Source organism: Pseudoroseicyclus sp. H15, from assembly GCF_054353345.1.
The window spans coordinates 53036-107108 of record NZ_JBTHJE010000007.1 but is presented as its reverse complement, the minus strand read 5'-3'; the positions used below and the strand labels follow the sequence as shown (position 1 = coordinate 107108).

The 54073-nt window shown below is 67.8% G+C and carries 59 protein-coding genes (2 of these 59 cut by a window edge); 37 read left to right on the top strand and 22 right to left on the bottom strand.

Going from position 1 to position 54073, the window contains the following annotated elements; translation table 11 throughout:
- The 4 genes from ACXN5S_RS16985 to ACXN5S_RS16970 all read left to right on the top strand — a co-directional run.
- On the top strand, positions 1-1085 hold the 3' portion of the coding sequence (locus tag ACXN5S_RS16985) for an Nramp family divalent metal transporter (protein ID WP_458606662.1). Its footprint begins 202 nt before the window's first position; 1085 of the gene's 1287 nt are visible here — the last part of the coding sequence; the start codon falls outside the window, past its left edge; its stop codon occupies positions 1083-1085.
- A gap of 135 nt (positions 1086-1220) precedes the next feature.
- Entirely contained in the window at positions 1221-2639 is a 1419-nt protein-coding gene (gene puuE, locus ACXN5S_RS16980) for an allantoinase PuuE (protein WP_458606661.1), read from the top strand.
- Positions 2636-3457, top strand: a complete 822-nt coding sequence (locus ACXN5S_RS16975) for a bifunctional allantoicase/(S)-ureidoglycine aminohydrolase (protein ID WP_458606660.1) — start codon at positions 2636-2638, stop codon at positions 3455-3457. The genes puuE and ACXN5S_RS16975 overlap by 4 nt, the downstream gene beginning before the upstream one ends.
- Positions 3454-3936, top strand: coding sequence for an ureidoglycolate lyase (locus tag ACXN5S_RS16970; RefSeq protein ID WP_458606659.1), 483 nt, complete (start codon positions 3454-3456; stop codon positions 3934-3936). The genes ACXN5S_RS16975 and ACXN5S_RS16970 overlap by 4 nt, the downstream gene beginning before the upstream one ends.
- A gap of 305 nt (positions 3937-4241) precedes the next feature.
- On the opposite strand, the gene ACXN5S_RS16965 is transcribed toward ACXN5S_RS16970, so the two are convergent.
- Genes ACXN5S_RS16965 through ACXN5S_RS16955 form a run of 3 tightly spaced genes read right to left on the bottom strand, consistent with a single transcriptional unit; the run spans position 4242 to position 6147 of the window.
- Entirely contained in the window at positions 4242-5006 is a 765-nt protein-coding gene (locus ACXN5S_RS16965) for an SseB family protein (RefSeq protein ID WP_458606658.1), read from the bottom strand.
- On the bottom strand, positions 5003-5587 hold the full coding sequence (locus ACXN5S_RS16960) for a uracil-DNA glycosylase family protein (protein WP_458606657.1): 585 nt from the start codon (positions 5585-5587) through the stop codon (positions 5003-5005). Before ACXN5S_RS16960 ends, ACXN5S_RS16965 begins: the two co-directional genes overlap by 4 nt.
- Positions 5584-6147: an AAA family ATPase gene (locus tag ACXN5S_RS16955; protein WP_458606656.1), complete on the bottom strand. Its 564-nt coding sequence runs from the start codon at positions 6145-6147 to the stop codon at positions 5584-5586. The genes ACXN5S_RS16960 and ACXN5S_RS16955 overlap by 4 nt, the downstream gene beginning before the upstream one ends.
- 218 nt (positions 6148-6365) lie before the next feature.
- Between ACXN5S_RS16955 and ACXN5S_RS16950 the strand changes: the two genes are divergently transcribed.
- From ACXN5S_RS16950 to preA, 8 genes are all read left to right on the top strand, one after another.
- Positions 6366-6716: an ArsR/SmtB family transcription factor gene (locus ACXN5S_RS16950; RefSeq protein WP_458606655.1), complete on the top strand. Its 351-nt coding sequence runs from the start codon at positions 6366-6368 to the stop codon at positions 6714-6716.
- Positions 6700-7785: a permease gene (locus tag ACXN5S_RS16945; RefSeq protein WP_458606654.1), complete on the top strand. Its 1086-nt coding sequence runs from the start codon at positions 6700-6702 to the stop codon at positions 7783-7785. Before ACXN5S_RS16950 ends, ACXN5S_RS16945 begins: the two co-directional genes overlap by 17 nt.
- Positions 7786-8252: 467 nt before the next feature.
- Positions 8253-8906, top strand: a complete 654-nt coding sequence (locus ACXN5S_RS16940) for an ABC transporter ATP-binding protein (protein ID WP_458606653.1) — start codon at positions 8253-8255, stop codon at positions 8904-8906.
- Positions 8890-10539: a capsule biosynthesis protein gene (locus ACXN5S_RS16935; RefSeq protein ID WP_458606652.1), complete on the top strand. Its 1650-nt coding sequence runs from the start codon at positions 8890-8892 to the stop codon at positions 10537-10539. The genes ACXN5S_RS16940 and ACXN5S_RS16935 overlap by 17 nt, the downstream gene beginning before the upstream one ends.
- A gap of 364 nt (positions 10540-10903) precedes the next feature.
- Entirely contained in the window at positions 10904-12202 is a 1299-nt protein-coding gene (locus ACXN5S_RS16930; RefSeq protein ID WP_458606835.1) for an NAD(P)-dependent oxidoreductase, read from the top strand.
- An 81-nt stretch (positions 12203-12283) separates the two neighbouring features.
- Positions 12284-12820, top strand: coding sequence for a DedA family protein (locus tag ACXN5S_RS16925; RefSeq protein WP_458606651.1), 537 nt, complete (start codon positions 12284-12286; stop codon positions 12818-12820).
- 23 nt (positions 12821-12843) lie between these two features.
- Positions 12844-13629, top strand: a complete 786-nt coding sequence (locus ACXN5S_RS16920) for an Fpg/Nei family DNA glycosylase (protein ID WP_458606650.1) — start codon at positions 12844-12846, stop codon at positions 13627-13629.
- Positions 13630-13656: 27 nt separating this feature from the next.
- Positions 13657-14961, top strand: coding sequence for an NAD-dependent dihydropyrimidine dehydrogenase subunit PreA (preA, locus tag ACXN5S_RS16915; protein ID WP_458606649.1), 1305 nt, complete (start codon positions 13657-13659; stop codon positions 14959-14961).
- A gap of 84 nt (positions 14962-15045) precedes the next feature.
- On the opposite strand, the gene ACXN5S_RS16910 is transcribed toward preA, so the two are convergent.
- On the bottom strand, positions 15046-16380 hold the full coding sequence (locus ACXN5S_RS16910) for a histidine kinase dimerization/phosphoacceptor domain -containing protein (RefSeq protein WP_458606648.1): 1335 nt from the start codon (positions 16378-16380) through the stop codon (positions 15046-15048).
- 161 nt (positions 16381-16541) lie between these two features.
- Between ACXN5S_RS16910 and ACXN5S_RS16905 the strand changes: the two genes are divergently transcribed.
- On the top strand, positions 16542-17549 hold the full coding sequence (locus tag ACXN5S_RS16905; protein WP_458606647.1) for an LLM class flavin-dependent oxidoreductase: 1008 nt from the start codon (positions 16542-16544) through the stop codon (positions 17547-17549).
- Positions 17550-17602: 53 nt separating this feature from the next.
- Positions 17603-17863: a DUF7218 family protein gene (locus tag ACXN5S_RS16900; protein ID WP_458606646.1), complete on the top strand. Its 261-nt coding sequence runs from the start codon at positions 17603-17605 to the stop codon at positions 17861-17863.
- Here the strand turns inward: ACXN5S_RS16900 and ACXN5S_RS16895 are convergent.
- Positions 17857-18540: a TetR family transcriptional regulator C-terminal domain-containing protein gene (locus tag ACXN5S_RS16895; protein WP_458606645.1), complete on the bottom strand. Its 684-nt coding sequence runs from the start codon at positions 18538-18540 to the stop codon at positions 17857-17859. The two genes, ACXN5S_RS16900 and ACXN5S_RS16895, sit on opposite strands and share 7 nt — an antisense overlap.
- 139 nt (positions 18541-18679) lie before the next feature.
- Between ACXN5S_RS16895 and ACXN5S_RS16890 the strand changes: the two genes are divergently transcribed.
- From ACXN5S_RS16890 to galE, 12 genes are all read left to right on the top strand, one after another.
- Positions 18680-19921 (top strand): glycosyltransferase family 4 protein, encoded by a 1242-nt coding sequence (locus ACXN5S_RS16890; RefSeq protein ID WP_458606644.1) that lies wholly within the window; start codon positions 18680-18682, stop codon positions 19919-19921.
- Position 19922: 1 nt separating this feature from the next.
- Complete coding sequence (locus ACXN5S_RS16885; protein ID WP_458606643.1) at positions 19923-21173, top strand: Zn-dependent hydrolase; 1251 nt, start codon at positions 19923-19925, stop codon at positions 21171-21173.
- 104 nt (positions 21174-21277) lie between these two features.
- Positions 21278-21595: a hypothetical protein gene (locus tag ACXN5S_RS16880; RefSeq protein WP_458606642.1), complete on the top strand. Its 318-nt coding sequence runs from the start codon at positions 21278-21280 to the stop codon at positions 21593-21595.
- 29 nt (positions 21596-21624) lie between these two features.
- Positions 21625-22422: an endo alpha-1,4 polygalactosaminidase gene (locus tag ACXN5S_RS16875; protein WP_458606641.1), complete on the top strand. Its 798-nt coding sequence runs from the start codon at positions 21625-21627 to the stop codon at positions 22420-22422.
- 22 nt (positions 22423-22444) lie between these two features.
- Entirely contained in the window at positions 22445-23899 is a 1455-nt protein-coding gene (gene hydA / locus ACXN5S_RS16870) for a dihydropyrimidinase (RefSeq protein ID WP_458606640.1), read from the top strand.
- A gap of 61 nt (positions 23900-23960) precedes the next feature.
- On the top strand, positions 23961-24380 hold the full coding sequence (locus ACXN5S_RS16865) for a VOC family protein (protein ID WP_458606834.1): 420 nt from the start codon (positions 23961-23963) through the stop codon (positions 24378-24380).
- A gap of 427 nt (positions 24381-24807) precedes the next feature.
- Positions 24808-25593 carry an ABC transporter ATP-binding protein gene (locus ACXN5S_RS16860; RefSeq protein ID WP_458606639.1) on the top strand — a complete coding sequence of 262 codons (786 nt, stop codon included), beginning with the start codon at positions 24808-24810 and terminating at the stop codon, positions 25591-25593.
- On the top strand, positions 25590-25922 hold the full coding sequence (locus ACXN5S_RS16855; RefSeq protein ID WP_458606638.1) for an EamA family transporter: 333 nt from the start codon (positions 25590-25592) through the stop codon (positions 25920-25922). The genes ACXN5S_RS16860 and ACXN5S_RS16855 overlap by 4 nt, the downstream gene beginning before the upstream one ends.
- Positions 25919-26851, top strand: coding sequence for an ABC transporter permease (locus ACXN5S_RS16850; RefSeq protein WP_458606637.1), 933 nt, complete (start codon positions 25919-25921; stop codon positions 26849-26851). Before ACXN5S_RS16855 ends, ACXN5S_RS16850 begins: the two co-directional genes overlap by 4 nt.
- Positions 26848-27693: an ABC transporter permease gene (locus tag ACXN5S_RS16845; RefSeq protein ID WP_458606636.1), complete on the top strand. Its 846-nt coding sequence runs from the start codon at positions 26848-26850 to the stop codon at positions 27691-27693. The genes ACXN5S_RS16850 and ACXN5S_RS16845 overlap by 4 nt, the downstream gene beginning before the upstream one ends.
- A 65-nt stretch (positions 27694-27758) precedes the next feature.
- Positions 27759-28760: an ABC transporter substrate-binding protein gene (locus tag ACXN5S_RS16840; RefSeq protein ID WP_458606635.1), complete on the top strand. Its 1002-nt coding sequence runs from the start codon at positions 27759-27761 to the stop codon at positions 28758-28760.
- Between the two features lie 107 nt (positions 28761-28867).
- Positions 28868-29887 (top strand): UDP-glucose 4-epimerase GalE, encoded by a 1020-nt coding sequence (gene galE, locus ACXN5S_RS16835; RefSeq protein ID WP_458606634.1) that lies wholly within the window; start codon positions 28868-28870, stop codon positions 29885-29887.
- A gap of 217 nt (positions 29888-30104) precedes the next feature.
- Here galE and rpsU read toward each other — a convergent pair whose 3' ends face one another.
- The gene (gene rpsU, locus ACXN5S_RS16830) at positions 30105-30311 is read right to left on the bottom strand and encodes a 30S ribosomal protein S21 (RefSeq protein WP_163895163.1); all 207 of its coding nucleotides are present in this window, start codon (positions 30309-30311) and stop codon (positions 30105-30107) included.
- A gap of 198 nt (positions 30312-30509) precedes the next feature.
- Here rpsU and ACXN5S_RS16825 point away from each other — a divergent pair, with 198 nt between their 5' ends.
- The 5 genes from ACXN5S_RS16825 (at position 30510) to ACXN5S_RS16805 (ending at position 34912) form a co-directional block, all read left to right on the top strand.
- On the top strand, positions 30510-31211 hold the full coding sequence (locus tag ACXN5S_RS16825) for a COQ9 family protein (RefSeq protein WP_458606633.1): 702 nt from the start codon (positions 30510-30512) through the stop codon (positions 31209-31211).
- Positions 31212-31216: 5 nt separating this feature from the next.
- On the top strand, positions 31217-32194 hold the full coding sequence (locus ACXN5S_RS16820) for an NAD(P)H-quinone oxidoreductase (RefSeq protein WP_458606833.1): 978 nt from the start codon (positions 31217-31219) through the stop codon (positions 32192-32194).
- Positions 32195-32338: 144 nt separating this feature from the next.
- Positions 32339-33073 (top strand): SDR family oxidoreductase, encoded by a 735-nt coding sequence (locus ACXN5S_RS16815; protein WP_458606632.1) that lies wholly within the window; start codon positions 32339-32341, stop codon positions 33071-33073.
- A 157-nt stretch (positions 33074-33230) separates the two neighbouring features.
- Positions 33231-33989 carry an electron transfer flavoprotein subunit beta/FixA family protein gene (locus tag ACXN5S_RS16810; RefSeq protein WP_458606631.1) on the top strand — a complete coding sequence of 253 codons (759 nt, stop codon included), beginning with the start codon at positions 33231-33233 and terminating at the stop codon, positions 33987-33989.
- Complete coding sequence (locus ACXN5S_RS16805; RefSeq protein ID WP_458606630.1) at positions 33989-34912, top strand: electron transfer flavoprotein subunit alpha/FixB family protein; 924 nt, start codon at positions 33989-33991, stop codon at positions 34910-34912. The genes ACXN5S_RS16810 and ACXN5S_RS16805 overlap by 1 nt, the downstream gene beginning before the upstream one ends.
- Positions 34913-35000: 88 nt before the next feature.
- Here the strand turns inward: ACXN5S_RS16805 and ACXN5S_RS16800 are convergent, their stop codons facing one another.
- On the bottom strand, positions 35001-35858 hold the full coding sequence (locus ACXN5S_RS16800; RefSeq protein WP_458606629.1) for a DUF6473 family protein: 858 nt from the start codon (positions 35856-35858) through the stop codon (positions 35001-35003).
- A gap of 152 nt (positions 35859-36010) precedes the next feature.
- On the opposite strand from ACXN5S_RS16800, the gene ACXN5S_RS16795 reads away from it, so the two are divergent.
- Positions 36011-36889 (top strand): 3-hydroxybutyryl-CoA dehydrogenase, encoded by an 879-nt coding sequence (locus tag ACXN5S_RS16795; RefSeq protein ID WP_458606628.1) that lies wholly within the window; start codon positions 36011-36013, stop codon positions 36887-36889.
- Positions 36890-36964: 75 nt separating this feature from the next.
- On the opposite strand, the gene ACXN5S_RS16790 is transcribed toward ACXN5S_RS16795, so the two are convergent.
- The 7 genes from ACXN5S_RS16790 to ACXN5S_RS16760 are packed head-to-tail and all read right to left on the bottom strand — an operon-like array spanning position 36965 to position 42421.
- On the bottom strand, positions 36965-37858 hold the full coding sequence (locus tag ACXN5S_RS16790) for a lysophospholipid acyltransferase family protein (protein WP_458606627.1): 894 nt from the start codon (positions 37856-37858) through the stop codon (positions 36965-36967).
- Between the two features lie 22 nt (positions 37859-37880).
- The gene (locus ACXN5S_RS16785) at positions 37881-38162 is read right to left on the bottom strand and encodes an HPr family phosphocarrier protein (protein ID WP_458606626.1); all 282 of its coding nucleotides are present in this window, start codon (positions 38160-38162) and stop codon (positions 37881-37883) included.
- 28 nt (positions 38163-38190) lie between these two features.
- Positions 38191-38610 (bottom strand): PTS sugar transporter subunit IIA, encoded by a 420-nt coding sequence (locus ACXN5S_RS16780; RefSeq protein ID WP_458606625.1) that lies wholly within the window; start codon positions 38608-38610, stop codon positions 38191-38193.
- Positions 38607-39533 (bottom strand): RNase adapter RapZ, encoded by a 927-nt coding sequence (gene rapZ, locus ACXN5S_RS16775; protein WP_458606624.1) that lies wholly within the window; start codon positions 39531-39533, stop codon positions 38607-38609. Before rapZ ends, ACXN5S_RS16780 begins: the two co-directional genes overlap by 4 nt.
- 4 nt (positions 39534-39537) lie before the next feature.
- Positions 39538-39957, bottom strand: coding sequence for an HPr kinase/phosphorylase (locus ACXN5S_RS16770; RefSeq protein WP_458606623.1), 420 nt, complete (start codon positions 39955-39957; stop codon positions 39538-39540).
- A 3-nt stretch (positions 39958-39960) separates the two neighbouring features.
- On the bottom strand, positions 39961-41709 hold the full coding sequence (locus ACXN5S_RS16765; protein WP_458606622.1) for an ATP-binding protein: 1749 nt from the start codon (positions 41707-41709) through the stop codon (positions 39961-39963).
- 10 nt (positions 41710-41719) lie between these two features.
- Complete coding sequence (locus ACXN5S_RS16760; protein ID WP_458606621.1) at positions 41720-42421, bottom strand: response regulator transcription factor; 702 nt, start codon at positions 42419-42421, stop codon at positions 41720-41722.
- 333 nt (positions 42422-42754) lie between these two features.
- Here ACXN5S_RS16760 and ACXN5S_RS16755 point away from each other — a divergent pair, with 333 nt between their 5' ends.
- Positions 42755-44353, top strand: coding sequence for a phosphoenolpyruvate carboxykinase (locus ACXN5S_RS16755; protein ID WP_458606620.1), 1599 nt, complete (start codon positions 42755-42757; stop codon positions 44351-44353).
- A 169-nt stretch (positions 44354-44522) separates the two neighbouring features.
- Positions 44523-45029, top strand: a complete 507-nt coding sequence (locus ACXN5S_RS16750; protein ID WP_458606619.1) for a DUF3859 domain-containing protein — start codon at positions 44523-44525, stop codon at positions 45027-45029.
- Positions 45030-45038: 9 nt separating this feature from the next.
- Here the strand turns inward: ACXN5S_RS16750 and ACXN5S_RS16745 are convergent, their stop codons facing one another.
- Positions 45039-45713, bottom strand: a complete 675-nt coding sequence (locus ACXN5S_RS16745; RefSeq protein ID WP_458606618.1) for a ribonuclease T2 family protein — start codon at positions 45711-45713, stop codon at positions 45039-45041.
- 107 nt (positions 45714-45820) lie between these two features.
- Here ACXN5S_RS16745 and ACXN5S_RS16740 point away from each other — a divergent pair, with 107 nt between their 5' ends.
- The gene (locus ACXN5S_RS16740; RefSeq protein ID WP_458606617.1) at positions 45821-46600 is read left to right on the top strand and encodes a DUF1013 domain-containing protein; all 780 of its coding nucleotides are present in this window, start codon (positions 45821-45823) and stop codon (positions 46598-46600) included.
- Between the two features lie 139 nt (positions 46601-46739).
- Here ACXN5S_RS16740 and ACXN5S_RS16735 read toward each other — a convergent pair whose 3' ends face one another.
- On the bottom strand, positions 46740-47342 hold the full coding sequence (locus ACXN5S_RS16735; RefSeq protein ID WP_458606616.1) for a LysE family translocator: 603 nt from the start codon (positions 47340-47342) through the stop codon (positions 46740-46742).
- Between the two features lie 231 nt (positions 47343-47573).
- Here ACXN5S_RS16735 and ACXN5S_RS16730 point away from each other — a divergent pair, with 231 nt between their 5' ends.
- Entirely contained in the window at positions 47574-48863 is a 1290-nt protein-coding gene (locus ACXN5S_RS16730; RefSeq protein WP_458606615.1) for an O-acetylhomoserine aminocarboxypropyltransferase/cysteine synthase family protein, read from the top strand.
- A gap of 144 nt (positions 48864-49007) precedes the next feature.
- On the opposite strand, the gene ACXN5S_RS16725 is transcribed toward ACXN5S_RS16730, so the two are convergent.
- The 5 genes from ACXN5S_RS16725 to ACXN5S_RS16705 all read right to left on the bottom strand — a co-directional run bounded on the left by ACXN5S_RS16725 (position 49008) and on the right by ACXN5S_RS16705 (position 53146).
- On the bottom strand, positions 49008-49784 hold the full coding sequence (locus ACXN5S_RS16725) for a DMT family transporter (RefSeq protein WP_458606614.1): 777 nt from the start codon (positions 49782-49784) through the stop codon (positions 49008-49010).
- A gap of 108 nt (positions 49785-49892) precedes the next feature.
- The gene (gene recR, locus ACXN5S_RS16720; protein ID WP_458606613.1) at positions 49893-50486 is read right to left on the bottom strand and encodes a recombination mediator RecR; all 594 of its coding nucleotides are present in this window, start codon (positions 50484-50486) and stop codon (positions 49893-49895) included.
- A 10-nt stretch (positions 50487-50496) separates the two neighbouring features.
- Positions 50497-50841 (bottom strand): YbaB/EbfC family nucleoid-associated protein, encoded by a 345-nt coding sequence (locus ACXN5S_RS16715; RefSeq protein ID WP_458606612.1) that lies wholly within the window; start codon positions 50839-50841, stop codon positions 50497-50499.
- Between the two features lie 77 nt (positions 50842-50918).
- On the bottom strand, positions 50919-51392 hold the full coding sequence (locus ACXN5S_RS16710) for a GNAT family N-acetyltransferase (protein WP_458606611.1): 474 nt from the start codon (positions 51390-51392) through the stop codon (positions 50919-50921).
- Positions 51389-53146, bottom strand: a complete 1758-nt coding sequence (locus ACXN5S_RS16705) for a DNA polymerase III subunit gamma/tau (RefSeq protein ID WP_458606610.1) — start codon at positions 53144-53146, stop codon at positions 51389-51391. The genes ACXN5S_RS16710 and ACXN5S_RS16705 overlap by 4 nt, the downstream gene beginning before the upstream one ends.
- Before the next feature lie 61 nt (positions 53147-53207).
- Between ACXN5S_RS16705 and ACXN5S_RS16700 the strand changes: the two genes are divergently transcribed.
- Positions 53208-53684 (top strand): phosphatase domain-containing putative toxin, encoded by a 477-nt coding sequence (locus ACXN5S_RS16700; RefSeq protein WP_458606609.1) that lies wholly within the window; start codon positions 53208-53210, stop codon positions 53682-53684.
- Between the two features lie 93 nt (positions 53685-53777).
- Here the strand turns inward: ACXN5S_RS16700 and rsgA are convergent, their stop codons facing one another.
- On the bottom strand, positions 53778-54073 hold the end of the coding sequence (rsgA, locus tag ACXN5S_RS16695) for a ribosome small subunit-dependent GTPase A (protein WP_458606608.1). The gene runs 736 nt beyond the window's last position; the window shows 296 of its 1032 coding nt (coding positions 737-1032); its start codon lies off the right edge, out of view; its stop codon occupies positions 53778-53780.

Genomic DNA, 54073 nt, shown 5'->3' with positions numbered 1-54073 from the left:
ACCTCATTGCCATGCTGTTCCAGGCCCTGTCGGCGCGACTTGGCATCGTCACCGGCCGCAACCTGGCCGAAATCTCGCGCGACCACCTGCCCCGCCCTCTGATCTGGGTGATGTGGGCGATCTCCGAGGTCGCCGCCATGGCGACCGATCTGGCAGAGTTCCTTGGCGGCGCCATCGGCCTGTCGCTGCTGTTCGGCCTGCCGCTGCTCGTGGGCATGGTGATCACAGCCCTCGTGACCTACGGCATCCTGCTGTTCGAGCGCCGCGGCTTTCGCCCGATGGAGCTGATCATCGGCGCGATGGTCGGCGTGATCGGGCTTTGCTACCTCGCCGAGGTGCTGATCGCCCCGGTCGACTGGGCCGCCGCGGGCCTCGGCATGGTGACGCCCGCCCTGCCCGACAGCGCCGCGCTGACCATCGCCGTCGGCATCATCGGGGCCACCGTCATGCCGCATGCCATCTACCTGCATTCCGGTCTCACCCAGTCCCGCGCCGTGGCGCGGAGCGATGCAGACCGGCGCAAGCTGCTGGGCTTTTCCAATGTCGAGGTGGTGCTGGCGCTGGCCGTGGCCGGCATGGTCAACCTGGCGATGGTGATGATGGCGGCCAGCGCCTTTCACCAGGGCCATGCCGATGTCGCCGAGATCGAGACGGCTTATCACACGCTCACACCGCTGCTGGGCGCCGCGGCGGCGGGGATCTTCCTGACCTCGCTGATCGCTTCCGGCATCTCAAGCTCGGTGGTCGGCACGATGGCCGGGCAGATGATCATGCAGGGCTTCCTGCATTTCCGCGTGCCGATCTGGCTTCGCCGCCTTGTCACAATGGTGCCGGCCTTCGCGGTGATCGCCGCCGGGGTGAACGCGACCGACGCGCTGGTGATGTCGCAGGTCGTGCTCTCCTTCGGGTTGCCGGTGCCGATGCTGGCGCTGCTCTACTTCTCGTCCCGCCGCGATGTGATGGGCCAGTTTCGCCTCGGCCCGGTGCTGCGTGTGCTGGCAACGCTGGGCACCTGCCTGGTGCTGGGCCTGAACTTCGTGCTGCTGGCCCAGTTCTTCGGCGTGCCAATCCCGTTCCTGGATTGACGGCCGGCTGGGGCCTTTCGTTGAGGTTGCTCCACCGGTGCCGCTACCGGCGCCTTCCGTCCCCCAAACCCCTCCTCCACTTGAAACCCCGCCCCCCTTCGCCCTAGGAAAGCTTCGAACTCCAAGGATGAACAGATGCCGCCCCGCTATCCGCGCGATCTCTCCGGCCATGGGCCGACCCCGCCCGCCGTTCGCTGGCCCAATGACGCCCTCGTCGCCATCAGCCTGGTGCTTAATTTCGAAGAGGGCGGCGAGAACAACGTTCTGCATGGCGACAAGGCCTCGGAGGCCTTCCTCAGCGATATCGCGGGCGCCCAGCCCTGGCCGGGCCAGCGGCACTGGAACATTGAGAGCATCTACGATTACGGCGCCCGTGCCGGCTTCTGGCGGCTGCACCGTCTGTTCACCCAGCGCGGCCTGCCGGTCACCATCTACGGCGTCGCCACCGCCCTGGCCCGCGCGCCCGAGCAGGTGGAGGCGATGAAGGAGGCCGGCTGGGAGATCGCCAGCCACGGCCTGAAATGGGTCGAGCACAAGGACATGGGCGAGGCCGAAGAGCGCGCCGCCATCGAAGAGGCGATCCGCCTGCACAAAGAGGTCGTCGGCCGCCCGCCGCGCGGCTGGTACACCGGTCGCTGCTCGGCCAATACCGTGCGGCTCGTCAGCGAGACCGGCCAGTTCAACTGGATCTCCGACACTTACGACGACGACCTGCCCTATTGGCGCGAGGAAGGCCCGCGCGACCAGCTCGTCATCCCCTATACGCTCGAAGCGAATGACATGCGCTTCGCCACGGCGCCGGGCTACATCACCGGCCGCCAGTTCGGCGAATATCTGATCGACACCTTCGAGACGCTGCGCGCCGAGGGCGCCGCCGGCAGCCCGAAGATGATGAGCGTGGGCCTGCACAACCGGCTGATCGGACGGCCGGGCAAGATCGCGGGGCTGATCGCCTTTCTCGATCACGTCGCGGCGCGGGGCGGCGGCTGGTTCTTCACCCGCGGCGAGATCGCGGACTACTGGGAAAAAAACCATCCCCACGAGCGCCGCGAACGGCCGAGCCAGATGAAGAAGAAGCGCTTCGTCGAGCTTTACGGCAGCATCTACGAGCATTCCCCCTGGGTCGCCGAGCGCGCCCACAAGCTGGAGCTTGGCCCCGCCCATGACAGCGCCGTCGGGCTGGCCAATGCGCTGGCCCGCGCCTTCCGCGCCGCCAGCGACGAAGAGCGGCTGGACGTGCTGAAAGCCCACCCCGACCTCGCCGGCAAGCTCGCCGCGGCCAAGACGCTGACGGCAGAGAGCACCGCCGAGCAGGCCTCCGCCGGGCTCGATGCGCTGACGGAGGAGGAGCGGGCCCGCTTCACCGAGCTGAACGAGGCCTATGTGGCCCGCCACGGCATCCCCTTCATCATCGCGGTGCGCGATCACGACAAGGCCGGCATCCTCGCCGCCTTCGAGCGGCGGCTCGGCAACGACACGCCGGACGAGATCGCCGAGGCCTGTGCCCAGGTCGAGCGGATCGCCCTGCACCGGCTGAAGGCGCTGTTGCCATGAGCTCGTATTACGCCCCGCCGGGCGGCCTACCCGGCCAGAAGAGCCGCGCGAAGGACCGCGCGATCTTCACCGAGGCCTACGCGGTGATCCCCCGCGGCGTGCTGACGGATATCACCGTCAGCCTGCTGCCTGGATGGGAGAAGGCACATGCCTGGGTGCTCGCCCGCCCGCTGACCGGCTTCGCCGAGACCTTCGCGCAGCTCATCATGGAAGTGGCGCCGGGGGGTGGCTCTGAGAGCCCCGAACCGGATCCGCAAGGCGAGGCGGTGATCTTCGTTCTGGCCGGCGATCTGCGGCTGACGATCGCTGGCGAGGTGCACGACATGATCTCTGGCGGCTACGCCTATCTGCCGCCGGGCACCGACTGGCAGGTGGCGAATGTGTCCGACGCGCCGGTCAGCTTCGTCTGGGTGCGCAAGGCCTATGAGCCGGCGCCGGGGCTGAGCACGCCCGAGGCCTTCGTGACGCATGACGACGACGTGCCGGCGGTGGAGATGCCCGACACCCGCGCCCGCTGGTCGACGACGCGCTTCGTCGACCCGGCCGATCTGCGCCACGACATGCATGTCAACGTGGTCTCGTTCCACCCCGGCGCCACGATCCCTTTCGCCGAGACCCACGTGATGGAGCACGGGCTCTACGTGCTGCAGGGGCGCGGCGTCTACCTGCTCAACGGCGATTGGGTGGAGGTCGAAGAGGGCGACTTCATGTGGCTGCGCGCCTTCTGCCCGCAGGCCTGCTACGCGGCGGGGACGGAGCCCTTCCGCTACCTCCTCTACAAGGACGTCAACCGCCATCCGGGCCTGAGGCTTCGGTGACCGAGGTCCGGGCAGAGCCGCTGACGGCAGAGGCCTTTGCCCCCTTCGGCGATGTGCTGGAGGCGGCGGGGCCCCATGACAAGCTCATCAACGAGGGGCTCTGCGGGCGCTGGCACGACAGGGCACGGATGGATTTCGGCGACGGCCGGGCGGGGATTTCGATCTTCCGGGCCGAGCCGAGGTCGCTGCCCTATGAATGCGGGCTGCTGGAGCGACACCCTGAGGGCAGCCAGGCCTTCCTGCCGCTCTACGAGGCGCCCTTCCTGGTGATCGTGGCGCTGGACGCGGGGGATGGGCCGGGAGCCCCGCGCGCCTTCCTCACCGCGCCGGGGCAAGGCATCAATCTGCTGCGCGGCACCTGGCACGGCGTGCTGACGCCGCTGTCGGCGCCAGGGCTCTTCGCTGTGGTGGACCGGATCGGCGAAGGGGCGAACCTCGAAGAGGTACGGCTCGACGCGCCATTCACGGTGGTGGCGTAAGACAGGGATCGCCGGCCCAGTCTCACTGCTCGGCACTCCCTACACCCGACGTCTCCCTTCAAGAGACAGCAGCCAATTGCGGCTAGCTCTCACGCCGGCCCGTGGGGTGGCGCCTCAACCTCACCGCTACCGCGCTTTATGCCCGCCACACCCTTCCTAGCCCCGAGCTAGGCGCTGCCTTCACCAGAGCGCCAGCCCGTGGGGACGGGCAGGCGCTCGCGCGGCGGCCTGCGGCCTTGATTCCGCGCGAGGTGAGAAGCGGGGCCGCAGGCGCCGAAAGTGAACCCTTCGACGCGCCGCCCGCCCTACCGCAGCTTCGGCGGCTTGTTCGGGTCCATGCCCGGCGGCAGCACCGGCTCGGGGGTCTCCGGCTCGGGCGGCTCCGTCATGCGCAGGGGGATGCCATTCGCCTCCGCCGCTGCCGACAGGCCGTCGCGGCCCGACAGGAACGCCACGTCGAGCGTGACCTCGGCGCCGGAGAAGGCCAGCGCCTCGCGCATCGCGCCGGCCAGGGCCCGCTCGGCGCCCGGGGTGGTCGCCAGGAAGGCCAGCACCAGCCGTCCCGCCTCGGCCTCGGCAAGCCAGGCCGATTGCGCCAGACCCGCGAGCCCCTCCAGCTTCGCCTCCAGTGCCGCGACCAGCCCTTCGGGTGGCGGCGTTTGCGGCGGGGTCAGCACGCCGGGGCGCACGCCGCCCTCTACCGCCTCTTCCGAGAGCGTAGCCGAGAGCCAGTTCACCGCCTCCTGCGGCAGAAGTTGCGCCGAGACCGCGCCGAGGTTCACCGCCAGCCCCAGCCCCTGCCCGGCCAGCATGCCCACCAGAACCCGGCCCGGCAGCGTGGCGCTCGAGGCGACGCCATCGGCGAAATCGGCCAGCTTCTCTTCGCTGTCGAAGGCCAGAACATAGGGCGCGCCCTCGACGCGGGCGATGCGCGGGGTGATGTCATCGCCATCGGGCTCGCCATCGAGCTGCAGGAGCAGCAGCTGGTTGGCCAGCACGCCGTACCAGGCCAGGCGCTCGTCATCGCCGCCGGCCTCCATCTTCGCGAATGCCTCATCCAACGCTGTCATCCCAGCACCTCCTTCACCCGCGCCTTCAACGCCGGCAGAACCTCTTCGGCAAACCACGGGTTCTTCCGCAGCCATGCATTGTTCCGCCACGACGGGTGCGGCAGCGGAAACACCTCGGGCGCGCTGTCGCGCCAGGCCGCTACTCTTTCGGTCATCCGGCCGCCGGGGCCAAGGTGCCAGTTGATCGACGCCGCGCCAACCAGCACCTTCAGCCGCACCTCGGGCAACTCCGCCATCACCCTGTCATGCCAGGTGGCCGAGCAGATCTTCGGCGGCGGCAGGTCGGCGCCCTTGGCGTTGTAGCCCGGAAAGCAGAAGGCCATCGGCACCACGGCGACGCGGGAGAGGTCGTAGAACACCTCTTCGCTCATCCCCAGCCAGTCGCGCAGCCGGTCGCCCGAGGGGTCGGTGAAGGGCCGGCCCGAGGCATGCACCCGCTTGCCGGGCGCCTGCCCCGCGATCAGCACCTTGGCGCCGGGGCGGAACCAGACGACGGGACGCGGCGCATGACGGGTGGCGGTGGCAGCGAAGCGCGCCGCGCAAAGGCGGCAGCCGCTGATCTCGTCTGCAAGGTCGCTCAAGCCCAGATGCGCTCGCGCGGGGTCAGCGCCTCGTCGATCTGCTCGATCATCTCGGGCACCGTCAGGGCGCTGTCGACCTGCACCACAGGGCAGGGCATCGCCGCGAGCCAGGCTTCGTGCCGCTGTCGGTTGCGGCCGGTGAAGCAGGCATCATCGTAGCGCTCGGCCCAGGCCATGAAGGCGCGATGCCCCTCATGCTCGCGCCCGCCCGGGGCCAGCGCGGCGGCGCCATAGCGGCGCGCCTCGCGGGCGGCGAGCCGGCGCATGCGCTCGGCGGGGTCGAGGGTGACGAAGATCACCGCATCGAAATGCTGGATCAGCGGATCGCCCCAGCCATTGAGCGAGCCGGAGAGCACCCATTGCGGGCGCGAGACGAACAGCTCGCGCATCAGCTGCAGACGGCGTGTGACGGGCCGCTTCTCGGCATAGGGCGGGTCGGTCGGCAGCCAGTAGAAATCGTCGGTGTCGAAGGAGGGGCACGAGCGCGATTGCGCCAGGGCACGCCCCAGCGTGGTCACGCCTGCCCCCGAGGCGCCGGTGATATGAATGCGATCGCCCATCACGCCAATCTTGCTCGCGCATCACCCGCAGTGAATCAAGCTGCATGTAACACTTTTTAAACCAATTGAAGAAATGCACAGGATTTCCGGGGGTTTTGGGCTGATTGGTGCGGGCCTCTGCGGGGACGCTCTGCCCAAGCGTCAGGCCGCGCTCGGGCGATTCGCCCGGACTCATATCCCGATTGACCGAAACTCCTCAGTTCGATATTTCTAGAATCATGAAAATGAATCTCCCCCCCGATGCCGATCTTGACCTCACCCTGATGGCCGCCCGCTTCGCCGCGCTCGGCTCCGAGCAGCGTCTGTCGGTGCTGCGCACGCTGGTGCGGGCCGGGCCGGACGGCATCTCCATCGGTGAGCTCGGGCAGCGGGCTGGCGTCACCGGCTCGACGCTGACGCATCATCTGAAGATCCTCTCGCAGGCCGGGCTCGTGCGGCAGGTGCGGCAGGGCCGCCAGATCATCTGCATGGGGGCGGAGTTCGGGGTGATCGAGCGCCTGTCCGGGTTTCTCTTCGATCAATGCTGCGCCGACGCGCCAGAGGGACAATCCCATGACCGACACGACTGAACCAACCCGCCTCAGCCCCTCGGGCCCCGCGCCGGAAAGCACCCCCGGCGATAGCGGCCTGCTCGCGCGCCTGCGCGAGGTCGACCGCGTCTGGGCCGCCCTGCTGATCGCCGCAGCGCTGCTGGTGATCTTCGTGCCCGCCGATGCCGGGCCGATCCTGCGCGATACCGGCGCCGCGTTGCTGCACACGCTGCCCTTCATCGGCTTCGCGGTGCTCGCCATTGCCTGGCTGAAGGCCTCCGAGGCCGAGGAGCTGGTGGCCAAGGCCTTCGTCGGCCGCGAGAGCCTCGCCATCGTGCTCGCCGCCTTCGCCGGCAGCCTGTCGCCCTTCTGCTCCTGCGAGGTGATCCCACTCGTCGCCGCCCTGCTGGCAGCCGGAGCACCGGTCAGCGCCATCATGGCCTTCTGGCTCGCCTCGCCCCTGATGGACCCGGCGGCCTTCGCCATCACCGCCGGCGCCATCTCGCCCGAGATGGCCGTGGCCAAGCTGCTGGCCGCCATTGTCATCGCACTCACCGCCGGCTTCGCCACCAAGGCGCTGATGTCGGGCGGCGCACTGGCCAATCCTCTGCGTGAGCGCCCCGCCAAGCGCGGCTGCGGGAGCGGATGCGGCGGCGGCAGCGCCAAGTCGGTGCCCGCCTTCCGCTTCTGGCAGAAGCCCGGCGGTACCGCGGCCTTCCGAGACGCGGCGGAGGACAACGCGCTGTTCCTCGTCAAGTGGATGACGCTGGCCTATCTCGTCGAGGTGCTGATGACCCGCTACATCCCGGCGGAGATGATCGCGGCCTATGTGGGCGGCGACGGGCTTCTGCCCATCCTCGGCGCCACCGTGCTCGGCGTGCCGGCCTATCTGAACGGCTATGCCGCCCCGGCGCTGGTCGGCGGGCTGATGGACCAGGGCATGAGCCCCGGCGCCGGCCTGGCCTTCATGATCGCCGGCGGCGTCACCTGCATCCCCGCCGTCATGGCTGTCTGGGCGCTCGTCCGGCCGCCGCTGTTTGCCACCTATCTGGGTTTCGGCGCTGTTGGGGCGCTTGGGGCGGGGCTAGTGGCGAACGCGGTGATGTGAGGGGGGGCGGGCTGAAGCCCGCCCGACAGAAAGGCGCGCCGGTCAGGCGGTACGTAGGGCGGGGTTCACCCCGCCACCGCCCCGCCACCAGTCGCACCATCTCCGTGCCGGGCGAGCGCCTGCCCGTGGGGTGGCGCCGCTCCAGCACCGCTACCGCGCTTTATGCTCGCCACAACCTTCCCCGCCCAGGGCTCGGCACCAAGCCCAGCCAGAGCGCCAGCCCGCCGGGACGGGCAGGCGCTCGCCCGGCGCCTTCGGCGCGGATCGGGCGGGGGACAGAGATGCAGCCGTCCAGCCCCCCCCGCTCACGCAGCTGTTCACCCAAATTCCATCGCTCCGCCGCAGAATCCGGGTGAGGGGGGCGATCTTTTGCCATAATCTGCCGATACTCCGGCCCGGCAAATGAAATGAAAATTGTCCGCACCGGGGCAGATCAGGGCGCCCCGTCTGGCCGGGCGTATGCGGGAATGCTGGAATTCATCAACGTCAGCAAGAGCTTCTGGACAGGCAAGCGCCGCAAGGTGATCCTCGACCGTGCCTCCTTCAAGGTAGAGCTCGGCCAGTCGCTTGGCATCCTGGCGCCCAACGGCACGGGCAAGACGACGCTGATCAACATGATGGCGGGGCTGGAGAAGCCCGACGAGGGCAAGATCGTCCGCACCTGCCGCATCTCCTTCCCGCTCGGCTTCATGGGCGGGGTGAACACCAAGCATTCGGCCCGCGAGAATGCCCGCTACATCGCGCGGCTCTACGGGCTCGACCCCGATTACGTCGAGGCGTTCTGCCGCTGGCTGACGGGGATCGAGGAATACTTCGACATGCCGGTCGGCACCTATTCCGCCGGGATGCGCAGCCGCTTCACCTTCTCGCTGCTGCTGGCGCTGGATTTCGACATGTATCTCATCGACGAGGGCATGCCGCAGACAACCGATGTCGCGTTCAACCAGAAGGCGGGGGACATCCTGCGCGAGCGGCTGGAGACGACGACCGTCGTCATCGTCTCTCACCTGCCCGATGTGCTGGAGCGCTTCGCCCGCTCGGCCGCCGTGCTGAAGGACGGGCAGCTCTACATATTCGACACGCTCGAAGAGGCGAGGCAGCTCTATGACTACCAAGCCTAAGGTCCGCAAATTCCGGGTGCGCCGGGCCGCGCCGCTGACCATCGGCAACACCGCCCTGTCAGAGGGCGGCGGCACAGATGTCGCGCTCACCCATGCCGCCGCCGCGATCGATGCGATCCGCGCCGAGGGGCTGACTGGCCGGCAGCTGCGCATGGCGCGCCGCGTCGCGCAAAAGCAAGGGCTGGCCGTCACCTCCGATTTCGATGCCGTCCGCCAGCTGCGCGAGCAGGGGATCGACCCGTTCCAGCGCTCAAACGTGCTGGAGCTGATTGTGCCGGAAGGCGAGACCCAGAGCGAGGACAGCCCGGAAGAGACCACCCCGGCGCCGGCCCCGATGGGCGATCTGCCCACGAGGCCGCGCAAGCGCCAGATGCAGAACAAGGGCCAGGGCGCCGTTCAGCTGCCGCAGACGGTGCCGGCCAAGAAAGACAACCTGCCCTCGACCGAGCGGGCCGAGCCGGGCCCTTCGCCGCGCGCCAGCTCCGGCTTTGCCGAGGTGCAGAAGATCCAGCGCGATCTCGCCCGCCGCCGCCGCCGCCGTATGGCGCTGCTGGTCGTGCGGCTCGCCGTGCTTGTCGCCCTGCCCACCATCATCGCCGGCGTCTATTTCACCCGCATCGCCACGCCGATGTACGCCACCCATTCCGAGTTCGTCATCCAGCAGGCCGAACCGCCGAGCGCGGGCGCCGGGCTTGGCGGGCTGTTGCAGGGCACCTCGATGGCCACGCAGCAGGATTCGATCACCGTGCAGAGCTACCTTGCCAGCCGCGCGGCTCTGCGCCGGCTGGATGAGGAACACAACTTCCGCGATGTCTTCGCCGCCGACGACATCGACCCGATCCAGCGCCTGCCGCATGACGCCAGCAACGAAGAGGCCTACCGGGTTTATCAGGACAGGGTGAAGATCAGCTACGACCCCACCGAAGGCATCATCAAGATGGAGGTGGTGGCGCCCGACCCCGAGACGAGCCAGGCCTTCTCGGAGGCGCTCATCGACTATGCCGAAGAACAGGTCGACCAGCTCACCTTCCGCCTGCGCGAAGATTCCATGGCCAGCGCCCGCGAGGCCTATGAGGCGGCCGAGGCGCGCCGGGCCGATGCCCTGGCCGACTGGCTCGCCATTCAGGAAGAGGTGCAGCAGATCGACCCGGTGGGCGAGACGGCGGCGCGCACACAGCAGATCTCGACGCTGGAGACGCAGCGCCAGCAATTGCAGATCGAGCTGCAGACGCGCCTGAGCGTGGCCCGCCCGAACCAGGCCCAGGTCGAGGCGCTGCAGACCCAGATCGCGGGGATCGACGAGATCATCAGCGGCCTGCGCTCTGACATGACGAACGAGACCACGCAGGGCGGCTCGCTCGCCGCCAAGAACACCGAGCTGCGGACGGCGGAGGAGAACTACACCTTCCAGACGCTGATGGTGCAGCAGGCCCTCTCGGCCATGGAGCTGTCGCAGCAGGAGGCGAACCGCCAGGTGCGCTATCTCTCGCTCGGGGTGGAACCGGTGGCGCCCGATGAGCCGTCGTATCCGAAGGCCTTCGAGAACACGCTGCTGGCGTTTCTTGTGTTCGCGGGGCTCTACCTGATGGTCTCGCTGACCGCTTCGATCCTGCGGGAGCAGATCACGGCTTGAGGGGATAGGGCGGAGTGGACCCCGCCTGCCCGCTCGCCCCAGGCTGTACGGTCGCACGCCGGCCCGTGGGGTGGTGCCTCTCCCTCTCCGCTACCTCGCTTTATGCCAGCCACACCCCTCTCAGCGGCGGGGCCAGCACCAAGACCAGCCAAAGCGCCACCCCGCGGGGACGGGCCGGCGCTCGCGGGGGGCCTGACGGTCTTAATTCTGCGCCGGGGAAGGGGCGAAGCGCCGCAAAAGAGGCACGCCGCCCAAATCACACTGTCCCACCGCCCACCCAAAATTTTACCGCTTGGTCAAATTCCATTTCCGTGCCAGCCTTTCAGGGTGACGCAGCATCAGGGAGTGCACCTTGGCCAATTCCATGACGCCCGGAATCGCGCCGAACCGGCTCGAACCCAAGGAAATCAGCGATAATTTCGCCGATCTGCACCCGCCGCTCTCTGGGCACGAGGCGCAGGTCGCCGCCGACCGCTGCTATTTCTGCCATGATGCGCCCTGCATCACGGCCTGCCCGACCGATATCGATATCCCGCTCTTCATCCGCCAGATCGCCAATGACCGGCCCGAAGACGCGGGCCGCACGATTTTTGAGCAGAACATCCTTGGCGGCATGTGCGCCCGGGTCTGCCCCACCGAGAACCTCTGCGAAGGCGCCTGCGTACGCGAGATGGCCGAGGGCGAGCCGGTGCAGATCGGCGCACTCCAGCGGGTCGCCACCGACAGCCTCATGTCCCGCCAGGGCCACCCCTTCGTGCGCGAGGCCAGCACCGGCAAACGCGTGGCCGTTGTTGGCGCCGGCCCAGCCGGCCTCGCCGCCGCGCACCGGCTGGCGATGAAGGGCCACGACGTCATCGTTTACGAGGCGCGGCCCAAGCCCGGCGGGCTCAACGAATACGGCATCGCCGCCTACAAGACGGTCGACGATTTCGCCGCCCGCGAGGTCGACTGGCTGCTCGGCATCGGCGGTATCACGATCGAGACGGGCCGCGCGCTGGGCGAGGACCTCTCGCTGCAGGAGCTGGTGGCGGAGCACGACGCCGTCTTCCTCGGCATGGGCCTTGGCGGCGTGAATGCCCTCACTGCCCCCGGCACCGAGATCGAGGGCGTCGAGCCCGCCGTCCATTTCATCGAGCGCCTGCGCCAGGCGGAGGACAAATCCGCCCTGCCCGTCGGCCGCAATGTCGTGGTCATCGGCGGCGGCATGACAGCCGTCGATGCCGCGGTGCAATCGAAGCTGCTTGGCGCCGCCTCCGTCACCCTCGCCTACCGCAAGGGGCGCGAGGCCATGCCCGCCAGCCGGTGGGAGCAGGATCTGGCCGCTTCGAAGGGGGTGCGGCTGCTCTTCAACGTCACCCCCGCCGAGATGCGCGGCAATGGCGCAGTCAGCGAGATCGCCTTCACCCATCCCGACAGCGACATCCCCGTGATGCTGCAGGCCGACCAGGTGCTGCTCGCCATCGGTCAGCGCCTCGCCGGTGATCAGGGCCTCGCGCTGGAGGGCGCCAAGATCGCCGTTACCGGCGCGGGCCGCACCTCGCTGTCCAAGGTCTGGGCCGGCGGCGATTGCGCAACCGGCGGCGACGACCTCACCGTCACCGCCGTGGCCGAGGGGCGCGATGCGGCGGAGGATATCCACGCCAATCTGATGGCGAGCGGATGAGCGCCGGCCCGGCGCATAGCGCCTCTTGCAGCGGCGCGCGCCGCGGCATAGCGCTTGCGGCTGGATCAACCGGAGCGGGCCGTGCAGGGCTTCATCGACACAATCCTCGCCTTTGTCGAGGCGCATGCGGAATGGGCGGCGATCATCGCGCTGGTGCTCGCCTTCTGCGAGACGACGCTGCTGCTCTCGGTCTTCGTGCCCTCCACGACCATCCTCTTCGGCTTCGGAGCCCTCTCAGCGGCGGGCGGCCTGCACCTGACACCCGTTTGGATCGGCGGGGCCATCGGCAGCGCTCTCGGCTCCAGCGTCAGCTATGCGCTCGGGCACCAGTACGGCGACTGGGCTCTCACCCGCTGGCCGCTCTCGCGCCAGCCCGACCTGATGGAGCGGGCGACGCGCGCCACGCGCCGCTGGGGCGTCGCCGTTCTGCCCATCGCGCATTTCCTCGGGCCTTTGCGCCCGGTGATCTTCACGCTCGCCGGCATGTCGCGCATGTCCTATCCGCACTTCCTGCTCTGGGATGCCGTCGGCTGCCTCGTCTGGGCCTGGGCCATCCCCAAATCGGGGCAGCTGGGGGGCAGCGCCATCTCGCTGCTCTGGCGGCTGATGGTGGACTGACCGCGCGCGGGGGGCGCTGAGGCATGCCCGAGCTTCCCGCAGCCGAGGCCAACCGCCGGCGCGTCGAGGCCGGCGCGCTCAACCGCACGATCGCGGGGCTCACGGTGGACGATCCCGGCCCGATGACGATGCCCACGACGGCGGAGCAAAAGCGCCTCGTCGGCACGCAGTTCACGCAAGCGCGGCGCTACGGCAAATACGTCTTCCTCGGTTCCGCCTCCGGGCCCTGGCTGGTCATAAGCCTCGGCATGACCGGCATCATCGAGACCTATGACGAAGCGGATGGCGCGCCCGACTACGCCAAGCTGACCGTCACCTTCGAAGGAGACCGGCGGCTCGCCTATATCTGCCCTCGGAAGTTCGGCGATGTCTATCTCGCCGAGAGCGTCGAGGCGTTCGTGGAAGAGCACAAACTCGGCCCCGACGCGTTGGAGGTGAGCAAGGAGGAGTTCGCCGAGCGGGTCGGCGCCTCGAAAAGCGCCATCAAGACGGCGATGATCGACCAGTCCCGCGTCGCCGGCATCGGCAACCTGTGGTCCGACGAGGCGCTCTACCGCGTAGGTCTGCTCCCCAGCGTCCCCGCGAACAAACTCGGCGACAACCGCCTCGGCGACCTGCATGCCGCCGCCCAGGAGGTGATGCAGACCGCCGTCGACACCCCCGGCGCGCCGAAGAGCCTGCCGGACGATTGGCTCGTGCATCACCGCAAGCCCGGCGCCGCCTGCCCGCGCTGCGGCGGCACCATCCGGAAGAAGAACATCGGCGGCCGCTCCGCCTATTTCTGCGAGACCCATCAGGAGGGGGCGTGACCCGCCGCCCGAAGAGGAGACCATCCCATGGCTGACCTGACCACAGACTTCATCGGCATCCGCTCCCCCAACCCGTTCTGGCTCGCCTCGGCCCCGCCGACCGACAAGGAGTACAACGTCCGCCGCGCCTTCGATGCCGGCTGGGGCGGGGTCGTCTGGAAGACGCTGGGCGAGGAAGGCCCGCCCGTCGTCAACGTCAACGGCCCCCGCTACGGCGCCATCTACGGGGCCGACCGGCGGCTTCTGGGCCTCAACAACATCGAGCTCATCACCGACCGCCCGCTGGAGGTGAACCTGCGCGAGATGAAGGCCGTCAAGCGCGACTACCCCGACCGGGCGCTCATCGCCTCGATCATGGTGCCCTGCGAGGAAGAGGCGTGGAAGAAGATCCTCCCCTTGGTGGAGGAGACCGGGGCCGACGGCATCGAGCTGAATTGCGGCTGCCCGCACGGGATGAGTGAGCGCGGCATGGGCGCCGCTGTAGGCCAGGCGCCCGACCTGATCGAGATGATCACCCGCTGGTGCAAGCAATACACGCGCATGCCGGTGATCGTGAAGCTCACGCCCAACATCACCGATGTCCGCGCCCCGGCGCGGGCGGCGTTCGCCGGTGGCGCCGATGCCGTGAGCCTGATCAACACGATCAATTCCATCACCTCGGTCGATCTCGACAGCTTCAGCCCGCAGCCCAGCATCGACGGCAAGGGCACCCACGGCGGCTATTGCGGCCCGGCGGTGAAGCCCATCGCCATGAACATGGTGGCCGAGATCGCGCGCGACCCCGAAACCGCCGGCCTGCCGATCTCCGGCATTGGCGGCATCACCAACTGGCGCGACGCGGCGGAGTTCCTGGCACTCGGCTGCGGCAATGTGCAGGTCTGCACGGCTGCGATGACCTATGGCTTCAAGATCGTCGAAGAGATGAAGCGTGGGCTGTCGTCTTGGATGGACGAGAAAGGCTATGCCTCGGTCGAGGAGTTCGTTGGCCGCGCGGTGCCGAACGTGACTGACTGGCAGTATCTGAACCTGAACTATGTCACCAAGGCGCGGATCGATCAGGATCTCTGCATCAAATGCGGCCGCTGCTATGCCGCCTGCGAGGATACCTCGCACCAGGCCATCGCGATGAACCCGGGCCGGGTCTTTGAGGTGAAGGACGACGAATGCGTCGCCTGCAACCTCTGCGTCGATGTCTGCCCGGTGGAGGATTGTATCTCGATGGTCGAGCTGGAGCCCGGCACGTTGGACGAGCGGACGGGCAAGGTCGTCGAAGAGGCCTATGCCAACTGGACGACGCATCCGAATAATCCGATGGGCCAGGCGGCGGAGTAGCGGGCAACCTTCTTCGCGGGCCGGCCGGCCCCGGCGGCTTGAAGGCCCTGATTCCGCGCTAGGGGTAGAGCGGCGAACGCCGCCTCAGGCCGCGCGGGGCGGCGCCGGCGGCTCGCCGTCTCCCTCGTCACCCGACGGCAGGATGACGGACACCTGCTTACCGTCGATCGGCAAGCGAGCGGCAGCGGCTTCGGCGACGATACGGCCCGCAGTCTCTGCTGCGTCCTCGGCAGTGCTCCCGACCTCGGCATCGGGCCGGCGATCGTTCGCAACCGGCGCCACCTTGCCCCGCCCCGTCTCGGCTTCCGTCTGCGGGCGGAAGGTGACGGCCAGCTGGGTGCCGCCACCCGGCGCGTTTGAGGGCGCCACGTCCAGCGCGCCCAGCTGCTGCAGCATCGCTTCGATGATCGCATGGCCGAGCCCGCCGCGGCGGCCTTCGCGGGGCAGTGGCTCATCGGGCAGGCCGATGCCGTCATCGGCGCAGGTGAGCTCGTAGGTGCCATCGGGCAGGTACCGCCCAGCCAGCCGCACCGTGCCCTCCTGCCCCTGCGGGAAGGCGTGGCGCACCGCATTGACGGCCATCTCGTTGACGAGCGTGCCCAGCGCCGCGGCGGCATGGGCATCGACCATGCAATGCGCGATGTCGGCCTGCGAGCGGATCGTCAGCGGCGCCTCCGAGAGCGAGAGCTTGAGGATGCGGCCGAGGTAATCGGCGATATCCACCTCGTCGCCCGTGCCGGAATAGCACAGCGCCTCGTGCAGGGTGGCAATGGCATTCAGCCGCTGCTCCGTCGCCTGAAGGGCCTCGCGCGCGACTACCTCGGCCTTAGATAACATGCGCACCTGAAGGCGGATGTGCGAGGCGACCGATTGCAGCGAGTTCTTGATGCGGTGATCGGTCTCGCGTGCCGCGATCTCGCGGTCGATCAGCGATTTGCGCAGCGAGATCAGCCGCATCGCCTGCGCGGCGAGGTCGGTCAGCACCTGGCGCTGCACATCGGTCAGCTCGCGCGGCTTGGTATCGAGCACGCAGACAGTGCCGAGCGGCAGGCCCGAGGTCGGGTCGATCATCGGCGCGCCGGCATAGAAGCGGAACGCCCCCTCGCCCTGGCAGAGCGGGTTGTCAGCGGTGCGCGGGTCGAGCTGCGTATCAGGCACCTCGAACAGCCCATCGCCCAGCAGGGCGTGGCTGCAGATCGAGGCGTCGAGCCCCGTTTCTTCCAGCGCGCAGCCGAGGCGCGCCTTGAACCACTGCCGGTCCTCCGTCACCAGCGAAACCAGCGCCGTCGGCATGTCGCACACGGTCGCCGCGATGCGGGTGATCGCGTCGAATTCCTCCTCAGGGCCGGTGTCGAGAATGCCGTAGCCGTAAAGCAGATTGATGCGCTCGCGCTGTTGCGGATGCGTCTTCGCCAGCATGGGAGCCTTTCCTGGGTGTCGTGCGCTGCAAGCATCGAGCTTCGCCAACACTGCGGGGCCAGCGCTGGTTACCGAAAAATTACGTGGGGCAGGCAGGAGTGTAAAGCAGCGCCTTGCATCCCGGCCCCGGCAAACCCAACTCAGGGTGAACGGAGATGCATATGAAACGATATTCCATGCTCGACCTCGCCGCGGTGCCGGAAGGCAGCACGGCCGGCGATGCCCTGTCGAACACCCGCGAACTGGCCCGCAAGGCAGAGAGCCTCGGCTTTCACCGCTACTGGCTGGCCGAGCATCACAATATGCCCGGCATCGCCTCTGCCGCGACCTCAATCGTCATCGGCCATGTGGCCGAGGCCACGAAGACGATGCGCATCGGCGCGGGCGGCATCATGCTGCCGAACCACGCGCCGCTGGTGGTGGCCGAGCAATTCGGCACGCTCGCCACGCTCTATCCGGGGCGCATCGATCTGGGGCTCGGCCGTGCGCCGGGCACGGATATGCAAACCGCGATGGCCCTGCGCCGCAACATGAAGGGCGCCGATACCTTCCCTCAGGATGTCGTTGAAATTCAGGGTTATTTCGCCGAAGGGGCCGAGAATGCCCGCGTGCAGGCCGTGCCCGGCGCCGGCACAGAGGTGCCTGTCTGGATCCTCGGCTCCAGCCTTTATGGCGCGCAACTCGCCGCGCATCTGGGCCTGCCCTATGCCTTCGCCAGCCATTTCGCCCCGGCCATGCTGGAAGAGGCGAGCCATATCTACCGCACGCGCTTCGAGCCGTCGGCGCATCTGGCGGAGCCCTATTTCATGATGGCGATGGGCGTCTGCGCCGCCGATAGCGACGAAGAGGCGGAGTACCTGCGCTCCAGCCAGATCCTGTCGTTTGCGCGGCTGCGCACCGGCCGGCCCGGCAAGCTTCCGGCGCCCACGCATGACCTGTCGGAAGTGCCCGCCGAGGTGATGGCGGGCGTCGAACAGGCTATGGGCTGCTCCGCCGTCGGCGGGCCTCAGACGGTGAAGCGGAAAATCGCCGAGCTGGTCGACAGGCACCGCCCCGACGAGGTGATGATCACCGGCATGATGCACAGCCAGGCCGCCCGCCTGCGCTCTGCTGAGATCGCGGCAGAGGCTCTGGCAGAGCTGGCAGAGCCGGCCCGTGCGGCGGAATAGCAGCGCGGAACCCGGGCCCTTCTTTCCGCGTTTCGGCGGAAAGGAGGTGCCCCATGGCCAAGAACCACGGCTCTCAGATCAAGGACGGCGAGACCTACGAGGAACTGCGCAAGCAGGGCGAGTCGAAGGAGAAGGCGGCGCGCATCGCCAATGCCCGTGCAGCCGGAGACCACCCGTCGAAGAAGGGCGGCAAATCATCGCCCTATGAGGAGTGGAGCAAGGACGAGCTCTACGACCGCGCGCAGGAGATCGGCATCGACGGCCGCTCTGACATGACCAAGGACGAGCTGATCGACGCTTTGCGCGATCACTGACCTTGCGGGCCGAGCAGGCTTGAGAACAGCATGTCGAGATAGGTCTCGGCGCCAGGATAGGGATCGTCAGGGCCGAGCACCGCGCTGACCTGCACCTCGAAATCGGCATAATGCTGGGTGAGTGCCCAGACCGAGATGATCAAGTGCCGCCCGTCGATCACCGGGATGCGCCCAGCCTTGCCCCAGTCGGCAATCACGGCGGCCTTTTCTGCCACCACCTGCTGCAATTCGCCGGAAAGCCGCGGCGCGACATGCGGCGCGCCATGCAGGATCTCGTTCGCGAACAGCCGGCTCTCCCGCGGATATTGTCGCGACATCCGCAGCTTGCCGCGCACATAGCCTAATATTTCGGCGCGCGGATCTCCGGTCGGATCAATCGCATAAAGCGGGTCGAGCCAAGTCTTGAGGATGCCCTCCAGCAGCGCATTATGAACTGCCCGCTTCGAGCGGAAGTAATAGAGCAGGTTGGGTTTCGACAGCCCTGCCATGCCGGCAATCTCGTCGAGGGTCGCGCCGCGAAAGCCCTTTCCGGAGAAGACCTCCAGCGCCGCGTCGAGGATCGCCTCGCGGTTGCGTTCGCGGATGCGGCTGGGGCGGCGGCGAGCGGCCGGACCGGCCGGGGTGTCATCGAGCGCGGCAACTTCCGGCTCTTCGTTCCCTTGATCGGCCCTGTCCATCGGGGCATCACTCCACCATCCAAGGCAACAGGGGCCCCGCGCGAATGCTAGCTTCTACACGGCGCCCCGGTCAAATGACCGGCACGGCAAGCCGCAGCCCGGCGGCCCACCGCCTGCCGAAACCGGCGGAAGGAGCCGCATGAAACGCCTGCTCGTCTTTCAATATGGTGACGTCCGGGCGGCCATGCGCACCTTCGCCGACGGCGGGCTGGAGACCTATTACGACCAGTACCGCGCTGTTGCCTACCTGCAGGACCGCGCCTCGAAGGGGCTGAACATCACCGTTGCCTACCCGGTGGACGAGGATGCCTTCGACGAAGAGGTCTCGCCCGGGCTGCGCTGCATCGGCATCCCGCCCCGGCGTTTCTACGACGCACAGCTCGGCAGCCAGCTTCTGCAGACAAGCGGCGCCGATGCCGTTGTCGTGGCAGCGCCTCATGCGCGGATGCTGCATGCCGCCCGCGCGGCGGGCCTGCCCGTCTTCGCGAATTTCGGCGATATCTTCCGCCGCGTGCGCCCCTGGGAGCTGACGCGCAGCGAAGGCCTGCGCCGGATGCGCGACAACCTGCGCCTGCGCAGCGTGCTGGACACCCAGAACGTCACCGCCGTCGGCAACCACTCGCTCGACGCCTCGCTCTCGCTGCACCATGTGCTCGGCCTGCCGAAAGAGCGCATCACGCCTTGGGAATGGACAGAGCTGGCCGTCGCGCCCCGGGCACAGCCCTTCTGCGAAAGCGGGCTGAGCCTCGCCTATGCCGGCCCCATCACCGAGGCGAAGGGCGTGGGCGACCTGCTGCGCGCCACCGCTGCCCTGCGCGATGCCGGCGTGCCCACGCGGCTGGTGCTGTTCGGCGAGGGGACGGACCATGCCACGCTGGAGGCCGAGGCGCGGGCGTTGAAACTCGGCAGCGCCGCGCGCTTTGCCGGCCTGCGCCCCAATGTCGAGGTGCGCGCCGCCTTCGCCGAGGCCGATGCCGTGGTGGTGCCCTCGCGCCCCGCCGATACCGAGGCGCTGCCCACGGTTATCATGGAGGCGCTCTCCGTCTCGACCCCGCTGGTCATCTCGAACCATCCCGTTTTCTCGCTGCGGTTCGAGCATGAGGAAGACGCGCTGATCGCCCCCATGGGCGACCCGGGCTCGCTCGCCCGCACCCTGCGGCGCATCGCGGATGAGCCCGGTCTGGCGCGAAAACTGTCGAAGGCGGCGCCGCGTGCGCTGTCGGGCTTGCGCTTCGGCACGGTCTGGTACGACCTTATGACGGAATTCCTCGGCGATCCCCGGGGCGAGACCGGCTGGGTCACCCGCCGCTCACTCGCCACTCTGGAGGCCGAGGCCCAAGCCGCGCGCGCCAGCGTGCCGCCCCAGGATGAAGGAGCCTGACATGCCTGCACCCGGTGAAAACCTGAAGATCGACGGCGCCCGCCTGTGGGACAGCCTCATGGAGATGGCCAGGATCGGCCCCGGCGTGGCGGGCGGCAACAACCGGCAGACGCTGACGGATGCCGATGCCGAGGGCCGCGCCCTCTTCAAGCGCTGGTGCGACGAGGCCGGGCTGACGACCGGCGTCGACAAGATGGGCACCATGTTTGCCCGGAGAGAGGGGGAGGACCCGACGGCCCTGCCCGTCTACGTGGGCAGCCATCTCGATACCCAGCCCACGGGCGGCAAATACGACGGCGTGCTCGGCGTGCTCGGCGGGCTGGAGATCATCCGCACGCTCAACGATCTCGGAATAAAGACGAAGCACCCCATCGTGGTGACGAACTGGACCAACGAAGAGGGCACCCGCTTCGCCCCCGCCATGCTCGCCTCCGGCGTCTTCGCCGGCGAGCACGAGCTGGACTGGGCCTACGGGCGCAAGGATGCAGAGGGCAAGAGCTTCGGCGACGAGCTGGAGCGCATCGGCTGGGTCGGCGAGGAGGAGGTCGGCGGGCGGCAGATGCACGCCTTCTTCGAGCTGCACATCGAGCAGGGGCCGATCCTGGAGGCCGAGGGCAAGGACATCGGTGTCGTCACCCACGGGCAGGGCCTGTGGTGGCTGCAAGTGACGCTGACCGGCAAGGATGCGCATACCGGTTCCACCCCGATGCATATGCGGGTGAACGCGGGCCTCGGCATGGCGCGGATTACCGAGGCGGTGCACCGGATCGCAATGGAGCATCAGCCCAATGCCGTGGGCGCCATCGGGCAGGCCAATGTCTATCCGAACTCGCGCAACGTGATCCCCGGTAAGGCCGTCTTCACCATCGATTTCCGCTCGCCGGAGCTGGAGAAGCTCACCTCCATGCGCGAGCAGCTGGAGAAGGAGGCGGCCGAGATCGCGGATGATTTGGGCCTTGGCATCGAGATCGAGCCGGTCGGGCATTTCGACCCGGTGACCTTCGACGAGGGCTGCGTGACCGCGGTGCGCAGCGCGGCGGAGCGGCTGGGATACAGCCATATGGATATCGTCTCGGGCGCCGGGCACGACGCCTGCTGGATCAACCGGCTCTACCCGACCTCGATGGTCATGTGCCCCTGCGTGGATGGCCTCAGCCACAACGAGGCCGAGGAGATCAGCGAGGAGTGGGCCCGCAAGGGGGCCGACGTGCTGTTCCACGCCGTGGTCGAGACGGCGGAGATCGTAGAGTGAGCAGCCGCTCGTCCGCCCTGGCGGGCGGCCTCGCCCGTCGGAACCGGCTGGGCCGGCGGGGGTTGACCCTACCCGGCGCGGCGAGAAGGATCGCTGCAAGCCGAATGGCCACGACCATCAAGGACAAGCTACGAATGACGTTCCGCCTCCACCGCGCCGCGCTGCTGTTGCCGCTGGCGCTCGCCGCCTGCGCCAGCATCGACCTTTCCGCCCTGCCCGGCATCGAGCCGGCCACGCCCGAGCCGCCGCCCCCGCCGCCGGCCGAGGTGACCGCCGCCCTGCCCGCCGGCACGCCCAACTCGGTGACCTTCCAGAACACCGACGGCTGCTGGCTGTTCTCGATCGAGCGCAAGGACCCGCCCTCGGGCTTTTACGTGCGCGACGAGGCCGGCAACCCGATCTGCACGCCGCGCGAAGGCTGACCCCGGCCAGACCGCCCGAAAGGAGCCCGATGCGCTCAGTCTCCCTGCCGCGACCGTCTTTGCGCCCCGCCGGCGGCAGCCTCGCCGCCGCCGCGCTGGCGGCCTGGGGCGGGGGCGGGCTGGCGCAGGAGGCGCCGCGGTGGGACTGGCAGCTGCAGCCGCCCTTTGAGCTGAGCGGCGATGTTGCGATCATCGACCTCGATCCGGACGAGGTGGACGCGGCAGAGGTTCAGGCGCTGCGGGCGCGCGGCTTAAAGACCATCGCCTATATCTCTGTCGGCACCTGGGAAGAGTGGCGCGCGGATGCCGGCGACTTCCCCGAAGCGGTGCTGGGCGAGGTCTACGGCGACTGGCCCGACGAGCGCTTCCTCGACATCCGCGATCAGGCCACGCTCCTGCCCCTCATGCGGGCGCGCTTCGCCCGCGCCGCGCAGATGGGGTTCGATGCGATCGAGCCGGACAATCTCGACGTTCATATCAACGACAGCGGCTTCCCTGTCGGCGCCGCCCATGTGGTCGCATATGCCACCGCGCTCGCCGAGATGGCGCACGGGATGGGCCTTGAGATCGGGCAGAAAAACGTGCCGGACCTCGTGCCGCAGCTGCTGCCCGCCATGGATTTCATGATCGCCGAGGGCTGCTTCATCGATGGCTGGTGCGACGCCACCCTTACCTACATCGCCGCCGGCAAACCCGTCCTCGACGCCGAATACACCGACACCCCGGTCGATTTCACCGAGGCCTGCGCCTACGCCGCCCCGCATGGCCTCTCGATGATCCTGCATGACCGAGACCTTGCCGGCCCCGCCGTGGCCGCCTGTCCATAAGCCAATCAGAAGGGGAGTGCCCATGAGCACCGTGATCAAGAACGGCACCATCGTCACCGCCGACCTCACCTACAAGGCCGATATCCTCGTCGAAGACGGCAAGATCGCCGAGATCGGGCCGAACCTCTCCGGCGACGAAGAGCTGGACGCGACGGGTTGCTATGTGATGCCGGGCGGCATCGACCCGCATACGCATCTGGAGATGCCCTTCATGGGTACCTTCTCCACCGATGATTTCAATTCCGGCACCCGCGCGGCGCTGGCGGGCGGCACCACGATGGTCGTCGATTTCGCCCTGCCCGACCCGGGGCAGAGCCTGACCGACGCGCTCAAGCGCTGGCACAACAAGTCGGGGCAGGCGCATTGCGATTATTCGTTCCACATGGCGGTGACATGGTGGGGCGAGCAGGTCTTCGACGAGATGAAGACGGTGATCGAGGATCACGGCATCAACACCTTCAAGCATTTCATGGCCTACAAGGGCGCGCTGATGGTGAACGACGACGAGATGTACGCCTCGTTCCAGCGTCTCGCCGAGCTGGGCGGCATCGCCATGGTGCATGCCGAGAACGGCGACGTGGTGGCCGAGCTTTCCGCCCGGCTCCTGCGCGAGGGCAACACGGGGCCCGAGGCGCACGCCTATTCGCGCCCGAGCCAGGTGGAGGGCGAGGCGACCAACCGCGCCATCATGATCGCCGACATGGCGGGCGTGCCGCTCTACGTGGTGCATACGAGCTGCGAGGAGAGCCACGAGGCCATCCGCCGCGCCCGCATGGCCGGCAAGCGCGTCTGGGGCGAGCCGCTCATCCAGCACCTCACTCTCGACGAGAGCGAATATTTCAACACCGACTGGGACCATGCGGCGCGCCGCGTCATGTCCCCCCCGTTCCGCAACAAGAAGCACCAGGATTCGCTCTGGGCCGGGCTGCAATCGGGCTCGCTCTCGGTGGTGGCGACGGATCACTGCGCCTTCACGACGGAGCAGAAGCGCTTCGGCGTCGGCGATTTCACCAAGATCCCCAACGGCACCGGGGGGCTGGAGGATCGCATCCCCATGCTCTGGACGCACGGGGTGGAGACGGGGCGTCTGACGCCGGAGGAGTTCGTCGCGGTGACCTCGACGAACATCGCCAAGATCCTGAACTGCTACCCGAAGAAGGGCGCGATCCTCGTCGGCAGCGACGCCGATATCCTCGTGCTCGACCCGGCGAAGGAGAAGACCATCACCGCGTCGAAGCAGGCCTCTGCCATCGATTACAACGTCTTCGAAGGGCAGAAGGTGAATGGCCTGCCGCGCTTCGTGCTCACCCGCGGCCACGTCGCGGTGACGGATGGCGAGCTGACGACGCGCGAGGGGCATGGCGAGTTCGTGAAACGGCCGGGCAACGGGTCGGTGAACCGGGCACTCTCCAGCTGGAAGTCGCTGACCAATCCGCGGCCCGTAGAGCGGTCGGGCATCCCGGCGAGCGGGGTTTGAGCGGGGGGACGATTTCCGCGCGGAAATCGTGCACGGAAATCGCGCGATTTCCGTGGCCCCGGTGACGGGCGTGGCGCTCTCGGGCATCCTCGAGGCGGCGCTCTACGTGGACGACCTCGAAGCGGCGGCGGCCTTCTACGGCGGCACGCTGGGGCTGGAGGAGATCACCCGCGCCGAGGAGCGGCATGTCTTCTTCCGCTGCGGGTCGTCGGTGCTCCTCTGCTTCATCGCCGAGGCGACGGAGCAGCCGCCGGCGCCGGATGCGCGGCTCCCCGTGCCGCCGCATGGCGCACGGGGGTCGGGGCATGTGTGCTTCTCGGCCGAGGCCGCGGAGCTGGACCGGCTGGCGGAGGCGCTGCCGGCCGCAGGGGTGGAGATCGAGGCAGATTTCCACTGGCCGCACGGGCCGCGCTCGATCTACGTACGCGACCCGGCAGGCAATTCCGTGGAATTCGCGGAAATGGCGCTTTGGGGGCGGTGACGAAAGTCAATCATGGACGGCGTGCTAAGTGAGATATCGTTTCTTCAGGCCCCGTAGGGTGGGTTTCAAGCCCACCATTCCCGAGCCCATCCAAGAAACCACCTCGTACGCCGCCCCGTGGGGTGGCGCTCCGACCTTTCCGCTATCGCACTTTATGACCGCCAAGCCCCTCCCACAGCGAGCTAAGCGCTTACGGAAGCCAGCCCGCCGGGACGGGCCGGCGCTCGCGCGGCGCCTGCGGCTTGATTCCGCGCGGGGTATGGAGCGGCCATGACAGCCTCCTCCACCGCCCACCAAATGACCAACCGCCCAGCTCATACGCAGATCGCACCGCCCGCCATCTTGGCAAACGCCCCTCTCTCGGCTTTGGTGGGCGCATGAAGTTCGCACCCCATCCGCGCCGCCGCCCCTTGCCCCGCGAGGCCGCATGACCGGCGCCCCCGTCATCTCCGCCAAGGATCTGAGCCTCGTCTTCCATACCGGCGACGGCGACGTGCACGCGCTGAAGGACGTCTCGCTCGACGTCGCCAAGGGCGAGTTCGTCTCCTTCATCGGGCCGTCGGGCTGCGGCAAGACCACCTTCCTGCGCTGCATCGCCGGGCTGGAGCAGCCGACGGGCGGCACCCTCACCGTCAACGGCCTCTCCCCCGACGCCGCCCGCCAGGCGCGCGCCTATGGCTACGTCTTCCAGGCGGCCGGGCTCTACCCGTGGCGGACCATCGGGGGCAACATCCGCCTGCCGCTGGAGATCATGGGCTTCTCCAAGGCCGAGCAGGAGGAACGGGTCGCCCGGGTGCTGGAGCTGGTCGAGCTCTCCGGCTTCGAGAAGAAGTTTCCCTGGCAGCTCTCGGGCGGCATGCAGCAGCGGGCCTCGATCGCGCGGGCCCTCAGCTTCGATGCCGATATCCTGCTGATGGACGAGCCCTTCGGCGCCCTCGACGAGATCGTGCGCGACCGCCTCAACGAAGAGCTCCTGCAGCTCTGGGCGCGCACCGAGAAGACCATCGGCTTCGTCACCCACTCGATCCCCGAGGCGGTCTACCTCTCCACCAAGATCGTCGTCATGTCCCCGCGCCCGGGCCGGATCACCGACGTCATCGACAGCCCCCTGCCCCGCGAGCGCCCGCTGGATATCCGCGACACGCCGGAGTTCATCGCCATCGCCCACCGCGTGCGCGACGGACTGCGCGCCGGGCATACGGAGGACGCATGAGCGCCGGCTTCTATGCCTGGCTCGGCGGGGCGATGGTGGTGTTCCTCGCCGCCTCGTGGCTCCTGCGCGCCTCCCTCGACAAGCCGGGCTGGCTGCTGATCGCCTGCGCGCTGGCGCTCTACACGCTCGGCAACCTGATGATGCTGCGGCTGATGCGTGAGAGCGGCATGGCCGTCGCCATCTCCATCTCCGCCGTGCTGCAGCTGCTGCTCGCCAATGCCGTCGCCTTCGTCTGGTTCGGCGAGCGGCCGGCGCCGATGCAGATGGCGGGCATCGCGCTCGGCGTCGCCGCCGTGGCGCTGATCGTGATGCCGAGGACGGCCCCATGAAGGCGGCGCTCCCCGTCCTCGCCGTGCTCGCCCTGATCGGGGCGCTCTGGTACGCGGCCGTGCCCTTCATGAACATCCGCGTCTCGCTCGACCTCGCCGAGCGCATGGGAGAGACGGTGGAGCCCGAGGGCGTGAACGTCCGCCGCGAGCTCTCCGTCCCCATGCTGCTCCTCGGCAACCCCGGCCGGATCGGCGAGACCTTCCGGCTGGAGCGCCCCCGTCTGCCCACGCCCGGGCAGGTGCTCTCGGAACTCTGGGCGACCTCGGGCGCCATGGTGCTGGAGGGGCGCGGCTTCTCGAAACGCTCGCTCATCTACCACGGCTGGATCACCCTGCGCTCCACGCTCTCGGGCTTCGCGCTAGGCCTCGCACTCGGCCTCGCGGGGGCGGTGGCGATCACCTATGCGCGGGTCGTCGAGCGGTCGCTGATGCCCTGGGCGATCATCTCCCAGACCATCCCCATCGTGGCGTTGGCGCCGATGATCGTCGTGCTCTCCTCCCAGATCGGGGTGGAGGGGCGGGGCCTGCCGAAGGCGATCATCTCCGCCTACCTCTGCTACTTCCCCATCCTCGTCGGCATGGTGAAAGGCCTGAACTCGCCCTCCGACCAGCAGCTCGACCTGCTCAAGACCTACTCCGCCTCCGGCTTCCAGGGCTTCTGGAAGCTGCGGCTGCCGGCCTCGATGCCCTATCTCTTTGCCTCGCTGAAGGTCGGCATCGCCGCCGCGCTCGTCGGCACCATCGTGGGCGAGCTGCCGACGGGCGCCATATCGGGCCTCGGCGCGCGCATCCTCATCGGCGACCAGTTCGGCACGCCGCTCGCCATCTGGGCCGCCCTCCTCGCCGCGGCGATCCTCGCCGGCGTGCTGGTCACAGCGCTCGATGCCGTGCAGCGGGTCGTGCTGCGGCGCCGGGGGATGGCGGCATGAGCTGGCTCGCCATCATCCTGATCGTCTGGCCCCTCGCCTGGGCGCTGAACGTCGCCATGGTGCGCTCCGCCTTCGGCAACACGCGCACCGTCTCTCTGCTGGTGCCGCTCATCTTCGGCGCCACCCTGCTGCTCCTCTGGGAAGGCCTCGTGCGCCACTTCCAGATCATGCCGGTCATCCTGCCCGCCCCCAGCGACGTCTGGCAGACCTTCCTCGCCTCGCGCGCCACGCTCTGGGGCGATTTTCAGCAGACCGTCCTCAAGGGCGCCCTCTCTGGCTTCGCCATCGGCAGCCTCGCCGCCTTCCTCGCCGCGATCCTGATCGACCGGTCGAACTTTCTCACCCGGGGGCTTCTGCCCATCGGCAACTTCGTCGCCGCGCTGCCCATCGTCGGCATCGCGCCGATCCTGGTCAGCTGGTTCGGCTTCGACTGGCAGTCGAAGGCCGCCGTCGTCGTGGTGATGGTGTTCTTCCCGATGCTGGTAAACTGTGTGCAGGGCCTGCGCGAGACCGATGCGATGCAGCGCGACCTGATGCGTACCTATGCCGCGAGCTATGGGCAGACGATGTGGCGGCTGCGGCTGCCCGCCGCCATGCCCTTCATCTTCAACGGCCTGAAGATCTCCGCCACGCTGGCGCTGATCGGGGCCGTGGTTGCCGAATATTTCGGCTCTCCGACGCAAGGGATGGGCTTTCGCATCTCTACCGGCGTCGGAAGCTTGTCGATCGACCTCGTCTGGGCGGAGATCATGGTGGCGGCCCTTGCCGGCACCGCTCTTTACGGGGTCGTCGCCTGGATCGAACGGAGGCTGTGCTTCTGGCACCCCTCCCACAGAAAATGAGGCCCGCGACGGAAGACGGGCATGAGGCCGGCAGAGCAGAGAAGACAGGGAAAAGGATGAAATCCATGAAGACCAAGTTCACGACCGCCGCCGCGCTTGCGCTGGCCGCCCTCGCCGCCCCCGCCATGGCGCAGGACAACGAGGTGACGCTGCAGCTGAAATGGGTCACGCAGGCCCAGTTCGCCGGCTACTACGTCGCCCTCGATCAGGGCTTCTACGAGGAGGAGGGCCTCGACGTCACCATCCTTCCCGGCGGCCCTGACATCGCCCCCGAGCAGGTGATCGCCGGCGGCGGCGCCGATGTCATCACCACCTGGATGGCCGCCGCCCTCGCCGCGCGCGAACGCGGCCTGCCGCTGGTGAACATCGCCCAGCCCTTCAAGACCGGCGGCCTGCAGCTCACCTGCCTGAAGTCCACCGGCGTCGAGAGCGAGGAAGACTTCCCGGGCCGCACGCTCGGCGTCTGGTTCTTCGGCAACGAATACCCGTTCTACGCCTACATGGCCTCGCTCGGCCTGCCGACAGATGGGTCTGAAGAGGGTGTCGAGGTGCTCCGCCAGGCCTTCAACGTCGATCCGCTGGTGCAGGGGCAGGCCGATTGCATCTCCACCATGACCTACAACGAATATGGCCAGGTGCTGGATAACGGCTTCGCCGAGGACGACCTCGTCAACTTCAACTACCTCGACATGGGCATCGGCATGCTTGAGGACGGCCTCTACGTGATGGAGGAAGACCTCGAGGACCCCGAGTTCGTCGACAAGATGGTCCGCTTCGTGCGCGCCTCGATGGAAGGCTGGAAGTGGGCCGAGGAGAACCCCGAGGAAGCCGCCGAGATCGTCGTCGACAATGACCAGACCGGCGCCCAGACGCTGGAGCACCAGGTCTACATGATGGGCGAGGTCGCCAAGCTCACCGCCGGCTCCAACGGCGCGCTCGACCCCGCCGATTACGAGCAGACGGTGGCGACGCTGCTCTCCGCCGTCTCCGAAGAGAACCCGGCGATCACGGAGGAGCCAGAGGGCGCCTACACGCTGGAGATCACCGACCAGGCGCTCAGCGAGTAAGCACAGCTGCACTGAGTTGAACGGGGGGCCCATCTGGCCCCCCGTTTGTCATTTCAGCTTTGGCCTGAGCGGGTTAACTAGGCCTGATTTTCAGGCGGAGAGATTTCATGCGCGTTCTCGTCACCGGAGGGGCCGGATTTATCGGCAGCCACACCCTGGTGGAGCTCTTGGGCCAGGGCCACCATTGCTGCGTCATCGACAATTTCGACAACGGCTCGGCGGAGGCGCTCGCCCGCGTGCGCCAGCTCACCAACGGCCCGATGGATGTGCACGAGGCCGATATCCGCGACACCGCCGCGCTCACCGGCATCGCGCAGGACTTCCGCCCCGAGGCCGTCATCCATTTTGCGGGGCTGAAGGCGGTGGGCGAGAGCGCCGAGCGCCCGGTCGATTACTACGAGGTCAACGTCGGCGGCACGCTCAGCCTAATCCGCGCGATGGAGGCGTCAGACTGCGGGCGGGTGATCTTCTCCTCCTCCGCCACAGTTTACGGCGAGCCGCAATACCTGCCCTTCGACGAGGCGCATCCGATCCAGCCGACCAATGTCTACGGCCAGACCAAGGCGATGGCCGAGCGCGTGCTCACCGACTGGGCCGTCGCCGCCCCGGGCCGTGCCGCGGTGCTCCTGCGCTACTTCAACCCCGCCGGCGCCCACGCCTCCGGCCGCATCGGGGAGGACCCGGCGGGCATCCCCAACAACCTCATGCCGTACCTGGCGCAGGTGGCGACGGGCGAGCGCGAACACCTCTCCATCTTCGGCGACGATTACGACACGCCCGACGGCACCGGGGTGCGTGACTACATCCATGTCGTCGACCTCGCCCGCGCCCATGTCGCCGCCCTTGGCCGTGCAGAGGCGCTGGAGGGCGCCGAGCCCATCAACGTCGGCACCGGCCGGGGCTATTCGGTGAAAGAGATGCTGGCCGCGTTCTCCGCCGCCGTGGGCCGCGACCTGCCCTACCGCATCGCCCCCCGCCGCGCCGGCGACGTGGCGACCTCCGTCGCCGACCCGAGCCGCGCCAAGGAGCGGCTGGGCTGGCAGGCCGAGTTCGGACTGCATGAGATGGCGAGAGACATCTGGGCCTGGCAGAGCGCGAATCCCCGGGGGTATCGCTCCGGCACCTGAGCCGCCACCGCGCTCACAGCCCGCGCCCCCTCGATCCTCCGCCGAGCGCGGCTGGCCACCCCCGCCCCTGTCATTGCTCTAAAAAAATCCCGGGGGCTCCGGGGGCTGGCCCCCGGTCCCGCACTCTCCACCAGCACAACGCCCCCCGGAAACGACAAACCCCCGAGGCCAGGCCACGGGGGTCGTCAATTCTACCGAAAAACCGGAAGGGAAAGTCTTAGAGCAGACCTTCGCGCTGCAGCTTCTTGCGGGCGAGCTTGCGCTGGCGGCGAATCGCTTCGGCGCGTTCGCGGGCCTTCTTCTCGGAGGGCTTCTCGAAATGCTGCCGGAGCTTCATCTCACGGAAGACGCCTTCGCGCTGGAGCTTCTTCTTCAGGGCACGGAGCGCCTGATCGACGTTGTTGTCGCGGACGGAAACCTGCATGTGGGTGTCACCACCTTTCTTGCTAGAGTGTCGGAAACTTGCAGGAGTGGCCCATATAGGGGCCTTCCGCCCGCCTGTCCACCCGCTTTGGGCCCCGCAAACCTGCACGAGGGCTGGGGCCGCCCTGCACGGGCCCCGCATTGAGAAATCCCGCCGCCGGGCTAAATATGCTCCACAGACGGAGCGATGGAGGCCCCCATGCAAGACATGCCGCACCCCGACGATCCTGCCCCCGAAGCGCCCTCGCCGGGCCTCGATGCGCTGATCGACGCCATCACGGCCCATGTGCCCTTCGATGGCTGGTCGGATGCCAGCTTCCGCGCCGCTGCCCACGATGCCGGCCTCCCTCTCGCCGAGGCCCGGGCCCTTGCGCCCCGCGGCGCCGTCACGCTTGCTGCGGCCCTGCACCGGCGCGGCGATGCCGCCCTGCACACGGCCCTCGCCGGTAAGCTCGACGGGCTGCGCTACAGCGAGAAGGTCGCCCGCGCCATCGAGGAGCGGTTGCGCCTCGCCGGAGATATCGAGGTGCTGCGCCGCTCTACCTCGCTGTTCTCGCTGCCGCAGAACGCCCCGCTGGGCTCGCGCCTGATGTGGGAGACGGCGGATACCATCTGGCGGGCGCTCGGCGATACCTCGACCGATGGCAATTGGTATTCCAAGCGCGCCATCCTCACCGCTGTCTATTCCTCGTCGCTGCTCTACTGGCTGGGCGACCAGAGCGAGGGGCATGAGAAGTCGCGCGCATTCATCGACCGCCGCATCGCCGACGTGATGCGCTTCGAAGAGACCAAGGCGCGGCTGCAGAAGAACCCGCTCTTCGCCCCCGGCTTCAAGCTGTTCGAGCGCATCCGCGCGCCCAAGTCGGCAGATCTTCCCGGCCGGTGGGACATGCCGTCGTGAGTCAGATGAAGGTCGTCGAGATCACCCGCCCCGGCGGGCCAGAGGTGCTGCAGCCCGCCACCCGCCCTGTGCCAGAGCCGGGGGCCGGGGAGGTTCGCATCCGCCTGGCCTACGCCGGCGTGAACCGCCCCGATTGCCTGCAGCGCGCCGGCAATTACGCGCCGCCGCCCGATGCCTCCGACCTGCCGGGCCTTGAAGGGGCCGGCACGGTCGAGGCCGTCGGCGGAGGTGTAACCTGGCCCACGGTCGGCGATGAGGTCTGCGCCCTCTTCCCCGGCGGCGCCTATGCCGAAGCGGCGATCACCGCTGCCGGCCATTGCCTGCCGGTGCCGCAGGGGATGTCGCTCAAACAGGCGGCCTGCATGCCGGAGACCTATTTCACCGTCTGGTCGAATGTCTTCATGCGCGGCGGCCTGCAGGGCAGCGAGCGCTTTCTCGTGCATGGCGGCTCGTCGGGCATCGGCACGACGGCGATCCAGCTCGCCCATGCCTTCGGTGCCCGCGTCTTTGCCACCGCCGGCTCGGCGGAGAAATGCGAGGCTTGCACGCGGCTCGGCGCCGAGCGGGCCATCAACTACCGCGAGGAGGATTTCGTTGAAATCCTCAAGGCGGAGGGCGGCGCCAACCTGATCCTCGACATGGTCGGCGGCGATTACATCCCCCGCAACCTGCAGGCCCTCGCGATGGAGGGGCGTCTCGTGCAGATCGCCTTCCTCCAGGGCCCGAAGGCCGAGATCAACTTCGCCGGCCTCATGGTGAAGCGGCAGACGATCACGGGCTCCACCCTCCGCCCGCAAAGCGTCGCCGCAAAGGCTGCCATCGCCGAGGAGCTGCGCGCCCATGTCTGGCCCCTCCTCGCCGCCGGTCGCATCGGCCCGGTGATGGACGAGACCTTCCCGCTCGATGACGCCTCCGCCGCCCATGCGCGGATGGAAGAAGGCGACCATATCGGCAAGATCGTCCTGCAGATCGCGGAAGGCTGATCCGCCGCCTGTCCCCGCGAACGGCCCGGCGTCATCAGACGCTCAGGCATGTTGTCGCATCCCTTAGCGAAGGCGCAGAGCCGCCCTTATCTCAAGTGTCAGAGAGGGCCCCACGGGGCCGGACAGACATGAAAGGGATATGGCATGACCATGCAAGTTTCCGATCTGAAGATCATCATCACCGGCGGCGCCAGCGGCATTGGCGCCGCGACCGGTCGGATGCTGGCCGAGGGCGGCGCTCAGGTGATGCTCGCCGATGTGCAGGACGCAGAGGGCGAGAAGCTTGCGGCCGAACTCGGCGACAAGGTGATCTACCGCCACCTCGACGTCACCAGCTCTGACGACTGGGAGGCCGCCGTGGCCGCGGCCGAGAGCGCCTTTGGCGAGGTCAACGCGCTCTTCAACAACGCTGGCATCGTCGGCCCGGGCACCGTTGCCGCGGGCACGCCCGAGTCGTTCGACAAGACGATCGACATCAACCTGCGCGGCGTCTACCGCGGCCTGCATTTCGCGGCGCCCGCCATCAAGCGCGCCGGCGGCGGTGCCATTGTCAACACCTCCTCCACCGCGGGCCTGCAGGGCTATGCGGGGCTGGCCGCCTATACCGCCAGCAAATGGGGCGTGCGCGGGCTGACGAAATCGGCCGCACTGGAGCTCGGCCCCGATAACGTGCGCGTTGTCTCCCTCCACCCCGGCCCCATCCACACGCCGATGACCGAGAGCTACGACGACAGCGCCGTCGCCGGGCAGCCGATCAAGCGGTTCGGCGAGCCCGACGAGGTGGCGCGGATGGTGCGCTTCCTGCTGACGGAAGCAACCTATTCGACCGGTTCGGAATTCGCGGTCGACGGCGGCGCCACCGCCGGCCAGATCGCATAGCGACAGCAACCTGGGGGCGGCGGGCTGACCGCCGCCCCTCCCCCGCCTGCAAACGTGGCGTCGGCAGCTCCCCTAGCGTCGGTTTTGCGCTTCAATCGGCCCGCGCCCCGCGCTACCCATGGCGCGATTTGGAAAAAAGACCGCCGGGAGGCCGCTTATGAAGGTTCTCGTGCCCGTCAAACGGGTCATCGACTACAACGTGAAGGTCCGCGTGAAGGCGGACGGCAGCGGGGTCGATCTCGCCAACGTCAAGATGTCGATGAACCCCTTCGACGAGATCGCCGTCGAAGAGGCCATCCGCCTCAAGGAAGCCGGCAAGGCCGACGAGGTCATCGCCGTCTCCATCGGCGTCAAGCAGGCGCAGGAAACGCTGCGCACCGCGCTCGCCATGGGCGCCGACCGCGCGATCCTCGTCGTCGCCGCAGATGACGTCCACACCGATATCGAGCCGCTGGCCGTCGCCAAGATCCTGAAAGGGATCGTCGATGCCGAAGAGCCCGGCCTCGTCATCGCCGGCAAGCAGGCCATCGACAACGACATGAACGCCACGGGCCAGATGCTCGCCGCGCTCACCGGCTGGGCTCAGGCGACCTTCGCCAACAAGCTCGACGTCGAGGGCGACAGCGCCACCGTCACGCGCGAGGTCGACGGCGGCCTGCAGACCATCAAGGTCAAGCTGCCCGCGATCGTCACCACCGACCTGCGGCTCAACGAGCCGCGCTACGCCTCGCTGCCGAACATCATGAAGGCGAAGAAGAAGCCGATGGAAGAGAAGACGCCGGAGGATTACGGCGTCGACGTCACGCCGCGGCTCTCCATCGTCTCCACCTCCGAGCCGCCGACGCGGCAGGCGGGCGAGATGGTCGGCTCGGTGGACGAGCTGGTGTCGAAACTCAAAGAGCGGGGGGCGATCTGATGGCCGTTCTTCTTCTGGCAGAAATCACCGACGGCGCCCTGAACATGGACGCGACGGCCAAGGCCGTCTCCGCCGTCGCCTCGCTGGGTGACATCCACCTGCTCTGCGCCGGCGCCTCCGCCCGCGAGGCCGCCGGTCAGGCCGCCACGCTCGGCGTCGCCAAGGTGCTGGTCGCCGAGGACGAGGGCCTCGGCCATCGCCTCGCCGAGACCACGGCGGATCTCATCGTGTCGCTCGCCGGTGACTACGACCACATCGCCGCCCCGGCGACGACGGATGCCAAGAACATCATGCCCCGCGCCGCCGCGCTGCTGGACGTGATGGTGATCTCCGACGTCTCGAAGGTCGTCGATGCCGACACGTTCGAGCGGCCGATCTACGCGGGCAACGCCCTGCAGACGGTGAAGTCGTCGGACGGCAAGAAGGTCTTCACCATCCGCACCTCCAACTTCGACGCGGCCGAGGCCGGCGCCGAGGCCCCCGTCGAGGATGTCTCCGTGCCCGCCGCCTCCGCCCTCTCCGAGTGGGTGGAAGACAAAGTCGCCGCCAGCGACCGCCCGGAGCTGACCTCCGCCGGCATCGTCGTCTCCGGCGGCCGGGGCGTTGGCTCGGAGGAAGACTTCCAGCTCATCGAGAAGCTGGCCGACAAGCTCGGCGCCGCCGTCGGTGCCAGCCGTGCTGCGGTCGATTCGGGCTTCGCGCCCAACGACTGGCAGGTGGGGCAGACGGGCAAGGTGGTCGCGCCCGACCTCTACCTCGCCGTCGGCATCTCCGGTGCGATCCAGCACCTCGCGGGGATGAAGGACAGCAAGATCATCGTCGCCATCAACAAGGACGAAGAGGCGCCGATCTTCCAGGTCGCCGATTACGGCCTGGTTGCCGACCTCTTCACCGCCGTGCCGGAGCTGATCGAGAAGCTCTGACGCCTCGCGGTACAAAAGCGAAACGGCCGGTGCCCCGAAGGCGCCGGCCGTTTTCATTTGAAGTGAAGGGGTCAGTTGAGAAGTGCCGTCAGGCGCTCATCACGCCGCGCATGGCGCCGGCCTGCAGGTTGTCGACGATTGCCGCAGCAGCCTCGCGATGGGCCTTCGGCCCAGGCAGGCCCGCGGCGGCGCCTTCATCCTGCGGCGCAAAGAACATCTCTCCCGTCCCCTCGGCGCGCGCATTGGCGGAGGGCTGCACGAGGATCACCGAGCGCACCATCGGGCGCAGCTGGTCGACCATGCGGCGGGTCACGAACAGCGGCTCGGCCTGCAGCCCCTCGGCCCGATCCGTCCAGTGATGGTCGGAAGGCAGATGGTCGGCGAACCACAGCAGCGAGGTCTGCGGGCCGATCTCGCGGAGGAAGCTCACCATGCGGCTGCTCCAGGCCTGCTGCAGCTCGCCGCGCACGATCTCGAACCGCTCGGGCGACAGCTCGTAGAGGGCCGAGAGCATGTGGCGGGTGAAGCAGAAATCAGCGAAGTCGACCTCGGGATAGATCGCCTCGAGCACCGTGGAGGGCTTGAGGAAGCGGTCATTCCGGCGCGGGTGCACGGTATAGAACCGGTTGGAGAGGTTCTGCGCGCCCATGATCTGCACGATGTTGGTATCGGCGCCGCGGCAGGCATCCACCACCGTCGGCTCGGCCAGGAAGGCCCCGATGGAGGCATTGGCGCAGCCGAAATTGACGCAAGGGGTGCCAAGCTCGCGCTCGACGAGGCTGGGGAACGGCTCTTTGATGAACTTTCCGTAGGTCTCGGTGCCGCCGACGAACGTGATGTAGCGCCCGTCGAGCGAACGCTGCGGGCCACGAAAGAAGATCTTCGACGTGCCATAACGGCACGGCGTGTAGTTCAGACTTCGCCCCTCTAGCGCGTCATGCCGCATGGCACCCACCAGTCATTCCACTCACCCGCAATAGAAATCGCGTCGAAAGCTTTTCAAAAGACTAACCAAAGAATTCTAACCAAAATCCCCGCAGTCCTTGATGCGTCGGCCCACCGGGGCCTATCGTTCTGCAAGGCAGCATGAGGGTTAAAATGGGCAGTATTAAGACCGTTGGGATCGTCGGCGCCGGGCAGATGGGGAACGGCATCGCGCATGTCTTCGCGCTGGCCGGCTACGAGGTGCTGATTACCGATATCAGCGAGGAAACACTGGCAAAAGGGCGCCAGACCATCTCGCATAATCTCGACCGTCAGGTCGGCCGCGGCACCATCACCGAGGGTGACAAAGCCGATGCGCTTGGCCGCATTTCCAGCACAATGAACCTGCACGATCTCGGCCCCCTCGACCTCATCATCGAGGCCGCGACCGAGAAGGAAGCGGTTAAGACGGCCATCTTCGAGGATCTGGTGCCGCATCTCGGGCCGGAAACAATCCTCACCTCGAACACCTCATCGATCTCGATCACGCGACTGGCGAGTCGCACCGACCGACCGGAGAAGTTCATGGGCTTCCATTTCATGAACCCGGTGCCTGTGATGCAGTTGGTCGAGCTGATCCGCGGCATTGCCACCGACAAGGCAACTTTCGACACCTGCCTCGGCGTGGTGGAATCGCTCGGCAAGACCTCTGCGACGGCCGAGGATTACCCCGCCTTCATCGTGAACCGCATCCTGATCCCCATGATCAACGAGGCGGTCTATGCGCTCTACGAGGGCGTCGGCAGCGTGAAGAGCATCGACACGTCGATGAAGCTCGGCGCCAACCACCCGATGGGCCCGCTGGAGCTGGCCGATTTCATCGGCTTGGACACCTGCCTCGCCATCATGAACGTGCTGCACGATGGCCTTGCCGACACCAAGTACCGGCCCTGCCCGCTTCTGGTGAAATATGTCGAGGCCGGCTGGCTGGGGCGGAAGACCAAGCGGGGCTTCTACGATTACCGGGGCGAGGAACCTGTGCCGACGCGGTGAGGGGGCGGCGGGCTGAAGCCCGCCCTACCTGCGTCGGAGGGCCGTAGGGCGGGCCTCGGCCCGCCACACGGTGCCTCACTCGTCTTTCAGAGAGATCGTCCGCTGGCGCAGCCAGGCCATGAAGCCGCGCGGGTCGACACTGCGCTCCTGGCATTCCTCGGCGCTGATCGGCTCGCCGATCACCGGCTTTTGCGGCTTGTCGAAGCTGTGCACGACCTCGTGGATCAGCAGCCCCTGCCGCAGCGTCGGCGACACCATGTTGGCCAGCTGGTACCAGCGCGAATTGCTGCCGGGGAAGAAGCAGGGCACCACCGTCGCGCCCGAGCGGCGGATCATCTTGGCGGTGAAGGGGTTCCACTCCGCCTCGATGGGCGGGCCGAAGGGCGTTTGCGCCGTAGCGACGACGCCCGAGGGAAACAGGGCAATCAGGCCGCCGTCCGCCAGATGGCCCATCGCCTCGGCCCGCATGGCCACCATCTTCTTCTGGCTGTCGGGCTCGTGCGGGAACGGCACGGGGATCATGTATTTCGTCGCGCTCTCATCCAGCCCCGTCAGGATGGAACGCGAGAGGATGCGGTAATCGTCGCGCACCCGGCTGAAGAGATCGGCCAGCACCATGCCATCGACCATGCCGTGCGGGTGGTTGGCGACAAACACCACCGGCCCCGTCTTGGGAATGCGGTCGATCTGGTATTGCGGCGTCTGGATCTCGATGCCCATCGCCTTCATCGTGCCGGGCCAGAAGGCCGGGCCGGGCTGCACGCCCATCCGCTCGAACCGGCGCACGCGGCGCAGGATCTCGAGCTTGCCGGTCATCCACTCGATCGTCTTGATCGTGTTGCGCTTGACCGGGTTGTCGAAGGTTTCGGAATAGGTGAGCGACGACCGGTCATAGAAGCGCGGCGCCGGCTCCTGCCGGGGCGCGACTGGTCCTATCGCTCGCAATTTGCGATTGCTTAGGTCGGTCACGACGGCCCCCTCCTTGGCGAGGTCAATCACCCTCGCCGAACTTGTCCGCCACCAGTGCTGCGATGGCGTCGGCCAAGGCCTTGGCCTCTTTGCCCCTCGTCTCGACTTCAATAGTCGTTCCCTTGGAAGCTGCCAACATCAAAAGCCCCATGATGGAGTCCCCGCTGGCGGACATACCGTCGCGGGAGACCTCGGCTTCGGCATCGAATCGCTCAACAAGGTCGGCAAGCTTGGCAGAGGCCCGCGCGTGCAGCCCCTTCACGTTCATGACCTTGAGCCGCTGGGTGACGGTCTCGCCGGTCATCGGGCTGCCTTTTGCAGGGAACAGGCGCTCAAGAGACACCCCAGCGCGCCGCCGGCTGATCCTGCACGGCCACGTGGCAATCCATGTATTTGCGCGCGGCGGCGAGCGCCCTGTCCGTCGCCTCGGAGACGGTGAGATGCCGCGAGCGGGCCAGCTTGATGAGCATGGGAAGGTTGGCGCCGTAAAGGATGCGACGACCGGCCAGGCCGCAGGCGCGCAGAGACAGGTTGGAGGGCGAGCCACCGAACATATCGGTCACCAGCACAACGCCCTCGCCGCTGTCGACGGCATTGGCCGCCTCGCAAATTTCGGCTTCCTTCGCGGAACGGTCATCGTCGGGGCCGATGGAGATCGCCTTCACCCCGTCCTGATGACCAACCACATGCTCGACCGCCCCGAGATATTCCCGGGCCAAGCCGCCATGGGCAACAATGACGATACCGATCACGGTTTCACCTGCCTGCCATCCCGCCCCGAGAGATCGGCCTCTGCCCTGCGTTCCAGCTCCCTGTGTCGTTTAGACACCTGCCATCCGCCCACCGCAAGCGCATTTGCCAACCGTTCAGCTAGAGCGACCGAACGGTGTTGCCCGCCGGTACAGCCAAAGCCCACAGCCAGATGCGTCTTTCCCTCTGCCCGCGCGGCGGGGAGGACGAGGTTCAGAAGATCGCACAGCTTGGTGAAGAAAGGCTCAAAGAGCGCGTCCTCGGCGATATAGGCCGCCACTGCCGCGTCACGGCCGTCGCTTTCGCGCAGCTTCGGCTCCCAATGCGGGTTGCGCAGGAATCGGCAGTCGAACACGAAATCGAGGCCGCGAGGCAGACCACGCTTGTAGGAGAAGCTCTGCAGCTCGACCGTCAGCAGCTTGCCTTCGGGCGGGGCGAAGAAGCCTTCCACCTCGGCGCGCAGGTCGTGGGGGGAAAGGCCCCCCGTCTCGATCAGCACATCGGCGCGGGCGCGGATCGGCACCAGCATCTCGCGCTCGCGGCGAATACCATAGAGCGGGCCGTCATCGGCCAGCGGGTGGCGGCGGCGCGTTTCGGAATATCTGCGCACGAGCGTGTCTTCGTCGGCATCGACGTAGAGCAGCTCTTCGGCAATGTCGGAGCGGGCGGCGAGGCGGTCGATCACCTCGATCAGCGCCTCAATGGTGAAGTCACGGTTGCGCACGTCCAGGCCCAGCGCGATCGGGCGCGACAGGGCGGGCCCGTCAATCAGGCGGGGCAGAAGAGACAGCGGCAGGTTGTCGATGGCCTCGAATCCGAGGTCTTCTAGCGCGTGCACGGCGGTCGACCGCCCGGCTCCGGACGGACCGGTGACCAGCACTACGCGTTGTCTGCCGTCCTCCGTTCGGGGTGCGGCGTCTTTCATCGTTTCAGGATCTCCGTCCCGACATCATATATAGCCATGTTGCAGGTGCAAAATGGCCCGTGACGGGCTTGTGAAGCAAGGGCAGATGGGAGTCGAGCAGTGTCATTTTTCTGCGCAGCGGCAAACGTGCCTTTTCCACCTGCCCCAGGTCGATGGCGGCGTGAAGGCGGGCGAATGGCCGCACCGGGGCATTGAGCAGCCCGATGTAGCGCGCCTCGATCATGCCGGAGATTTCGGTGGGGGCGCGCGCGACCAGCCCGCCATCCTCCTTCGTCACGATCGTGCGGTCATCCGCCACCAGCTCGGCGCCGAAGGCCATCAGCTCCAGCGCCAGCGCTGATTTGCCGCTGCCCGAGGGGCCGAGGATCAGCAGCCCCCGCCCCGCCACCGCGACGGTGGAGGCATGCAGCACGGTCTCGCTCATGGCTCAGACAGGCAGGCCGACGACGAAGCGGGCGCCCAGCGGCTCCGACGTCGGGTCGGCATCGGTGGGGCGAATGTTCTCGGCCCAGATGACGCCGCCATGCGCCTCGACGATCTGCTTCGAGATGGCAAGGCCGAGGCCGGAGTTGTTGCCGAACTGCTGCTCGGGCCGCTCGGAATAGAAGCGCTGGAAGATCTTCGACAGCGCCTCCTCGGGGATGCCCGGCCCCGTATCCTCGATCACCACCAGCACCCGGTTCTCGCGCTTGCGGGCCCAGACGCGGATCGCGTCGCCCTCTTCGCAGAACGAGACGGCATTGGTGATGATGTTGACGAACACCTGCGCCAGCCGCGCCTCGAGGCCGGAGATCATCACCTGCCCGGGCGGCAGATCGGTGATGAAGTCGATGCCCTGCCGCTTGGCATCCGCGCCGAGGAAGTCGTTGATGTTGCGGACCATCTTGATGAGATCGAAGGTCTCTTCCTCATCCTTCACCAGCTCTGCATCCAGCCGAGAGGCGTTGGAGATGTCGCTGACAAGCCGGTCGAGCCGGCGCACGTCATGTTCCATCACCTGCAGCAGCTTCTCGCGCTGATCCTCGCGCTTGGCGACCCGCATGGTGCCCATGGCAGAGCGCAGCGAGGCGAGCGGGTTCTTGATCTCATGCGCGACGTCGGCCGCGAATTGCTCGTTGCCCTCGATCCGGTCGTAGAGCGCGGCGACCATGCCACGCAGCGCGCTGGAGAGGCGGCCGATCTCATCCGGTCGGGCCGAAAGGTCGGGGATGCGCACCCGGCTGGGCGCCATCTTGCGGGCGTTCTTGTCGCGGCCGATCTCGGCGGCGGCGGCGAGCTCGGCCAGCGGGTTGGCGATGGTCGAGGCGAGCACGAGGCTGAGCGTGACCGATACGATCAGGCCGATGACGAACATCTGCAGCACCCGCTCGCGCTCGACGCGGAGCAGCGCATCGATCTCGCCGGGGGCGGAGGTGACGCCGATGGCGCCGATGGTGCCGCCATCCACCGTGATGGGCGTGGCGACCGCGAAGATGGTGTTGCCCCGCGCGTCGCGCAGGTCGCTCACCGCGTCACCCCCGGCCAGCGCCGTCTGGATCAGCGAGGGCGGCACCTGTTGCGGGGACTGCGCATCGTCTCTGCCGCTTGTGAGCAGGCCTGCCATCGCCTCCCAGGCGCCCGAGAGGGCGTTGGTGATGAGCGTGCCGCCGCCTTCGTAGTCGAGGCCGGCCACCGGCGCGCTCGCGCCCGCCGCGGCGCTGGCCACGATTGCGCCCTCGGCATCGAACACCCAAACGGTCACGCCCCGGCGCAGATCGAGCCGAGCGAGCACATCCTCAGGCGCGCCCGTACCTGTCGCCGCCTCGCCGGCGGCGCCCAGGGCGCGCAGCTCGAAGACATCGGCGATCAGCTCGGCCTCGGCCACGAGGCTGGAGGCGCGCTGGAAGGCGAGGTTGTCGCGGCTGGGAGCGAAATAGAGCATGCCCGTCACCAGCAGGATCAGGGCGACGAGGTTGAAGGTGACGATCTTGCGGGCCAGCGGCGAGCGATTGAGCGTGAAGACACCGCGGCGCCGGCGCCGCAGCTCCTGCATCTCGCGCTCGCCGGTCGACTCGGGGTCGACCCAATCGTCGCCCAGCAGAATGACGTTTCGTTCGGCCCGCTTGCGCGCCGTCATATCCGCGGCACGGCGAACCGACCCAAGATCGCGCACGTCGACCTTCGGTGCGCTGGTCATGCCCTGCCCCTTACTCTTCGTTGTAGCGGTATCCGATGCCATAGAGCGTCTCGATCGCCGAGAACTCGTCATCGGCCTGGCGCATCTTCTTGCGCAGGCGCTTGATGTGGCTGTCGATGGTGCGGTCGTCGACATAGACCTGATCGTCGTAGGCCACATCCATCAGCTGGTCGCGGCTTTTGACGAAGCCGGGGCGCTGCGCCAGAGCCTGCAGCAGCAGGAACTCGGTCACCGTCAGCGAGACGTCGTTGCCCTTCCACTTCACCGCGTGGCGCAGCGGGTCCATCGACAGATGGCCGCGCACCATGACCTTGGTCTCTTCGGTCGTCGGGCCGATATCGCCGGCCACGGCTTCCTGCCGGCGCAGCAGGGCGCGAATGCGCTCGACCAGAAGGCGCTGGCTGAAGGGCTTTTTCACGTAATCGTCGGCGCCCATGCGCAGGCCGAGCACTTCGTCGATTTCGTCGTCTTTCGAGGTGAGAAAGATCACCGGCATGGCGCTTTTCTGGCGCAGCCGCTGCAGCAGATCCATCCCGTCCATTCGGGGCATCTTGATATCGAGAACGGCCATGTCGGGCAGGCGCTTGCTGAACGCATCCAGCGCAGATTGCCCGTCATTATAGGTGTCGACCTCGAAACCCTCCGCCTCCAACGTCATGGACACGGATGTCAGGATATTTCGGTCGTCATCTACCAATGCGATCTTGGACATCGCGCTTATCCTTGCTGCTCGTGAAAGATTTTTGCCTCGATTTTCATAACATATCCCCCGCTTTGCGGCGCCGAATCAATCCAAATCTACGAATCGATGCCGGCAGCATGCCTGATGTGTGGCGAAAATCCCTGAGCAATGGCTAAAATGCCTCACACTCGCCGCAGTGCTGCCTAAGGCCTCATCCTGATGGCGCTAACGGAAAATCCGGTTTGGCGCTAACATCTATGTGGTTGCGCTAACAGGAAAAAATCAGGGTGGCTGATGAAACAAAGCGGGTGCTATGGCGCCCTAGAGATTGCAGATCGGCCGCTGAGCCAGGAGGAGCTGAAGATGGAGCAAGGCAGGGTGAACCCGGAGATGACGCTGGGCCAGCAGGGCCTCGGCGGTCTGGCCGAGATCCACTACAACCTCGGCGAGGCACAGCTGATGGAAGCGGCCCTTGCCAATGGCGAAGGCACCCTCGGCCAGGGCGGCACCCTTCTCGTCACCACCGGCAAGCACACCGGCCGCTCCCCGAAAGACAAGTTCGTCGTGCGCACCCCCACCACCGAAGACACGATCTGGTGGGAGAATAACGCGCCGATGAGCCCCGAGAGCTTCGCCGCTCTCAAGGCCGACATGCTCGCCCATGCCGAAGGCCGCCGCGCCTATGTGCAGGATCTCTACGCCGGCGCCGACCCCGAGCATCGCCTCGATGTGCGCGTGGTGACCGAGCTGGCCTGGCATGGCCTGTTCATTCGCCACCTGCTGCGCCGCCCCGAGCGGGACGAGCTGAGCAGCTTCGTGCCGGAATACACCATCATCAACATGCCGAGCTTCAAGGCCGACCCCGCCAAGCACGGCTGCCGCAGCGAGACGGTGATCGCGCTCAACCTCGACGAGAAGATCATCCTGATCGCCGGCACAGAGTACTCGGGCGAGAACAAGAAGAGCGTCTTCACCCTGCTCAACTACCTGCTGCCCGACGAAGGTGTCATGCCGATGCACTGCTCGGCCAACCACGCCCCGGGCAATCCGGTCGACACGGCGGTGTTCTTCGGCCTCTCCGGCACCGGCAAGACCACCCTCTCCGCCGAGCCCAGCCGCGTGCTGATCGGCGACGATGAGCATGGCTGGTCGGAAAAGGGCACGTTCAATTTCGAGGGCGGCTGCTACGCCAAGACGATCAGCCTGTCGAAGGAAGCCGAGCCCGAGATCTACGGCACCACCACCCGCTTCGGCACCGTGATCGAAAACATGGTCTTCGACCCTGAAACCCGCGAGCTCGATTTCGAGGACGATTCGATCACCGCCAACATGCGCTGCGCCTACCCGCTGGAAGCGATCTCCAACGCCTCTGACACGGCGCTCGGCGGCCACCCCAAGAACGTCGTCATGCTCACCTGCGATGCCTTCGGGGTGCTGCCGCCCATCGCGCGGCTGACGCCGGCGCAGGCGATGTACCACTTCCTCTCCGGCTTCACCTCGAAGGTCGCCGGCACAGAGGTGGGCGTCTCCGAGCCCTCGCCGACCTTCTCCACCTGCTTCGGCGCGCCCTTCATGCCGCGCCGGCCCGAGGTTTACGGCAAGCTGCTGCAGGAGAAGATCGCCCGCCACGGCGCGACCTGCTGGCTGGTCAACACCGGCTGGACGGGCGGCGCCTATGGCACCGGCAAGCGCATGCCGATCAAGGCCACGCGCACGCTGCTTTCTGCCGCGCTCGACGGCTCGCTGAACGAGGGGATGTTCCGCAAGGATCCGAACTTCGGCTTCGAGGTGCCCGTCTCGGTGCCCGGCGTCGATGCCGCCCTGCTCGACCCGCGCCGCACCTGGGCCGATCCCGCGGCCTATGACGCCCAGGCCCAGAAGCTGGTCGAGATGTTCGCCGAGAACTTCGGCCAGTACGTCCCTTACATCGACGACGACGTCAAAGCCGCCGCCATCGGCTGACGCGCCGCGTCCCAGGTACCCCCGGCCCCGGCCAAAGGCGGGGGGTTTACAGAGGGCGGGCCGCCCCCCGGCCCGCCCTCATCCGTTTCACCCGATGCGCGGCGCCTTGACCCGCCCGGCGGGAGCGATGATCCTGCCGCTCTGGAATGTTCCGCCTGAAAGGTCCCGCATGGCTCTCCTCCGCTCCAAGCTCGCCGCGCTGGCGCTTGCCGCCGTCTCCGGCCTGGCCCTCGCCGCCCCTGCCGCGGCAGAGGATTACGTGTCCGACAGCATCTCGGGCTGGCATGCGGGGGTGATCTGCTCCTCGACCTTCCCGTCGGGCCGTGTGCGCAGCTCGCTGCCCTTCGTGGCCGAGACGCAGATCGTGCCCGCGACGCTTGGCATCGGCTTCGGCGTCGAGGCGCAATCGGGCATAGGGGCGATCGGCAATGTCACTGTCATCGTCACCCACCCGGCCTTCGACGGCAGCGCCGGCAGCCAGCAGCAGCGCTTCAACATGTCGATCTCGGGCGATGCGCTCTCGGCCTTCTACTACCGGCTGGAAGAGCAGAGCGAGGTGCAGACCGGCACCTGGCGAATTGAGGCGCAGGCGAACGGGCAAACGCTCTACGGCATCGATTTCGACCTCATCGCGCCCACGCCCGGCGACGGCCTGCTGCGCGCCTGCGGCCAATAGGCCGAAGGCTCAGCCGGGCGGCAGCATCAGCGCGCTGCCCAGGCTGCAATCGCGGATGACATCGTCGCCGCAGCGGCGGAACTCCAGCTCGCGGGTCAGACAGATCCGCACTTCCTGGATCATGCCCTCCTGGCAGGTGATGGTCACACCGTCCGCCTCAAGAGCCGGGTTGGCCGCGAGGAACGCCTCCTCCACCAGCTCCGCCGGCAGCGTCACCGCGCGGGGCAGCTCTTCCAACAGCTCCGGCAGGGTGACGCGGCCGAAGGCCTCCTCCGACAGGTCGTAGAAGTCGCCGGCCTCCAGCCCCGAGCAAGCGCCGTGCTTGCGCCATTGGTAGAAGGCCGCGCTGGAATCGCCGCCATAGAGACCGGCCCGCGCCGCCGTCTCGGCCCGGCTGGGCCAATCCGCCTCGGTGTCGCAATATTCGGGCCAGCCCCGCTCGTATTGCGGCCAAAGCCCGTGCAGCACGAAGGCGCGGCCCGCCTCGCATTGCGCCGCACCACGCGCGTCGCCCTCCAGCGCGCACCACGACGGGCTCCATGAGAGCGACATGACGTAATAGTCGAACTCGCCGGCCACGCCATCGGCCCCTGCCGGAGCCGCCGCGCCAAGCGCCCCGGCGAGCAGGAGGCAAAGGCCCCCTCGCGCCCGACGCAGGGGCATTTTGATCTTTTCAAACCACATGCGCCCTCCTATATAGCCATCGTTCCCCCACAAAGAGAACAGGGCCCAGAGGCGGCCCGCCCCGGACGGGGCACGGGGACGGTATATTTTGTGAGAGGCGACCCGACATGGCAGACAAACCGCTCATGGCGAAGGCCACCGCCGTCTGGCTGGTGGACAACACCACGATCACCTTCAAGCAGATCGGCGATTTCTGCGGGCTGCACGAGCTTGAGGTGCAGGGCATCGCCGATGGCGACGTCGCCGCCGGCGTCAAAGGGTTCGACCCCATCGCCAACAACCAGCTCACCCAGGACGAGATCGACAAGGCCGAGAACGACCCTCAGCACAAGCTGAAGATCAAGTTCAACGCCGCCTCGCTCGGCGAAGAAAAGCGCCGCGGCCCGCGCTACACGCCCCTGTCGAAGCGGCAGGACCGGCCGGCCTCGATCCTCTGGCTGGTGAAGTTCCACCCCGAGCTCAGCGACGGGCAGATCTCGAAGCTTGTCGGCACCACCAAGCCGACGATCCAGTCTATCCGCGAGCGCACGCATTGGAACATCTCCAACATCGAGCCCATCGACCCCGTGGCGCTTGGCCTGTGCAAGCAATCCGAGCTCGACGCCGCCGTGCAGAAGGCCAATGCCAAGCGCGCCCGCGATGGCGAGGTGATGAGCGACGACGAGCGCATGAAGCTCGTCTCGACCGCCCAGTCGCTGTCGATGGGCACCGAGGCACGCATGCCCTCGAACATGTCGGGGCTCGAGACTTTCTCGCTCGGCAATGACGACGATCCGCGCGGCCCCGAAGAGGAGGAAGAGGAAGACGATCGCAGCGTCCCCGACGCCGCCACCTTCTTCAACCTGCCCGGCGACTCGGACGACGACGAAGACGACGACAAGAACTGATCTGCCGCTCTCGGCGGAGACATCAGGGCCCCGGCACCAAGTGCCGGGGCCTATTCTGTTTTGGGCCGGGACTGGAGAGGGCCCGGAGTGAATGGAGCCCCAACACCCGGCAATGTCGGAAGTGCCGGGCGAGGTGGGCCTAAGACAACAGCATCCAGATCGCGACAGCCGCCAGGATCACACCGAAGATCAGATTGAGTGTCCGCGCGCTGTCCGGTGATCGGAAGACGCCTGCGATTTTGTCGCCGAACAGGGTCCACACCAGGAAGGCGATCAGGTTGTTCAGCGTGAACACGGTGGTAATCAGGAGAACCGAGGCCAGGAGGCCCGCCTCCGACATCCCCAGGAACTGGGTGAACATGAGCGCGATGATGACATAGGCCTTCGGGTTCAAAAGGAGCAGAAGCGCCCCGTCAAGGAAGGTCGCCGGCTGCGCGTGCCCCGCCCCGTGCGCCGCTCCCGCCTTCAGCATGGTCCACGCGATCCACAGGACATAGAGCGAGCCGGTGACCTTCAGGACCGCAAGGATCTGGGGAAAGCCATCAACCACGGCGAGGAAGCCGAACCCGATGGCTGCGGTCACGATCCAGGTCGCAACGTGATACCCTGCATTGGCCGGCAGCGTCGCCCGAAAGCCGAACCGCGCACCATTCCCCGCGAAGAACACGTTCCCGGGGCCCGGGCTATAAGCCAGGGGAAACAGGAACAGGATGAGAGCGAGAACGGTCTGAAACATGGCCATGATCCAATGAAATTCGGGATCATAGGGTCACGCGCCGGGCCATCGTGGCCACCCGGTTCTTGCGCAATCCACATGGGGAAGCTGGGTTTTGAGCCGGCCGGGGCCACCGCCGCTCCTGCGAGCGATGCGCCCTCCCGCCGGCCGTCACGCAGCCCCTCCCACGAAAGGGTTTGGACAGAACCGAGGGGAGCGACTACAGCCGGGCCCAAACCTGTTGAGAGGAGACCCCAGATGTCCGACCAGAGCTACGGCTTCGACACGCTTCAGATCCACGCCGGCGCCAAGCCCGACCCCGCCACGGGCGCGCGCAACACGCCGATCTACCAGACCACGGCCTATGTCTTCCGCGACGCCGATCACGCGGCGGCCCTCTTCAACCTGCAGGAGGTCGGCTTCATCTACTCGCGGCTGACCAACCCCACGGTGGCGGTGCTGCAGGATCGGGTGGCGGCGCTGGAAGGCGGCGCGGGCGCCGTCGCCTGCTCGTCGGGCCACGCGGCGCAGATCATGGCGCTCTTCCCGCTGATGGCGCCCGGCAAGAACGTGGTCGTCAGCACCCGGCTCTACGGCGGCACCGTCACGCAGATGACGCAGACCATCAAGCGCTTCGGCTGGTCGGCCAAGTTCGTCGACATGGACGATCTGGGCGCCCTCGAAGCCGCCGTGGATGACGACACCCGCGCGATCTTCTGCGAGTCCATCGCCAACCCGGGCGGCTACATCACCGACATCCGCGCCGTGGCGGACGTGGCCGACAAGGTGGGCCTGCCGCTGATCGTCGACAACACCAGCGCCACGCCCTACCTCTGCCGCCCCATCGAGCACGGCGCGACGCTCGTCGTGCATTCGCTGACGAAGTATCTCACCGGCAACGGCACCGTCACCGGCGGCGTCGTGGTCGACAGCGGCAAGTTCGACTGGGCGGCCTCAGGCAAGTTCCCGTCGCTGGCGGAGCCCGAGCCCGCCTATCACGGCCTGACCTTCTGTGAGACCTTCGGCCCGCTGGCATTCACCTTCCACGGCATCGCCATTGGCCTGCGCGATCTCGGCATGACGCTGAACCCGCAGGCGGCGCATTACACGCTGATGGGCATCGAGACGCTCTCGCTCAGGATGGAGCGGCACGTCCAGAACGCCCGCAAGATCGCCACCTGGCTGGAGCAGGACCCGCGCGTCGATTACGTGACCTACGCGGGCCTTGAATCCTCGAAGTATTTCCACCGGGTCGCGACGGTTTGCCCGCGGGGCGCGGGGGCGCTGTTCACCTTCGCGGTGAAGGGCGGCTACGAGGCCTGCGTCAAGCTGATCGGTGAGCTGAAGCTGTTCAGCCACGTCGCCAACCTCGGCGACACCCGCTCGCTGATCATCCACCCGGCCTCGACCACGCACCGCCAGCTCGACGAGAACAAGCAGCGCGCCGCGGGCGCCGACCCCGAGGTCGTGCGCGTCTCCATCGGCATCGAGGATGCCGACGACCTGATCGCCGATCTCGACCAGGCACTGGCTGCTGCCACCGCCTGAGTCACTCCGGCTATCACACGAGGGAAGGGGCCCCGGCATGCCACGCCGGGCCCCTTTCACGCCTGCCCGCCCCGCGCGCGGAGCGACATCACACCGGCCCCCACGATCAGTGCAATGCCCAGTGAGGCCGCCATCCCAGGCAGCTCACCGAAGAACAGCGCCCCCCAGACCACCGCGAAGCCGACATAGGCGAAGTCGAACGTGCCGATGATCTCCGGCGGCCCGGCCTGGTAGGCAATGGCGGCGCCAAGACTGCCAACCAGCATCGCCGCAGCCAGCCCGCCCAGCGCCATCCACTCCCCCGCCTCCATCGCGCCCCACGGCCCGAGCAGGAAGCCCTCCCCCGGGGCTCAGCGTCGCGATGCCGGCGAGCGCGCCGCCCGCCACCACGAAGGCTGCATTGAGCGCGAGGGCCAGCATCAGAGGCTCCTCCTGCCGGCAGCGCGTGCGCGTCAGCAGCATCGCCCCGGCATAGAGCACCGCCGCCCCCAGCGGCAGCAGCGCGAAGGCGTTGAAGTCACCGGGACGGGGGGAGAGGATCAGCAGCACCCCTGCGAAGCCCAACGCCACCGCGAGCCACCCCAGCCACGCGATGCGCTGCCGGAGGAAGAGGGCGGAGAAGAGCGTGATGAAGATCGGCAGCGTGTAATAGGCCGCCGCCGCGGCAGAAAGCTGCAGGCGCGGGAGCGCGAGGTAATAGAGCAGCCACATCGCCACCAGCATGGCGCTGCGCAAGGCGACCCATCCCGGCGCCTTCGGCCAGCCGAGCCGCCCGCGCGCAGTCAGCAGGAGTGCCAGCACCGGCAGGGCGAGGGCCGAGCGCAGCACGAAGATCTGCGACAGGGCAAACCGCTCGCTCGCCCCCTTGATCAGCGCATCGCCGAGCGACAGCGCCAGCACCGTACCGATGATCACGCTCACCGCCAGGGGCAGGTTGTCGGGCCGTGTGGCCGGGGATGTTGAAGGAGGCACGGGCATGGCTGCCCGGAGAACGTTAAGCGAACATCTCCGGGCGAGCAATCCCGGGCATCAGACCCGCCCGCGTGCCTTCAGCGCCGCGCTGATGGTGCCGTCATCGAGGTAATCGAGTTCACCGCCCACCGGCACGCCCTGCGCCAGCGAGGTGACGTTGAGCCCCGGCAGCGCGTCGGCGATGTAATGCGCCGTGGTCTGCCCGTCGATGGTGGAAGGCAGCGCCAGGATCAGCTCGGTGATCCCCTCCTCGGGCACGCGGGCCTGCAGCTTGGGGATGCCCAGCTCCTCCGGCCCGATGGCGTCGAGCGCCGAGAGCAGGCCGCCAAGCACATGGTAGCGGCCCTGAAAGGCCATCGAGCGCTCCATCGCCCAGAGGTCGGCCACGTCGGCAACGACGCAGACCACCCCGGTGGCGCGCTTCTCGCTTTGGCAGATCGGGCAGAGATCGGCGGTGGCGAGGTTGTTGCAGGTCACGCAGGGGCGCACGCTCGCCCCCACCGCCTGCATGGCCTCGGCCAGAGGGATCAGCACCTGGCTGCGCTTCTTCACCAGATGCAGCACGGCGCGCCGCGCCGAGCGCGGGCCCATGCCGGGCAGCCGCGACATCAGCGCGATCAGCTTGCCGATCTCCTCTGGCCCGTCTGCCAAGATCGTAGCCTTAGAAGGGCATCTTGAAATCGGGCGGCAGGCCAAGCCCTTCGGTGATCTTGCCCATCTCTTCCTGGGCGCGGGCGGTGGCCTGAGCCAGCGCGTCTTTCACCGCGGCGAGGATCAGATCCTCCGCCACTTCCTTCTCCTCTTCCGAGAAGATCGAGGGGTCGATTTGCAGGCCCTTGAGGTCGCCCTTGGCCGTGGCTGTGACCGTGACGAGCCCGCCGCCCGAGGTGCCGGTCACCTCGATATGGGCCATCTCTTCCTGCAGCTGGGCCATCTTGCCCTGCATTTCCTGCGCGGCCTTCATCATCTTCGACATGTCGCCGAGGCCGCCTAATCCCTTGAACATCGGGTGCTCCCTTAACTCTGTGTTACCCTGCGAGATACGCGCGGCTGCCCCTCATATCAAGCGAGGGGCCCGTGGCGTCAGAGCGGCGCGGCCCAGGCCTGCACCCGCGGCGCAAAGCCCATGCTGCGGAAGAAGGCGTGGGCACCCGCGTTGCCCTCATAGGTGGTGAGCGCCGCCTCGTTGCAGCCCTCTTCGCGCCCATGCGCCAGCGCCGCCTCGAAGAGCGCGCGGGCCGCGCCCTGCCGGCGCATCTCCGGCGCCACGACGATCTGCTCGATCATCAGGATGCGCCGCGCCTTGTGCAGCGCCGTCTCCTCCCGCATCTGGATCAGCCCGAAGAGCAGTGCGCCCACCGGCTCGCCGATCCCGAAGGCGAAAAACGTCGGCCCCTCCATGCCGCCCTCGAAGAACAGCTTCAGCCCCGCCGCGTCGGGTTCTGGATGGAACATCTCGGGGAAGTGCTCGGCATGCCAGGGCTGGATATGGGGCGAGAGGGCGACGGCGGCCTCTGCCGCTTCGCCGGCGCCGAGCTTGCGAGGGGTCTCCATCATTCCTCCTCGAACGGGTCCCATTCGTCCTCGACCTCGGCGAGAGCCTCTACCGAAGCCTCCGCCTCGATCTCGGCCTGGCTGTGGATGCTTGTGATCTTGGCGCCCGGGAAGGCGGCGATGACGCTCTGCACCATGGGATGCGCCTCGGCCTCTTCGCGCATCGCGATCTCGGCGGCGTCGCGCTGCTCAGTGATGGTCTCGGCGCCCGGCTCATTGGTGATGACCACGGCCCAGCGGTTGCCCGTGTAGCTCTGAAGGCGCTGGCCGAGCTTCTGGGCCAGGTCGGCGGGAGCGCGGGGCGAGGGCTCAAACTCGATGCGGCCCGGCGTATAGGAGACGAGGCGCACGCCGCGCTCGACATCAATCAGCAGCTGCACATCGCGGCGGGCGCGGATGAGCTCCACCACATCCTCGAAGCGGGCGAAACGGGCCAGCGCGCCCTCGTCGAGCGCCACGGCCACCTCGGCGCCGCCGCGCGCCTGCGTGCCGCCGCCACCGCCGCTCACCGCCGGGGCCGAGGCGTGCGCCTGCGGCCCGGCCGGCGCCGGGGCGCGCGGTGCCTGACCGCCGCCCCCACCCGTGGGGGCGGGCGTCGATTGCAGCTTGCGCACCAGGTCGTCAGGGCTCGGCAGGTCGGCGATATGGGTCAGGCGGATCACCGCCATCTCGGCGGCCATCATGGCGTTGGGCGCCGCCGCCACCTCTTCCAGCGCCTTCAGAAGCATCTGCCACATCCGCGCCAGCGCCCGCATCGGCAGCGCCTCGGCGAGGCTCCGACCGCGGTCACGCTCGCCGGGCGGCACCGTCGGGTCTTCCGCCGCCTCGGGCGTGACCTTGATGACGCTGAGCCAATGCGTGATCTCGGCGAGGTCTCGCAGCACCGCCACCGGGTCGGCCCCGTCGGCATATTGCCCGCCGATCTCGGTCAGCGCCGCCGCCGCCTCGCCCTTCATGATGAGCTCGAAGAGGTCCATGACCCGGCCGCGGTCGGCCAGGCCCAGCATGGCGCGCACCTCGTCGGCCCCCGTCTCGCCGGCCCCATGGGCGATCGCCTGGTCGAGCAGCGACTCGGCGTCGCGGGCAGAGCCTTCGGCGGCGCGGGTGATCAGGGCCAGCGCCTCGTCGGTGATCTCGGCGCCCTCGGCATCGGCGATGCGGCGCAGCAGCGCGATCATCACCTCCGGCTCGATGCGGCGCAGATCGAAGCGCTGGCACCGGGAGAGCACCGTCACCGGTACCTTGCGGATCTCGGTGGTGGCGAAGATGAACTTCACATGCGCCGGCGGCTCCTCCAGCGTTTTCAGGAGCGCGTTGAAGGCCGAGGTGCTGAGCATGTGCACCTCGTCGATGATGTAGACCTTGTAGCGCGCCGAGGCGGCCCGGTAGTGCACGCTGTCGATGATCTCGCGGATGTCGCCCACGCCGGTGCGGGAGGCGGCGTCCATCTCCATCACGTCGACATGGCGGCCTTCCATGATCGCGACGCAATGCTCGCAGACCCCGCAGGGCTCCGTCGTCGGGCCGCCGTTCCCGTCGGGGCCGATGCAGTTGAGGCCTTTGGCGATGATGCGCGCGGTCGTCGTCTTCCCGGTGCCGCGGATGCCCGTCATGATGAAGGCCTGCGCGATCCGGTCGGCCGCGAAGGCGTTCTTCAGCGTGCGCACCATGGCGTCCTGGCCGACGAGGTCGGCGAAGGTCTCGGGCCGGTACTTCCGGGCCAGCACCTGGTAGGCGGGTTTGGTCTCGTCACTCATGTTTGGCGGATTCTCCAAGGCCGGGCTAGGCTAGGGCGCCAGTGCTGCGAGGTCCATGCCCATGCCCGAGTTCAATATCCATGCGCTGCCGCTTCTGGCCGGCCAGCTCGCCCTCTCGCCGCTCCCCGGACGCACCCGTCACTACGCCGCCGACCTGCCGCGCCTGCTCGGCTGGCGCCCCGATCTGGTCGTCACCCTCTGCGAGGCGCATGAGCTGGAGCGCAAGGGCGCGGGCACCCTCGGCGAGGATCTGGCGGTTGCAGGTATTGCCTGGCGTCCCTTCCCCATCCGCGACTTCACCGCCCCGGCTGAGGATGCGGGCTGGCAGGCTCTCTCAACCGAGGCCCTCGCCATCCTCCACAAAGGCGGCAAGGTCCTCGTCCATTGCTTCGGCGGCTGCGGCCGCTCCGGCATGGCGGCGCTGCGCCTGATGATAGAGGCGGGCGAGCCGGCAGACGCCGCCCTCCCCCGCCTGCGCGCCATCCGCCCCTGCGCGGTGGAAACGGCCAGCCAGATGTCTTGGGCCCGCGCCACCTGAGCCCCCGCCCCCTCTCGCTTTCTTCGAAATACTCCGGGGTCCGGGGCAGCGCCCCGGGTCTCTCCACCCGCGCCGTCGCCCCGGCCCCTCGCGCTAATCGTCGTCCCATTGCGATTCCTTGGCCGCCCGCCGCGCCTTGCCATGCGAGGTGACCTTGCCGAACCGGCGGAAGCGGGCCCGCGCCTCGGCGATGCTCTCGGAATTGTGGCGGTCCTCGCGGCGCAGCTTTTGCCAGCGCTCCAGCCGCTCCGGCTCCAGCGTGCCATCTTCGATGGCGGCCTTAACCGCGCAGCCCGGCTCGGTATCGTGGCCGCAATCGGTGAAGCGACAGCTGGCGGCGAGGTCGGTGACATCGGCGAAGACGATATCGATACCCTCCGAGGCGCCCT

Excerpts from the sequence above, each read along its gene's own strand:
- ACXN5S_RS16765 (WP_458606622.1), bottom strand. The coding sequence starts at position 41,709 with ATGACCAGCGCACCGAAGGTCGACGTGCGCGATCTTGGGTCGGTTCGC.
- ACXN5S_RS16975 (WP_458606660.1), top strand. The coding sequence starts at position 2,636 with ATGAGCTCGTATTACGCCCCGCCGGGCGGCCTACCCGGCCAGAAGAGC.
- ACXN5S_RS16860 (WP_458606639.1), top strand. The coding sequence starts at position 24,808 with ATGACCGGCGCCCCCGTCATCTCCGCCAAGGATCTGAGCCTCGTCTTC.
- ACXN5S_RS16785 (WP_458606626.1), bottom strand. The coding sequence starts at position 38,162 with ATGACCGGCGAGACCGTCACCCAGCGGCTCAAGGTCATGAACGTGAAG.
- ACXN5S_RS16715 (WP_458606612.1), bottom strand. The coding sequence starts at position 50,841 with ATGTTCAAGGGATTAGGCGGCCTCGGCGACATGTCGAAGATGATGAAG.
- rpsU (WP_163895163.1), bottom strand. The coding sequence starts at position 30,311 with ATGCAGGTTTCCGTCCGCGACAACAACGTCGATCAGGCGCTCCGTGCC.
- ACXN5S_RS16880 (WP_458606642.1), top strand. The coding sequence starts at position 21,278 with ATGGCCACGACCATCAAGGACAAGCTACGAATGACGTTCCGCCTCCAC.
- ACXN5S_RS16800 (WP_458606629.1), bottom strand. The coding sequence starts at position 35,858 with ATGCGGCATGACGCGCTAGAGGGGCGAAGTCTGAACTACACGCCGTGC.
- ACXN5S_RS16795 (WP_458606628.1), top strand. The coding sequence starts at position 36,011 with ATGGGCAGTATTAAGACCGTTGGGATCGTCGGCGCCGGGCAGATGGGG.
- ACXN5S_RS16905 (WP_458606647.1), top strand. The coding sequence starts at position 16,542 with ATGAAACGATATTCCATGCTCGACCTCGCCGCGGTGCCGGAAGGCAGC.
- ACXN5S_RS16705 (WP_458606610.1), bottom strand. The coding sequence starts at position 53,146 with ATGAGTGACGAGACCAAACCCGCCTACCAGGTGCTGGCCCGGAAGTAC.
- ACXN5S_RS16930 (WP_458606835.1), top strand. The coding sequence starts at position 10,904 with ATGACGCCCGGAATCGCGCCGAACCGGCTCGAACCCAAGGAAATCAGC.
- ACXN5S_RS16745 (WP_458606618.1), bottom strand. The coding sequence starts at position 45,713 with ATGTGGTTTGAAAAGATCAAAATGCCCCTGCGTCGGGCGCGAGGGGGC.
- ACXN5S_RS16805 (WP_458606630.1), top strand. The coding sequence starts at position 33,989 with ATGGCCGTTCTTCTTCTGGCAGAAATCACCGACGGCGCCCTGAACATG.
- ACXN5S_RS16855 (WP_458606638.1), top strand. The coding sequence starts at position 25,590 with ATGAGCGCCGGCTTCTATGCCTGGCTCGGCGGGGCGATGGTGGTGTTC.
- ACXN5S_RS16910 (WP_458606648.1), bottom strand. The coding sequence starts at position 16,380 with ATGCTGGCGAAGACGCATCCGCAACAGCGCGAGCGCATCAATCTGCTT.
- galE (WP_458606634.1), top strand. The coding sequence starts at position 28,868 with ATGCGCGTTCTCGTCACCGGAGGGGCCGGATTTATCGGCAGCCACACC.
- ACXN5S_RS16755 (WP_458606620.1), top strand. The coding sequence starts at position 42,755 with ATGGAGCAAGGCAGGGTGAACCCGGAGATGACGCTGGGCCAGCAGGGC.
- ACXN5S_RS16900 (WP_458606646.1), top strand. The coding sequence starts at position 17,603 with ATGGCCAAGAACCACGGCTCTCAGATCAAGGACGGCGAGACCTACGAG.
- ACXN5S_RS16945 (WP_458606654.1), top strand. The coding sequence starts at position 6,700 with ATGACCGACACGACTGAACCAACCCGCCTCAGCCCCTCGGGCCCCGCG.
- puuE (WP_458606661.1), top strand. The coding sequence starts at position 1,221 with ATGCCGCCCCGCTATCCGCGCGATCTCTCCGGCCATGGGCCGACCCCG.
- ACXN5S_RS16810 (WP_458606631.1), top strand. The coding sequence starts at position 33,231 with ATGAAGGTTCTCGTGCCCGTCAAACGGGTCATCGACTACAACGTGAAG.
- ACXN5S_RS16920 (WP_458606650.1), top strand. The coding sequence starts at position 12,844 with ATGCCCGAGCTTCCCGCAGCCGAGGCCAACCGCCGGCGCGTCGAGGCC.
- ACXN5S_RS16940 (WP_458606653.1), top strand. The coding sequence starts at position 8,253 with ATGCTGGAATTCATCAACGTCAGCAAGAGCTTCTGGACAGGCAAGCGC.
- ACXN5S_RS16760 (WP_458606621.1), bottom strand. The coding sequence starts at position 42,421 with ATGTCCAAGATCGCATTGGTAGATGACGACCGAAATATCCTGACATCC.
- ACXN5S_RS16750 (WP_458606619.1), top strand. The coding sequence starts at position 44,523 with ATGGCTCTCCTCCGCTCCAAGCTCGCCGCGCTGGCGCTTGCCGCCGTC.
- ACXN5S_RS16950 (WP_458606655.1), top strand. The coding sequence starts at position 6,366 with ATGAAAATGAATCTCCCCCCCGATGCCGATCTTGACCTCACCCTGATG.
- ACXN5S_RS16885 (WP_458606643.1), top strand. The coding sequence starts at position 19,923 with ATGCCTGCACCCGGTGAAAACCTGAAGATCGACGGCGCCCGCCTGTGG.
- ACXN5S_RS16730 (WP_458606615.1), top strand. The coding sequence starts at position 47,574 with ATGTCCGACCAGAGCTACGGCTTCGACACGCTTCAGATCCACGCCGGC.
- ACXN5S_RS16890 (WP_458606644.1), top strand. The coding sequence starts at position 18,680 with ATGAAACGCCTGCTCGTCTTTCAATATGGTGACGTCCGGGCGGCCATG.
- ACXN5S_RS16840 (WP_458606635.1), top strand. The coding sequence starts at position 27,759 with ATGAAGACCAAGTTCACGACCGCCGCCGCGCTTGCGCTGGCCGCCCTC.
- ACXN5S_RS16700 (WP_458606609.1), top strand. The coding sequence starts at position 53,208 with ATGCCCGAGTTCAATATCCATGCGCTGCCGCTTCTGGCCGGCCAGCTC.
- ACXN5S_RS16955 (WP_458606656.1), bottom strand. The coding sequence starts at position 6,147 with ATGGGCGATCGCATTCATATCACCGGCGCCTCGGGGGCAGGCGTGACC.
- ACXN5S_RS16710 (WP_458606611.1), bottom strand. The coding sequence starts at position 51,392 with ATGATGGAGACCCCTCGCAAGCTCGGCGCCGGCGAAGCGGCAGAGGCC.
- rapZ (WP_458606624.1), bottom strand. The coding sequence starts at position 39,533 with ATGAAAGACGCCGCACCCCGAACGGAGGACGGCAGACAACGCGTAGTG.
- ACXN5S_RS16845 (WP_458606636.1), top strand. The coding sequence starts at position 26,848 with ATGAGCTGGCTCGCCATCATCCTGATCGTCTGGCCCCTCGCCTGGGCG.
- hydA (WP_458606640.1), top strand. The coding sequence starts at position 22,445 with ATGAGCACCGTGATCAAGAACGGCACCATCGTCACCGCCGACCTCACC.
- ACXN5S_RS16825 (WP_458606633.1), top strand. The coding sequence starts at position 30,510 with ATGCAAGACATGCCGCACCCCGACGATCCTGCCCCCGAAGCGCCCTCG.
- ACXN5S_RS16820 (WP_458606833.1), top strand. The coding sequence starts at position 31,217 with ATGAAGGTCGTCGAGATCACCCGCCCCGGCGGGCCAGAGGTGCTGCAG.
- ACXN5S_RS16850 (WP_458606637.1), top strand. The coding sequence starts at position 25,919 with ATGAAGGCGGCGCTCCCCGTCCTCGCCGTGCTCGCCCTGATCGGGGCG.
- ACXN5S_RS16935 (WP_458606652.1), top strand. The coding sequence starts at position 8,890 with ATGACTACCAAGCCTAAGGTCCGCAAATTCCGGGTGCGCCGGGCCGCG.
- ACXN5S_RS16875 (WP_458606641.1), top strand. The coding sequence starts at position 21,625 with ATGCGCTCAGTCTCCCTGCCGCGACCGTCTTTGCGCCCCGCCGGCGGC.
- ACXN5S_RS16895 (WP_458606645.1), bottom strand. The coding sequence starts at position 18,540 with ATGGACAGGGCCGATCAAGGGAACGAAGAGCCGGAAGTTGCCGCGCTC.
- ACXN5S_RS16740 (WP_458606617.1), top strand. The coding sequence starts at position 45,821 with ATGGCAGACAAACCGCTCATGGCGAAGGCCACCGCCGTCTGGCTGGTG.
- ACXN5S_RS16965 (WP_458606658.1), bottom strand. The coding sequence starts at position 5,006 with ATGACAGCGTTGGATGAGGCATTCGCGAAGATGGAGGCCGGCGGCGAT.
- ACXN5S_RS16770 (WP_458606623.1), bottom strand. The coding sequence starts at position 39,957 with ATGAGCGAGACCGTGCTGCATGCCTCCACCGTCGCGGTGGCGGGGCGG.
- preA (WP_458606649.1), top strand. The coding sequence starts at position 13,657 with ATGGCTGACCTGACCACAGACTTCATCGGCATCCGCTCCCCCAACCCG.
- ACXN5S_RS16735 (WP_458606616.1), bottom strand. The coding sequence starts at position 47,342 with ATGGCCATGTTTCAGACCGTTCTCGCTCTCATCCTGTTCCTGTTTCCC.
- ACXN5S_RS16815 (WP_458606632.1), top strand. The coding sequence starts at position 32,339 with ATGACCATGCAAGTTTCCGATCTGAAGATCATCATCACCGGCGGCGCC.